The organism is Streptomyces sp. NPDC044002 (genome assembly GCF_056434525.1).
Map to the genome: position 1 here is coordinate 1 of NZ_JBWKEZ010000006.1, position 56543 is coordinate 56543.

General features: G+C 70.3%; 53 protein-coding genes, 2 tRNA genes and 1 pseudogene. 21 read left to right on the forward strand and 35 right to left on the reverse strand.

Annotated features, from left to right (window positions below; genetic code table 11):
* Positions 1-139 precede the first annotated feature (139 nt).
* The 6 genes and pseudogenes from AC07A6_RS06125 to AC07A6_RS06150 all read right to left on the reverse strand — a co-directional run bounded on the left by AC07A6_RS06125 (position 140) and on the right by AC07A6_RS06150 (position 4103).
* Positions 140-871 carry a class E sortase gene (locus AC07A6_RS06125; RefSeq protein ID WP_478776280.1) on the reverse strand — a complete coding sequence of 244 codons (732 nt, stop codon included), beginning with the start codon at positions 869-871 and terminating at the stop codon, positions 140-142.
* 13 nt (positions 872-884) lie between these two features.
* A pseudogene (locus AC07A6_RS06130) lies at positions 885-1751 on the reverse strand (class E sortase); the annotation flags it as partial.
* A complete protein-coding gene (locus AC07A6_RS06135; RefSeq protein WP_125595746.1) occupies positions 1715-2353 on the reverse strand; it encodes an aminodeoxychorismate/anthranilate synthase component II in 639 nt (212 codons plus the stop codon). The pseudogene AC07A6_RS06130 and the gene AC07A6_RS06135, both read right to left, overlap by 37 nt.
* Complete coding sequence (locus AC07A6_RS06140; RefSeq protein WP_030011120.1) at positions 2350-2526, reverse strand: hypothetical protein; 177 nt, start codon at positions 2524-2526, stop codon at positions 2350-2352. The genes AC07A6_RS06135 and AC07A6_RS06140 overlap by 4 nt, the downstream gene beginning before the upstream one ends.
* Before the next feature lie 103 nt (positions 2527-2629).
* The gene (locus tag AC07A6_RS06145; RefSeq protein WP_478776281.1) at positions 2630-3358 is read right to left on the reverse strand and encodes a class E sortase; all 729 of its coding nucleotides are present in this window, start codon (positions 3356-3358) and stop codon (positions 2630-2632) included.
* Complete coding sequence (locus AC07A6_RS06150) at positions 3327-4103, reverse strand: DUF881 domain-containing protein (RefSeq protein WP_362456759.1); 777 nt, start codon at positions 4101-4103, stop codon at positions 3327-3329. The genes AC07A6_RS06145 and AC07A6_RS06150 overlap by 32 nt, the downstream gene beginning before the upstream one ends.
* 91 nt (positions 4104-4194) lie before the next feature.
* On the opposite strand from AC07A6_RS06150, the gene crgA reads away from it, so the two are divergent.
* Entirely contained in the window at positions 4195-4449 is a 255-nt protein-coding gene (gene crgA, locus AC07A6_RS06155) for a cell division protein CrgA (protein ID WP_125597957.1), read from the forward strand.
* 129 nt (positions 4450-4578) lie between these two features.
* Here the strand turns inward: crgA and AC07A6_RS06160 are convergent, their stop codons facing one another.
* Both AC07A6_RS06160 and AC07A6_RS06165 read right to left on the reverse strand, forming a co-directional pair.
* Positions 4579-5451 carry a rhomboid family intramembrane serine protease gene (locus AC07A6_RS06160; RefSeq protein WP_478776282.1) on the reverse strand — a complete coding sequence of 291 codons (873 nt, stop codon included), beginning with the start codon at positions 5449-5451 and terminating at the stop codon, positions 4579-4581.
* Positions 5452-5557: 106 nt separating this feature from the next.
* Positions 5558-6085, reverse strand: a complete 528-nt coding sequence (locus AC07A6_RS06165; RefSeq protein WP_362456879.1) for a peptidylprolyl isomerase — start codon at positions 6083-6085, stop codon at positions 5558-5560.
* A gap of 175 nt (positions 6086-6260) precedes the next feature.
* On the opposite strand from AC07A6_RS06165, the gene AC07A6_RS06170 reads away from it, so the two are divergent.
* Complete coding sequence (locus tag AC07A6_RS06170) at positions 6261-6944, forward strand: DUF5324 family protein (protein WP_478776283.1); 684 nt, start codon at positions 6261-6263, stop codon at positions 6942-6944.
* A 64-nt stretch (positions 6945-7008) separates the two neighbouring features.
* Here AC07A6_RS06170 and AC07A6_RS06175 read toward each other — a convergent pair whose 3' ends face one another.
* Together AC07A6_RS06175 and AC07A6_RS06180 are read right to left on the reverse strand one after the other, a co-directional pair.
* A complete protein-coding gene (locus AC07A6_RS06175; protein WP_362456750.1) occupies positions 7009-7488 on the reverse strand; it encodes a LysM peptidoglycan-binding domain-containing protein in 480 nt (159 codons plus the stop codon).
* 110 nt (positions 7489-7598) lie between these two features.
* Positions 7599-8081: a MarR family winged helix-turn-helix transcriptional regulator gene (locus AC07A6_RS06180; protein ID WP_478776284.1), complete on the reverse strand. Its 483-nt coding sequence runs from the start codon at positions 8079-8081 to the stop codon at positions 7599-7601.
* Positions 8082-8197: 116 nt separating this feature from the next.
* Here AC07A6_RS06180 and AC07A6_RS06185 point away from each other — a divergent pair, with 116 nt between their 5' ends.
* Positions 8198-9643 (forward strand): MFS transporter, encoded by a 1446-nt coding sequence (locus tag AC07A6_RS06185; protein ID WP_478776285.1) that lies wholly within the window; start codon positions 8198-8200, stop codon positions 9641-9643.
* 71 nt (positions 9644-9714) lie between these two features.
* On the opposite strand, the gene AC07A6_RS06190 is transcribed toward AC07A6_RS06185, so the two are convergent.
* Positions 9715-9787, reverse strand: a tRNA-Ala gene (locus AC07A6_RS06190).
* Between the two features lie 161 nt (positions 9788-9948).
* Here AC07A6_RS06190 and AC07A6_RS06195 point away from each other — a divergent pair.
* The gene (locus AC07A6_RS06195; protein ID WP_007265216.1) at positions 9949-10497 is read left to right on the forward strand and encodes a helix-turn-helix domain-containing protein; all 549 of its coding nucleotides are present in this window, start codon (positions 9949-9951) and stop codon (positions 10495-10497) included.
* A gap of 31 nt (positions 10498-10528) precedes the next feature.
* Positions 10529-11692 carry a serine/threonine-protein kinase gene (locus AC07A6_RS06200; RefSeq protein ID WP_362456738.1) on the forward strand — a complete coding sequence of 388 codons (1164 nt, stop codon included), beginning with the start codon at positions 10529-10531 and terminating at the stop codon, positions 11690-11692.
* On the opposite strand, the gene AC07A6_RS06205 is transcribed toward AC07A6_RS06200, so the two are convergent.
* The 11 genes from AC07A6_RS06205 to dnaA form a co-directional block, all read right to left on the reverse strand.
* A complete protein-coding gene (locus tag AC07A6_RS06205; RefSeq protein WP_478776286.1) occupies positions 11689-13053 on the reverse strand; it encodes a hypothetical protein in 1365 nt (454 codons plus the stop codon). The two genes, AC07A6_RS06200 and AC07A6_RS06205, sit on opposite strands and share 4 nt — an antisense overlap.
* A 133-nt stretch (positions 13054-13186) precedes the next feature.
* The gene (locus tag AC07A6_RS06210; protein ID WP_208809277.1) at positions 13187-13321 is read right to left on the reverse strand and encodes a DLW-39 family protein; all 135 of its coding nucleotides are present in this window, start codon (positions 13319-13321) and stop codon (positions 13187-13189) included.
* Between the two features lie 144 nt (positions 13322-13465).
* Positions 13466-13539 (reverse strand) — tRNA-Ile (locus AC07A6_RS06215).
* A gap of 95 nt (positions 13540-13634) precedes the next feature.
* On the reverse strand, positions 13635-14387 hold the full coding sequence (locus AC07A6_RS06220; protein WP_478776287.1) for a DUF3566 domain-containing protein: 753 nt from the start codon (positions 14385-14387) through the stop codon (positions 13635-13637).
* A 3-nt stretch (positions 14388-14390) separates the two neighbouring features.
* Entirely contained in the window at positions 14391-17003 is a 2613-nt protein-coding gene (gene gyrA / locus AC07A6_RS06225; protein ID WP_362456729.1) for a DNA gyrase subunit A, read from the reverse strand.
* 45 nt (positions 17004-17048) lie between these two features.
* On the reverse strand, positions 17049-19070 hold the full coding sequence (gene gyrB, locus AC07A6_RS06230) for a DNA topoisomerase (ATP-hydrolyzing) subunit B (RefSeq protein WP_362456877.1): 2022 nt from the start codon (positions 19068-19070) through the stop codon (positions 17049-17051).
* A 459-nt stretch (positions 19071-19529) separates the two neighbouring features.
* A complete protein-coding gene (locus AC07A6_RS06235) occupies positions 19530-20057 on the reverse strand; it encodes a DciA family protein (RefSeq protein WP_478776288.1) in 528 nt (175 codons plus the stop codon).
* Complete coding sequence (gene recF, locus AC07A6_RS06240) at positions 20054-21190, reverse strand: DNA replication/repair protein RecF (RefSeq protein WP_362456723.1); 1137 nt, start codon at positions 21188-21190, stop codon at positions 20054-20056. Before recF ends, AC07A6_RS06235 begins: the two co-directional genes overlap by 4 nt.
* A gap of 68 nt (positions 21191-21258) precedes the next feature.
* Positions 21259-22134, reverse strand: coding sequence for a phosphogluconate dehydrogenase (NAD(+)-dependent, decarboxylating) (gnd, locus tag AC07A6_RS06245; protein WP_007265225.1), 876 nt, complete (start codon positions 22132-22134; stop codon positions 21259-21261).
* 195 nt (positions 22135-22329) lie between these two features.
* A complete protein-coding gene (dnaN, locus tag AC07A6_RS06250) occupies positions 22330-23460 on the reverse strand; it encodes a DNA polymerase III subunit beta (RefSeq protein ID WP_007265226.1) in 1131 nt (376 codons plus the stop codon).
* An 864-nt stretch (positions 23461-24324) separates the two neighbouring features.
* Positions 24325-26160 (reverse strand): chromosomal replication initiator protein DnaA, encoded by a 1836-nt coding sequence (dnaA, locus tag AC07A6_RS06255; RefSeq protein WP_478776289.1) that lies wholly within the window; start codon positions 26158-26160, stop codon positions 24325-24327.
* A gap of 359 nt (positions 26161-26519) precedes the next feature.
* Between dnaA and rpmH the strand changes: the two genes are divergently transcribed.
* The 9 genes from rpmH to AC07A6_RS06300 all read left to right on the forward strand — a co-directional run bounded on the left by rpmH (position 26520) and on the right by AC07A6_RS06300 (position 32977).
* The gene (gene rpmH, locus AC07A6_RS06260; RefSeq protein ID WP_018547628.1) at positions 26520-26657 is read left to right on the forward strand and encodes a 50S ribosomal protein L34; all 138 of its coding nucleotides are present in this window, start codon (positions 26520-26522) and stop codon (positions 26655-26657) included.
* 21 nt (positions 26658-26678) lie between these two features.
* Complete coding sequence (gene rnpA, locus AC07A6_RS06265; protein ID WP_125595682.1) at positions 26679-27053, forward strand: ribonuclease P protein component; 375 nt, start codon at positions 26679-26681, stop codon at positions 27051-27053.
* Positions 27050-27331 (forward strand): membrane protein insertion efficiency factor YidD, encoded by a 282-nt coding sequence (yidD, locus tag AC07A6_RS06270; protein ID WP_007265231.1) that lies wholly within the window; start codon positions 27050-27052, stop codon positions 27329-27331. The genes rnpA and yidD overlap by 4 nt, the downstream gene beginning before the upstream one ends.
* A gap of 3 nt (positions 27332-27334) precedes the next feature.
* Positions 27335-28441 (forward strand): membrane protein insertase YidC, encoded by a 1107-nt coding sequence (yidC, locus tag AC07A6_RS06275; RefSeq protein ID WP_386270698.1) that lies wholly within the window; start codon positions 27335-27337, stop codon positions 28439-28441.
* 14 nt (positions 28442-28455) lie between these two features.
* Complete coding sequence (locus AC07A6_RS06280) at positions 28456-28968, forward strand: Jag family protein (RefSeq protein ID WP_362456712.1); 513 nt, start codon at positions 28456-28458, stop codon at positions 28966-28968.
* Positions 28969-29096: 128 nt separating this feature from the next.
* Positions 29097-29834 (forward strand): 16S rRNA (guanine(527)-N(7))-methyltransferase RsmG, encoded by a 738-nt coding sequence (gene rsmG, locus AC07A6_RS06285; RefSeq protein ID WP_362456709.1) that lies wholly within the window; start codon positions 29097-29099, stop codon positions 29832-29834.
* Positions 29835-30089: 255 nt separating this feature from the next.
* The gene (locus AC07A6_RS06290; RefSeq protein WP_362456706.1) at positions 30090-31190 is read left to right on the forward strand and encodes a ParA family protein; all 1101 of its coding nucleotides are present in this window, start codon (positions 30090-30092) and stop codon (positions 31188-31190) included.
* The gene (locus tag AC07A6_RS06295; protein ID WP_478776290.1) at positions 31187-32266 is read left to right on the forward strand and encodes a ParB/RepB/Spo0J family partition protein; all 1080 of its coding nucleotides are present in this window, start codon (positions 31187-31189) and stop codon (positions 32264-32266) included. Before AC07A6_RS06290 ends, AC07A6_RS06295 begins: the two co-directional genes overlap by 4 nt.
* Before the next feature lie 87 nt (positions 32267-32353).
* Positions 32354-32977 carry a GNAT family N-acetyltransferase gene (locus AC07A6_RS06300; protein ID WP_362456700.1) on the forward strand — a complete coding sequence of 208 codons (624 nt, stop codon included), beginning with the start codon at positions 32354-32356 and terminating at the stop codon, positions 32975-32977.
* Between the two features lie 93 nt (positions 32978-33070).
* Here AC07A6_RS06300 and trxA read toward each other — a convergent pair whose 3' ends face one another.
* The 7 genes from trxA to AC07A6_RS06335 form a co-directional block, all read right to left on the reverse strand.
* A complete protein-coding gene (gene trxA / locus AC07A6_RS06305) occupies positions 33071-33409 on the reverse strand; it encodes a thioredoxin (protein ID WP_125595665.1) in 339 nt (112 codons plus the stop codon).
* A gap of 65 nt (positions 33410-33474) precedes the next feature.
* Entirely contained in the window at positions 33475-34434 is a 960-nt protein-coding gene (gene trxB / locus AC07A6_RS06310) for a thioredoxin-disulfide reductase (RefSeq protein ID WP_007265239.1), read from the reverse strand.
* A 147-nt stretch (positions 34435-34581) separates the two neighbouring features.
* Positions 34582-35553: an anti-sigma factor family protein gene (locus tag AC07A6_RS06315; RefSeq protein ID WP_478776291.1), complete on the reverse strand. Its 972-nt coding sequence runs from the start codon at positions 35551-35553 to the stop codon at positions 34582-34584.
* Positions 35550-36251, reverse strand: coding sequence for an RNA polymerase sigma factor SigM (gene sigM, locus AC07A6_RS06320; RefSeq protein ID WP_362456692.1), 702 nt, complete (start codon positions 36249-36251; stop codon positions 35550-35552). Before sigM ends, AC07A6_RS06315 begins: the two co-directional genes overlap by 4 nt.
* Before the next feature lie 25 nt (positions 36252-36276).
* Positions 36277-37974, reverse strand: coding sequence for a protein kinase family protein (locus AC07A6_RS06325; protein WP_478776292.1), 1698 nt, complete (start codon positions 37972-37974; stop codon positions 36277-36279).
* A 117-nt stretch (positions 37975-38091) separates the two neighbouring features.
* A complete protein-coding gene (murJ, locus tag AC07A6_RS06330; protein WP_478776293.1) occupies positions 38092-40275 on the reverse strand; it encodes a murein biosynthesis integral membrane protein MurJ in 2184 nt (727 codons plus the stop codon).
* Positions 40276-40321: 46 nt separating this feature from the next.
* Positions 40322-42589 (reverse strand): DUF6049 family protein, encoded by a 2268-nt coding sequence (locus AC07A6_RS06335; RefSeq protein ID WP_362456684.1) that lies wholly within the window; start codon positions 42587-42589, stop codon positions 40322-40324.
* Positions 42590-42775: 186 nt separating this feature from the next.
* Here AC07A6_RS06335 and AC07A6_RS06340 point away from each other — a divergent pair, with 186 nt between their 5' ends.
* On the forward strand, positions 42776-44227 hold the full coding sequence (locus tag AC07A6_RS06340; protein WP_478776294.1) for a CCA tRNA nucleotidyltransferase: 1452 nt from the start codon (positions 42776-42778) through the stop codon (positions 44225-44227).
* 53 nt (positions 44228-44280) lie between these two features.
* On the opposite strand, the gene AC07A6_RS06345 is transcribed toward AC07A6_RS06340, so the two are convergent.
* The 3 genes from AC07A6_RS06345 to AC07A6_RS06355 form a co-directional block, all read right to left on the reverse strand.
* Positions 44281-45543, reverse strand: coding sequence for an MFS transporter (locus AC07A6_RS06345; protein ID WP_362456678.1), 1263 nt, complete (start codon positions 45541-45543; stop codon positions 44281-44283).
* A gap of 103 nt (positions 45544-45646) precedes the next feature.
* Entirely contained in the window at positions 45647-46729 is a 1083-nt protein-coding gene (locus tag AC07A6_RS06350; protein WP_125595634.1) for an inositol-3-phosphate synthase, read from the reverse strand.
* A 51-nt stretch (positions 46730-46780) separates the two neighbouring features.
* The gene (locus AC07A6_RS06355) at positions 46781-47383 is read right to left on the reverse strand and encodes a PadR family transcriptional regulator (protein ID WP_007265248.1); all 603 of its coding nucleotides are present in this window, start codon (positions 47381-47383) and stop codon (positions 46781-46783) included.
* 272 nt (positions 47384-47655) lie between these two features.
* Between AC07A6_RS06355 and AC07A6_RS06360 the strand changes: the two genes are divergently transcribed.
* Positions 47656-50247, forward strand: coding sequence for a transglycosylase domain-containing protein (locus tag AC07A6_RS06360; RefSeq protein WP_478776295.1), 2592 nt, complete (start codon positions 47656-47658; stop codon positions 50245-50247).
* 89 nt (positions 50248-50336) lie between these two features.
* Positions 50337-51821, forward strand: a complete 1485-nt coding sequence (locus tag AC07A6_RS06365) for a glycosyltransferase family 87 protein (RefSeq protein WP_478776296.1) — start codon at positions 50337-50339, stop codon at positions 51819-51821.
* Positions 51822-51853: 32 nt separating this feature from the next.
* Here the strand turns inward: AC07A6_RS06365 and AC07A6_RS06370 are convergent, their stop codons facing one another.
* From AC07A6_RS06370 to AC07A6_RS06380, 3 genes are all read right to left on the reverse strand, one after another.
* A complete protein-coding gene (locus AC07A6_RS06370; RefSeq protein WP_362456666.1) occupies positions 51854-52885 on the reverse strand; it encodes an alanine racemase in 1032 nt (343 codons plus the stop codon).
* Positions 52886-52919: 34 nt separating this feature from the next.
* On the reverse strand, positions 52920-54038 hold the full coding sequence (locus AC07A6_RS06375) for a lipid II:glycine glycyltransferase FemX (RefSeq protein WP_007265252.1): 1119 nt from the start codon (positions 54036-54038) through the stop codon (positions 52920-52922).
* A 131-nt stretch (positions 54039-54169) separates the two neighbouring features.
* Entirely contained in the window at positions 54170-54493 is a 324-nt protein-coding gene (locus AC07A6_RS06380) for a hypothetical protein (RefSeq protein ID WP_362456662.1), read from the reverse strand.
* A 249-nt stretch (positions 54494-54742) separates the two neighbouring features.
* On the opposite strand from AC07A6_RS06380, the gene rpsF reads away from it, so the two are divergent.
* The 4 genes from rpsF to rplI all read left to right on the forward strand — a co-directional run bounded on the left by rpsF (position 54743) and on the right by rplI (position 56443).
* Positions 54743-55033, forward strand: coding sequence for a 30S ribosomal protein S6 (gene rpsF / locus AC07A6_RS06385; protein ID WP_007265254.1), 291 nt, complete (start codon positions 54743-54745; stop codon positions 55031-55033).
* Positions 55034-55105: 72 nt separating this feature from the next.
* Positions 55106-55699 carry a single-stranded DNA-binding protein gene (locus tag AC07A6_RS06390; protein WP_478776297.1) on the forward strand — a complete coding sequence of 198 codons (594 nt, stop codon included), beginning with the start codon at positions 55106-55108 and terminating at the stop codon, positions 55697-55699.
* A 42-nt stretch (positions 55700-55741) separates the two neighbouring features.
* Positions 55742-55978, forward strand: coding sequence for a 30S ribosomal protein S18 (rpsR, locus tag AC07A6_RS06395; protein ID WP_005315025.1), 237 nt, complete (start codon positions 55742-55744; stop codon positions 55976-55978).
* Between the two features lie 18 nt (positions 55979-55996).
* Positions 55997-56443, forward strand: a complete 447-nt coding sequence (gene rplI, locus AC07A6_RS06400) for a 50S ribosomal protein L9 (RefSeq protein ID WP_007265256.1) — start codon at positions 55997-55999, stop codon at positions 56441-56443.
* Positions 56444-56543 lie beyond the last annotated feature (100 nt).

Genomic DNA, 56543 nt, shown 5'->3' on the forward strand with positions numbered 1-56543 from the left:
GAGGGGGGGGGGGTTTGTGGGATGATAGGGAGGGGGAGAGACGAGGGGAAAAAAAAAGGAGAGGGAACGGTGTCCCTCCCCCCGGCGGGGGGGCGTCCCGGGCCCGTTTCACGTGAAACATGGCGTGAGGAGTCAGGCGTCAGCGCAGCTCCGCCGGCTTGGTCCGCTTGTCATCCACCTTCTCCGTCCGCACCAGCTCGCCCCAGACGATGTAGCGGTACTTCGAGGTGTAGACCGGGGTGCAGGTCGTCAGGGTGATGTAGCGGCCGGGGGCGGTCTTGCCCGACTGCTTCGGGACCGGGTTGATCACGTCCGTGTTGTACTTCGAGGTCTGGGCCAGCTCGGCGAAGACCTTGTAGACGTACCAGGTGTCCTTGGTCTCGAAGACGATCGCGTCGCCGTTCTTCACCTTGTCGATGTTGTGGAACTTCGCCCCGTGCCCGTCGCGGTGCGCGGCGAGCGCGAAGTTGCCCTTGTCGTCCCAGGGCAGCGCCGACTTCACCGGGTCCAGGTAGTACCCGGCCACGCCGTCGTTCAGGACGTCCGGCGAGGTGCCCTCCTTGACCAGCACCTCACCGTTCTTCATCGCAGGCACGTGCAGGAAGCCGACCCCGTCCTTGGTGTCCAGGGCGCCCGGCCGCACCGGACCGCTCGCCGAGGGCGAGGGGCTGCCCCAGCGCTGGCGGATCTCGTCGCCGCGCGCCGAGGCCTGCCGGTCGGCGAGGACGTTGGTCCACCAGAGCGAGTACGCCACGAACAGGCCCAGGACCAGGCCCACCGTGATCAGGAGCTCGCCCAGCAGGCTCAGGGCCCCCGCGATCACACTGCGGTCGGCGGGCGGCGGTGCGGAACGGCGGCGGGCACGAGACACTGCGGGTTCGTCCTTACGGGCTGGTCAGCGCGGGCGGGGCGCCCTGGTTTCGGGGGCGTTCATCGGTCATCCTGCCCCATACGATCATCCGGTAGGTGCTGGTGAACTCCGGCGTGCAGGTCGTCAGCGTGATGTAGCGGCCCGGCCCGGTGAATCCCGAGCCCTCCGGCACCGGCTTGATCACCGCCACGTTCGCCGGCGAGGTCTGCGGCAGCGACGAGGTCATCTGGTACGTGTAGTACGCGTCCCGGGTCTCGACGACGATCGCGTCGCCCGGCACCAGCCGGTTGATGTAGCGGAACGGTTCCCCGTGGGTGTTGCGGTGTCCGGCGACCGCGAAGTTCCCCTGCTTGTCGGAGGGCATCGCCGTCTTCAGCGCCCCCTCGCCGTAGTGGCCGGCCATCCCCTTGTCGAGGACCTTCGCCTTGCTGATGCCCTCGGCCACCGGCACCTTCAGGTCCAGCTTCGGGATGTGCAGGATCGCGAAGCCCTGCCCGGGCTCGAAGGCGGCCACGGGCGGCGGCGCGCCCGCCCCCGGCGGGTGCTCCCAGGTCTGCTGGAGCGATCCCGCGGCCCCGTCGGCCGCCCGCTCCGCCAGGACGTTCGTGTACCAGAGCTGGTAGGTGACGAAGAGCAGCATCACCACGCCCGTGGTGATGAACAGCTCGCCGACGGCCCGGCTGAGCACCACCACCGGCCCGCCGCCCCGCGGACGGGCGCGCCGCCGTCCCCGGCCGCTGCCGCCGCGCCGGCGGGAGCGCGCGTGCGAGCGCTTCGCGGCCTCCTGCGCAGCCCTGCGCCGCGCGGCCCGGCCCTCGCTGGGCGCGGACGGCGCGACCGCCGTCACGCGACGGCCTTGCCCACCACCGGGGCCAGCCCCACCGACCGCTCGACGGCCCCGGCGTCACCGCAGCGCACGAGCCAGTTCGCGAGCATCCGGTGGCCCCACTCGGTCAGCACCGACTCGGGGTGGAACTGGACGCCCTCCACGTCGTGCTCCCGGTGCCGCAGGCCCATGATGATCCCGTCCTCGGTGCGCGCGGTCACCTCCAGCACGTCGGGCAGGGTCGCCGGCTCGGCCGCGAGCGAGTGGTAGCGGGTCGCGGTGAACGGCGACGGCAGTCCGGCGAAGACGCCGAGCCCCTCGTGGACCACGGGCGAGGTCTTGCCGTGCAGCAGCTCGGGGGCGCGGTCGACGACGCCGCCGTAGGCGACCGCCATGGACTGCATGCCGAGGCAGACGCCGAAGACCGGTACGCCGGTGTCGGCGCAGTGCCGGACCATGTCGACGCAGACGCCCGCCTCTTCCGGGGTGCCGGGGCCGGGCGAGAGCAGGACGCCGTCGAAGCCGTCCTGTGCGTGCGCGAGCTCCACCTCGTCGTTGCGCAGCACCTCGCATTCGGCGCCGAGCTGGTAGAGGTACTGGACCAGATTGAAGACAAAGCTGTCGTAGTTGTCGACAACCAGAATGCGCGCGCTCACGGAGTGGCTCCCGATCCCTCGTCCACCGTCACATCGTTGAACGGAAGGAGCGGCTCGGCCCACGGGAACACGTACTGGAACAGCACGAACACCACCGCCAGGACCAGTACGAGGGAGATCAGCGCGCGCACCCACGCGTTGCCCGGCAGATGCCGCCAGATCCAGCCGTACATTGCGTCCGTTTCCTTCGTCGTCCACGTTCGTTGCTCGTACCGCGGGGGCGGTACCGCAACAGCCTAAGGGCCCGGGGCCCCGCGGCGGGGGTCAGCGGGGCAATCATCCGCTCCCGGCGGGCCGGGTTCCGGTGAGCTCCGCCCAGACCGCCAGACGGTGGCTGTGCCCCCACTCGGGATCGCAGGTGGTGAGGGTGAGGTACTTGCCGGGGGTGGCGAACGGGGACCGGCGGGGCACCGGCGCGACCACCCCGGTCTCGGTGGGCAGGACGCGCAGCGGCGCGGCCCGGACGGTGTACGTGTACCAGCCGGTGGCGTCCCGGACGGTCACGGTGTCCCCGGGCCGCAGCTCGGGAATGTCCTTGAAGGGGTCTCCGTAGGTGCGCCGGTGCCCGGCCACCGCGAAGTTGCCGTCACCGCCGGGGCGGGCCGAGCCGGTGTAGTGGCCCAGGCCCTTCTTCAGCGGTTCGGGGTCCGTGCCCTCCAGGACGGGCCTGCTCCAGTCCTTGCCGAAGCGGGGGACGTACAGCTCGGCGAAGGCCCGCCCGGGCTCGTAGGGCGCCGGCGCGGGATCCTGCCGTGCGGGCTCCTGCGCGGTGCCGGGGGAGGGGACGGGGCCGGGGGCGGCCGCCGGGGCGGACGCCGCCCAGCGGTCGCGCAGCCGGTCGCGCTCGGCCGCCGCGGCCCGGTCGGCCTTGACCCCGGTCCACAGCAGTACGTACGCCGTGAACAGGACGATCAGCGTCCCGGCGGTCAGGCACACCTCGCTGAACGTCCGTACCACCAGGCGCAGTACGACGTCAGGACGCGGCGGACTCCAGCGGCTTCGCATAGTGGAGGTCCACTGTGCCGGAGTAGCCGGGCAGTGTCAGCCGCTTCTCCTCCTCCACTTTCCACCCGAGCCCGTACGCGTTGACGTACAGCAGGTAGTTCTGGATGGCGGGGGAGGCGTTGAGCGCCTTGCGGAGCGCGGCCGGGTCGCCGACGGCGGAGACCTTGTAGGGGGGCGAGTACACGCGGCCCTGGAGGATCAGCGTGTTGCCGACGCAGCGCACCGCGCTGGTGGCGATCAGCCGCTGGCCCATGACCTCGATGCCCTCGGCGCCGCCCAGCCACAGCGCGTTCACCACGGCCTGGAGGTCCTGCTGGTGGATCACCAGGTCGTTGGGCTGCGGTTCGGGGACGCCGGGGACGCGGGCGGTGGCGTTGGGCGGCGCGTCGTTGAGGGTGACCGTCAGGCCCCGGCCGGTGAGCTCCTCGGTGCCGGAGGCGGTGCGCAGGGCGGCGAGCTTGGCCTCCTCGGCCTTGGTGCTGCCGTTGTCGCGCTCGGCGAGGGCGTCCACCTGGTCGCGCGCGGCGGCGGCGGTCTTCTCCAGCTCGGCGTTCTTGGCGCTGCGCTCGTGGATGAGGTCGGACAGCTTCAGCAGCGAGGCGTCCGTCCGGATGTTCGTACCCTTGGAGGTGTTGAAGCTGGTGACGAAGATGAGACCGGCGAGGGCGAAGACGGCGGCCGTCAGCAGCCGGACGGGCCTGGCCCGTCGGCGGCCACCCGTGGAGGAGTCGTCGGAATTGCTCAACGTACCCTTCTCCTTCAACGCCAGAGGTCCACTACGCTAACGGACGCCCGGGGCAGGCAAGGTCCCCAGCGCATCGACAGGAGAGCCCCTCGTGCCGAAGTCACGTATCCGCAAGAAGGACGACTACACGCCGCCGCCGGCGAAGCAGGCGCAGGCGATCAGGCTGACGAACCGCAGCTGGGTCGCCCCGGTCATGCTGGCCTTCTTCCTCATCGGCCTCGCGTGGATCGTGGTCTTCTACGTGACCGACACCCGGCTGCCGGTGGAGGCGCTGGGCAACTGGAACATCGTGGTGGGCTTCGGCTTCATCGCGGCCGGCTTCGGCGTGTCCACCCAGTGGAAGTAGTGGCCGGCACCCTACTCGGATAGCCGAGCGGCGCAAGCTCTCCCCATGAGTTATCCACAGCGTCATCCACACCTGAGGAAAAGACAGAAGATCTGTGGATAACTCTGTGGAGAGTTGACGCCGGTGTGATCAGGTGAGTTCGGCCGTCCGGACGACGACCACCGCGACGGCCAGCAGGAACACCGCCGCGCAGGCCGCCGTCTGGACGAACGCCCGCTTGCGGCCCGCGGCGGGCACGAGCAGGCCGAGGGCCACCAGCGCGCCGGTCACCAGGCCGCCGATGTGCGCCTGCCAGGACACCGACAGCCCGCCGAAGGGCACGAAGGTCACCAGCAGCATCAGCCCGAGCGTGACCAGTACCGGCCGCATCTCGTAGCGGAGCCGGCGGGCCAGGACCACCGTGGCGCCGAGCAGGCCGCAGACGGCGCCGGAGGCGCCGAGGGTCGGGGTGTTCGGCGCGGTCAGCAGGTAGACGAGGGCGCTGCCGCCCAGCCCCGACAGCAGGTACAGCGCGAGGTAGCGGACACGGCCGAGGGCCGCCTCCAGCGGACCGCCGATCACCCACAGGGCGAGCATGTTGCCGAAGATGTGCCACCACTCGACGTGCAGGAACACCGAGGTCAGCAGCCGGTGGTACTGCCCGGTGGCGACCCCCTCCAAGGGCGCCCCGTAGTACTCCACGTACCGGCCGAGCAGCTCCAGGCTCACGGCCAGGCCGGGCATCGCCAGGACGGCGAGGAACACCGCGGCGTTGATCCCGATGAGGATCTTGGTGACGAGCTGGGGGTCGCCGGTCACCAGCCCGCCCGCGACCGTGCGCGGGGCGTTGGCCGCGGCGGAGTGCCCGGTACCGGAGCCGCCCCGGACGCACTCGGGGCACTGGAAGCCCACCGAGGCACTGATCATGCACTCGGGGCAGATGGGCCGCTCGCAGCGGGTGCAGCTGATTCCCGTGTCGCGGTCCGGGTGGCGGTAGCAGCCCGGCAGACGGTCGGTGTCCATCGGTCCCCTCGATCGGCGGCGTGACGGGGCCCGCGCCCCGCCGTTCCGGTACACATCGAGTACGGACGGGCGGGCCCCGAAGGTTCCCGCCCCGCCGTCCCTGAGGTCAGCGCCGCTCGACGGAGACCGACTGGATGATCACGTCGTCCAGCGGCCGCTCGGTGCGCGGGTTGGTGGGGCCGGAGGCGATGGCGTCGACGACCTTGCGGCTGGCCGCGTCGGTGACCTCGCCGAAGATGCTGTGCTTGCGGGTCAGCCAGGCCGTGGGGGCGACCGTGATGAAGAACTGCGAGCCGTTCGTGCCCGGGCCGGCGTTGGCCATGGCGAGCAGGTAGGGCTTGGTGAAGGCCAGGTCGGGGTGGAACTCGTCGGCGAACTGGTAGCCGGGGCCGCCGGTGCCGTTCCCGAGCGGGTCGCCGCCCTGGATCATGAAGCCGCTGATGACGCGGTGGAAGACGGTGCCGTCGTAGAGCGGTGCCGTGGTCTTCTGGCCGTCGGTGGGACGGGTCCACTCACGCTTGCCCGTGGCGAGCTCCACGAAGTTGCGGACGGTCTTCGGAGCGAAGTTCTCCAGCAGCTCGATCTCGATGTCGCCGTGGTTGGTCTTCAGGGTGGCGTAGAGCTTCTCGGCCACGGATCTGCCTTCCATAGTCATCACTGTCGGCCCCGATCCTCGCACGGAGGGCGGAAGGCCGCGGAAATCCTCCACCCGTATGCCCTGTCGCGCATGCGCGCGCGGCGCTGTGAGGGGCATGATCCGACAAAGGGTGGAAAGGTGAACTGTGTCCGCCACCGAGGAGGAGGATCCCGTGACCCGCAAGGACAGCGTGCGCCTGGCCGCCGAGAACGCCAGGGACGCCGTGAAGCACGCAGCGGAAGTGGTGGCGCCGTACGCAGGGACCGCCATGGACGCGGCCGCGCACTACGCGCACGAGGCGAACAAGCAACTGGCGCCCAAGGTCTCCCACGCGGCCTGCCAGGCCCAGCTGCACGCGCGCGCGGCGTACGACAACCACCTTCATCCGGCGATGCAGGCGGCGCGCACGCACGTGCCCCCGAACGTGGACCGGGCCGCGGTGAAGGCCGTCCACCAGACCCGCCTCGCCGCGCGCCAGGCGGCCGACTACACGGCGCCCCGGTTCGAGAGCGCCCTCGCGGCGAGCCGGCCGGTGGCCGAGGAGGCCGCGTCCCGTTCGACGGCGGCCCTCGCGGCGCTGCGCGGCCAGGTGTCGGCGAAGGAGGTGCACCGCCTGGTGCGGCGGCACGAGCGCAGGGCGCGGTGCGGCCGCTGGGTGAAGGGGGCCGCGCTGGTCGGGCTCCTGGCGGGCGGCGCCTTCGCGGCGTGGAAGTGGTGGGACCAGCAGTCGAACCCGGACTGGCTGGTGGAGCCCCCGGCGGCCACCGAGCTGTCCGCGCAGGACGCCGCTCCGGCCTCCTTCGACGACGAGCTGGCGGAGAAGGAGCGCGAGTCGAACGGCGGCAAGAACGCCTGACGCGCACCGCGTGCACGAGGGCCCGGATCCACCCGCGGATCCGGGCCCTCGTGCGTGCGGTGCGCTAGTTCGGCAGGGTCAGCACCATCCCCGGCCGGATGAGGTCCGGGTTGGAGCCGACCACGCCCCGGTTCATGGCGTACAGCTCGCGCCAGCGGGCCTCGTTGCCGAGCTCGCGGCGGGCGATCGCGGAGAGCGAGTCGCCGGGCTTGACGGTGTACGTGCGCTTCTTGGCGGCCGGCGCCGGCTTCGGCGCCTGCTTCGGCGACACCGGGACGGCCTTGTGGGCCGCCGAGGTGGGGCTCGGCGAGGCGGGCGCCATGGGCTTGGCCACCGGCGGGGCCGCCGCCTTGGGCGGAGCGGCGGCGGCCATCCGCTCGGCGGCCGCCTTGGTGGCGGAGGCGGCGTCCGCGTAGGAGTCCGCGTACTTGGAGCCCATGTCGGAGCCCGTCTTCGGACCCTGCCGCTCCATCTCCCGCTTCGCCTTCTCCGCTGCCTCGTGTTCCTTCTTCTTGTCCGACTTCAGGAAATCGAAGAGTCCCATCGCGTGCGCCTCCGGCGTGCTGTTGCCCCCTGGCCTCATTGCCTCCCCCCACTGTCGTCCACCGTCAGCCGTACGGCCGGGTGACTGGGCCGTACGGGGGACCCCGGCGGCTACTGCTGCCGGGCGCGCCGGGCCGGGCGGGAGGTCTCGGCGGGCACGGCCAGCGGCCCCTCCGCGAGCCGTCCGAGGACCCGCAGCAGACACGCGCGGTCCTCCTCGGCGAGGCCGGCGAGGGCTTCGGCGTGGACCCCGTCGACGATCCGCCGGCTCTCCACGGAGACGGCGGCCCCCTTCTCGGTGACCGCGATGATGCGGGCCCGCCGGTCCTTGGTGGAGGGCCGGCGCTCGGCCAGTCCGGCCTTCTCCAGGGCGTCGACGGTGACGACCATCGTCGTCTTGTCCATGTCGCCGATCTCGGCGAGCTGCGCCTGCGTGCGCTCTTCCTCCTGCGCGTGGACGAGGACGCAGTGCATGCGGGCGGTCAGCCCGATCTCGCCGAGGGCCGCGGCCATCCGGGTGCGCAGGACGTGGCTGGTGCGGTCCAGGAGGAAGGACAGGTCGGGCTCGGTCCGGGGGGATCCCATCGCAGTCATGGGTCCAGCCTAACAATTCGATCCGAAGAAAATAGTCTGCAACGAAACCATCTGCTACGGTCGTATCAGTTGCCCGCCGAGGCCCACCGATGGCCCGCCGACGCCCGGAGAGACCCATGACCACCGCAGTTGAGGAATCCCCCGCCGGGGCGGCCGCTCCGGCCCGCGGCCCGCGCTCGCGCCGGACCGCCCTCGCCGTGCTCTCGACGGGCATGCTGATGACCGTCCTCGACGGCAGCATCGTCACCGTGGCCATGCCGGCCATCCAGGACGACCTCGGCTTCAGCCCCGCCGGCCTCAGCTGGGTCGTCAACGCCTACCTGATCGCCTTCGGCAGCCTGCTGCTCCTCGCCGGCCGGCTCGGCGACCTGATCGGCCGCAGGCGCATGTTCCTCGCGGGCACCGCCGTCTTCACGGCCGCCTCCCTGCTCGCCGGGTTCGCCGGGTCCCCCGCCCTGCTCATAGCCGCCCGCTTCCTCCAGGGCGTGGGCAGCGCCATGGCCTCCGCCGTCAGCCTCGGGATCCTCGTCACCCTCTTCCCCGGGACCCGCGAACGCGCCAGGGCCATCGCCGTGTTCTCCTTCACCGGAGCGGCCGGGGCCTCCCTCGGGCAGGTGCTCGGCGGGATCCTCACCGACGCCCTCGACTGGCACTGGATCTTCTTCATCAACCTGCCCATCGGCATCGCCGCCCTGCTGGCCGCCCTGCCCGCGCTCCCCGCCGACCGGGGGCTCGGACTGCGCGCCGGCGCCGACGTACCGGGCGCCGTGCTCGTCACCGCCGGGCTGATGACCGGGATCTACGCCGTCGTACGCGTCGAGGAGCACGGCTGGACCTCCGCGCACACCCTCGGCCTCGGGGCGCTCTCCCTGGCCCTGCTCGCCGGCTTCGCCCTGCGCCAGGCCAGGGCCCGCACCCCGCTGATGCCCCTTCGGGTCCTCCGCTCGCGCACCGTGGCCGGCGCCAACCTGGTCCAGGTGCTGATGGTGGCCGCGCTGTTCTCCTTCCAGGTCCTGGTGGCCCTCTACCTCCAGCAGGTCCAGGGCTACGGAGCCGCGGAGACCGGCCTCGCGATGCTGCCGGCCGCCCTGGCCATCGGCGGGATCTCCCTCGGCGGCGCGGCGAAGCTGATCGCCCGCTTCGGCGAGCGCCGCGTCCTGCTCACCGGCCTCGCCCTGCTGGTCGCCGGCCTCGCCCTGCTCACCCGCCTCCCGGTGCGGGCCGACTACGTCACCGACCTGCTGCCCGTGATGCTGCTGGCCTCCGGCTTCGGCCTGGCCCTGCCCGCGCTCACCACCCTGGGGATGTCGGGCGCCGACGAGCGGGACGCCGGCCTGGCCTCGGGCCTCTTCAACACCACGCAGCAGATCGGCATGGCCCTCGGCGTCGCCGTCCTGTCCACCCTCGCCGCCTCGCGCACCGAGACCCTGACGGCCGCCGGAACCGCCCGGCCCGAGGCCCTCACCTCCGGCTACCACCTGGCCTTCGCCACCGGCGCCGGCCTCCTCCTGGCGGCCACCGCCGTCGCGGCCGCCCTCCTGCGCACCCCGCGCACCCGCTGAAAGCGGCCCCGCGCAGCACGAAAAAAGACCCCCTGCCCAGCGTTTCCGCTGGTCAGGGGGTCTTTCCGAAGTGGAGCCTAGGAGATTCGAACTCCTGACATCTGCCTTGCAAAGGCAGCGCTCTACCAACTGAGCTAAGGCCCCGAGCAACTGGACGCGGACGTCCCCCGGGAGGGAGTGTCCGTTCCGCAGGACAGAGTACCCGGTGCACCCCCGCATCCCGCAAAATGATAGGGACTCCCGCCCCGCGACCACTCTCCGTAAGATGCTCGCGAGGTTCGCACCAGCGAAGGGGAGTAGGAAGAGTGGACGCAGTACAGCAGGAGGCCACGGCCAGAGCCCGGGAACTCCAGCGCAGTTGGTACGGGGAGCCGCTCGGCGCGCTGTTCCGGCGGCTCATAGATGACCTCGGTCTCAACCAGGCCCGCCTCGCTGCCGTGCTCGGGCTTTCGGCGCCGATGCTGTCCCAGCTGATGAGCGGGCAGCGCGCCAAGATCGGCAACCCGGCCGTGGTCCAGCGGGTCCAGGCCCTCCAGGACCTCGCCGGCCAGGTGGCCGACGGCAGCGTCAGCGCCGCCGAGGCCACCGACCGGATGGACGAGATCAAGAACACCCAGGGCGGCTCCGTCCTCAGCAACAGCGGCCAGACCAGCACCGGTTCCGGCGCCCCCACCGTCAAGCGCGTCGTCCGCGAGATCCAGTCGCTGCTGCGCTCGGTCGCCGCCGCTGGCGACATCATCGAGGCGGCGGACACCCTCGCCCCCACCCATCCCGAACTGGCAGAGTTCCTCCGGGTCTACGGGGCGGGCCGCACCTCAGAGGCGGTGTCCCACTACGAGGCCCACCAGAACTGACACACGCGGGTGACGGGGGACGGGCACAGTCATGGGTGAGGTCTTCGCCGGCCGCTACGAGCTGGTCGATCCGATCGGGCGGGGCGGCGCGGGCGCCGTCTGGCGGGCCTGGGACCGGCGCCGCCGCAAGTACGTCGCCGCGAAGGTCCTCCTCCAGGGCGACGCCCACATGCTCCTGCGGTTCGTGCGCGAGCAGGCCCTGCGCATCGACCACCCGCACGTCCTGGCCCCCGCCAGCTGGGCGGCGGACGACGACAAGGTCCTGTTCACCATGGACCTCGTCGCCGGCGGCTCCCTGGCCCACGTGATCGCGGACTACGGGCCGCTGCCGCCCCGTTTCGTGTGCGCGCTGCTCGACCAGCTCCTGTCGGGGCTGGCGGCCGTGCACGCGGAGGGCGTCGTCCACCGCGACATCAAACCGGCCAACATCCTGATGGAGGCCACCGGAACCGGGCGGCCGCACCTGCGGCTGTCCGACTTCGGGATCTCCATGCGCAAGGGCGAGCCCCGGCTCACGGAGACCGACTTCGTCGTCGGCACCCCGGGCTACTTCGCCCCGGAACAACTGGCGGGCGCCGAGCCCGACTTCCCCGCGGACCTCTTCGCCGTCGGCCTGGTCGCCCTGTACCTCCTGCTGGGCCGCAAGCCCGACGCGCAGGCGCTGGTGGAGCAGTTCGGGGCGCACGGCACCCCCGACACCCCTGAAGGCGTCCCCGCGCCCCTGTGGGGCGTGATCTCGAACCTCCTGCACCCGGACCCCGACAGCCGGTTCCGGACCGCCACAGGGGCGCGCAAGGCCCTTGCAGAGGCCGCCCAGTTGCTGCCCGCGGCCGCCTCCGGCGAGGAGCCGGTGGTGGTGTTCGACCAACTCGGTCCGCTTCCGGCCGGTTTCGGCCCCCAGGGGCCTGAAATCGCCGCCACCGCACCGCCGATGGGTTTCGGGCCGCCGCCGGCCGCGTACGGTCCCGCGGAGCCCTCCGCGGCCCCGGAGACGAACGGCTTCCACCTGGCCCCGCCGGCCACCACCGCCGGGTCCGCCCCGGCCGGCTCCGCCACCGTGCCGGCCGCACCCCCGGCACCCCGGGCGGCCCGGTCCGGCGGGATCGCCCCGCCCCCGGCGAAGGTCACCGCCGGCATCCTCACCGCGGCCCTGCTGTGCTTCGCGGTCGGCGTCTGGGCCCTGACACAGCTCTAGGTACGGGCTCCCCCGCGCCGGGCCAGCAGGATCCAGCCCCCGAGCACGAGCAGCAGCACCGTGCCCGTCCCGAAGCCGGCCCCGGCCACGACCCGCATCGCCGAGGCGTCGTCCCGCGCGGCCGCCGCCTCCGGGGCGGTGAGCCCCTCCTTCGCGGCGGCGCGGTCGGCCTGGCCGACGCCGAACCCGGCGGCGGTCAGGCTCTCCTTGTACGCCGGGGCCTTGGCCGGGCCGCCGGTCACGTCCAGCCGCAGCGTGAGCGGCACCGGCGTCGCGTCCTCGGTGAACTCCCCCACCTTCCCGCCCAGGGTGACGGCGACGTAGTACCAGCCCGCGAGCCGTACCGGCCGTACCTCGGTCGCGTCGGAGAAACGGTTCTCGTAGGCGACCGGCGCGGTCTTCGGCAGCGTCACCGCCGCCTGCTTCCCGTCGTACGAGGTGTCCTTGGACTCCACGAGCGCCCGGTACGGGCTGTACAGCGTCACGGTGAGCCCGTTGGAGGCGGAGCCGTAGTCCTTCGTCATCCGGGCCTTGGCGATCTCGGCGCCGATCCCCAGTTGCTGCCCCCAGTCCAGCGGCACCCGGTAGAACCGGGTCTGCCCGGGGCGCAGGTCGTCGCGCCACACCCCGGAGCCCAGGGCACGGGCGTCGTTGAAACCGGTGCCTCCGGTACGGGCCACCGGGTCCGTCCCCGGCAGCGTCGGGGAGGCCGAGGGCCAGACGCTGGGCGCGGCGGTGGGGGCGGTGCCGGCGGCCGGGGCCGGCTCGCGCATGACGAGGAGTTCCACCGGCCAGGCCGCCCGGTCGGAGTCCTTGCCCGCGGTCCGGGTGACCTTCGCGTAGTACGTGCCGGCGGCCTGGCACTCGCCGTCCTCCTCCAGCCGCCGGTGGCCCGCCGTGCCGAGCGGGACGGCGTCGTAGCCGAAGGAAGCCCGGCCGGGGTTGTACGGGCAGGACCGGCCGCCGCTGGTCATGACCTCGACCTCCAGGTCGTCGCCGTAGCCGACCTTGGCACCGGCGGGCGGCCGCAGCACGGCGGAGACGTACACGCTGGACGCGTCGTCGAGGCCGAGCCGGTAGACCCGCTCGCCCGGGGCGAGGGTGTCCTCGTAGGGCGTGCCGACCTCCAGCAGCGGGGCGTCCGCCGTCGAGGCCGTGCCCCGCACCGGCTTGGCGCCGTCCGCCGGCCGGTACGCCGGCAGGGCCCCACCCGGCCCGGAACTCCCTGCCGACGTACCCGCCGACGGCCCCGCCGCCGGCACCGCGTGGGCGGCCCCGGGGAGCCATGCCAGCCAGGCCAGCAGCCCCAGGGCCGTCGCCCCGGCCAGCGGCGCCCGGCGCCTCCGGCGCACCCGATCCATCACACCCACCCCGAATTCGCTACAGCAAGCCAAATCTTTGCGTAACCGAACTTCTCGGCGACGACAGCCCCCGGAACAGCACGAAGCCCCGGCAGCAGCGGCAGCCGGGGCTTCATGGAATCAATCGTGGGGCTCACACACCGGAACCAGAGGGCACGGAGTCGGTTGCCTCCGTCCACAGGTCCTGCTCGGCACGGTCCGCCTGGATCTGGCGGTACACGAGGAGCCCGCCGATGGCGGCCAGTGCGACCAGGAGCAGCTTCTTCACGGCGCGACCTCGTCTTTCGTAGACGTTGGGGACTTCTGGCCGCCAACAATACACACCGACCGATACCGATCGGTTACCTGGGACTCCCCCGGACGGCCCAACGAAGAAGACCCCCAGGCCTTGGCCTGGGGGTCTTCGACTCTGTGGGGCTAACAGGATTTGAACCTGTGGCCTCATCCTTATCAGGGATGCGCTCTAACCAACTGAGCTATAGCCCCTCCGCGCCTGCGCGCTGACTCCTGAAGATTAGCGCACAGACGCAGTGGAACCCAAATCCGCTCCTGCGGGGCTTTCCCGCAGGTCAGTCAGCGGGTCATTCGTCCTCGGCGAGCGTGAGCTCCACGCCGCCCACGAAGCCCGCCGACAGGTTGTAGATGAACGAACCCAGCGTCGCCAGCGCCGTCATCAGCACCACGTCGATCACCGCGATCACCGAGGTGAAGATCAGCACGCGCGGCAGCGACAGGAACGACTGGAGGTCGAACCCGTTGCCCTCGTTCGAGCCGGTCGCCTCGCTGATGGTGCCGCCGACGGTCGAGAAGATGCCCATGGCGTCCATGACCATCCACAGCACCGCCGCCGCGACGACGGTGCACAGGCCCAGCGCGATCGACAGCAGGAAGCTGACCTTCATCACGGACCACGGGTCGGCCTTCGCCACCCGCAGCCGCGCCTTGCGCGTCCTGGGGACCGTACGGACCCCCGGGACGGCCCCGCGCTGCGCACCCGGGCCCGTGGGCGCCGCGTAGGCCTGCGGGGGCTTCTGGGGCTGCCCGGCCCGGTCCTTGGCAGGCGCCTTGGCCGGCACCTTGGCCGGCGCCTTGGGCTGGTCCTTGGCGGCCTGCTCCTTGGCGGTCCGGTCCTTGGCGCCGGTCTGGTCCTTGGCGGCCTGGGTGGCCTGGTCCTCGGCCGTCTCCTTCGCCTTCGGCTGCGCCTTGGTCAGCGCCGCCGGCTTCGGTTCCGGTTCTCGGGTGTCCGTCACGGTTCCCCCCTGGGAGTCCGCGGCGGGGCCACGGGCACCGTTCGCTCCAGTCTTGGCCGGTCCGGCGCCCGTGGCTCCACTCACGACTTACTCCTCGTGCTCCCCGACCGAGGGCTCCGTGCCCTCGGCCGCCCCGGCGGCCGGTGCGTCGGCCGCCGCGGCCTCGATCTCTGACTCGATCTCGTCGGCCTCGTCAGCTTCCTGACCGGCCTCGGCGTTACGAGCGATGCCGACCACGGCATCGCGCTTGCCCAGGTTGATCAGCTGGACGCCCATGGTGTCACGGCCGGTCTCCCTGACTTCGTTGACGCGCGTGCGGATCACACCACCGCCGAGCGTGATGGCGAGGATCTCATCCGACTCGTCGACCACCAACGCGCCGACCAGCGAACCGCGGTCCTCGACGATCTTCGCCGCCTTGATGCCCAGACCGCCACGGCCCTGGACGCGGTACTCGTCCACGGCCGTCCGCTTCGCGTAGCCGCCGTCGGTCGCCGTGAAGACGAACGTACCCGGCCGGACAACGCTCATCGACAGCAGTTCGTCACCCTCGCGGAAGCTCATGCCCTTCACACCGGAAGTGGCACGGCCCATCGGACGCAGCGCCTCGTCGGTCGCCGTGAAGCGGATCGACTGCGCCTTCTTGCTGATGAGCAGCAGGTCGTCCTCGGCGGAGACCAGCTCGGCGCCGATCAGCTCGTCGTCGCCGCCGTCCTCGGTCTCCCGGAGGTTGATCGCGATGACGCCGCCCGAGCGCGGGGAGTCGTAGTCCTTGAGCGCCGTCTTCTTCACCAGGCCGCCCTTGGTGGCCAGGATCAGGTAGGGCGCCGCCTCGTAGTCGCGGATCGCGAGCACCTGGGCGATCTTCTCGTCCGGCTGGAAGGCCAGCAGGTTCGCCACGTGCTGGCCGCGCGCGTCGCGGCCGGCGTCCGGGAGCTCGTACGCCTTGGACCGGTAGACGCGGCCCTTGTTCGTGAAGAACAGCAGCCAGTGGTGCGTGGTGGAGACGAAGAAGTGGTCGACCAGGTCGTCCTGCTTCAGCTTCGTACCGCGCACGCCCTTGCCGCCGCGCTTCTGCGACCGGTAGTCCTCGGTCTTGGTGCGCTTGACGTAGCCGCCGTGCGTGATGGTGACGACGATGTCCTCTTCGGCGATCAGGTCCTCGATGGACATGTCACCGTCGAAGGGCACCAGCTTGGAGCGCCGGTCGTCGCCGTACTTCTCGACGAGCGCGGCCAGTTCCTCGCTGACGATCGAGCGCTGCTTCTCCGGCGAGGCCAGGATCGCGTTGTACTCGTCGATCTTCGCCTGGAGCTCGTCGTGCTCGGCGACGATCTTCTGGCGCTCCAGGGCCGCCAGGCGGCGCAGCTGCATCTCCAGGATCGCGTTCGCCTGGATCTCGTCGATCTCCAGGAGGCCCATCAGGCCCTCGCGCGCGATCTCGACCGTGTTGCTGCGCCGGATGAGGGCGATGACCTCGTCGATGGCGTCCAGCGCCTTGAGCAGGCCGCGCAGGATGTGGGCCCGCTCCTCCGCCTTGCGCAGGCGGAAGCGCGTACGGCGGACGATGACCTCGATCTGGTGCTGCACCCAGTGGCGGATGAACGCGTCGATCGACAGGGTGCGCGGCACCCCGTCCACCAGCGCCAGCATGTTCGCGCCGAAGTTCGTCTGCAGGTCGGTGTGCTTGTAGAGGTTGTTCAGCACGACCTTGGCGACGGCGTCGCGCTTGAGCACGATCACCAGGCGCTGACCGGTCCGGGACGAGGTCTCGTCGCGGACGTCGGCGATGCCGCCGATCTTGCCGTCCTTGACCAGGTCGGCAATCTTCTGCGCCAGGTTGTCCGGGTTGGTCTGGTACGGGAGCTCCGTGACCACCAGGCACTGGCGGTTCTGGATCTCCTCGACCTCGACCACCGCGCGCATCGTGATGGAGCCGCGACCGGTCCGGTACGCCTCCTCGATGCCCTTGCGGCCCACGACGAGGGCGCCGGTCGGGAAGTCCGGGCCCTTGATGCGCTCGATGAGGGCGTCCTGGAGCTCCTCGTGCGAGGCCTCCGGGTGCTCCAGCGCCCACTGGGCGCCGGCCGCGACCTCGCGCAGGTTGTGCGGCGGGATGTTGGTGGCCATACCGACGGCGATACCGGCGGAACCGTTCACCAGCAGGTTCGGGAACCGGGCCGGCAGGACGGTGGGCTCCTGGTTGCGGCCGTCGTAGTTGTCCTGGAAGTCGACGGTCTCCTCGTCGATGTCCCGGAGCATCTCCATGGCCAGCGGCATGAGCTTGCACTCGGTGTAGCGCATGGCGGCCGCCGGGTCGTTGCCCGGGGAGCCGAAGTTGCCGTTGGAGTCCACCAGCGGCATGCGCATCGACCACGGCTGGGCCAGGCGGACCAGGGCGTCGTAGATGGAGCTGTCACCGTGCGGGTGGTACGTGCCCATGACGTCGCCGACGACGCGGGCGCACTTGTAGAAGCCCTTCTCGGGCCGGTAGCCGCCGTCGTACATCGCGTACAGCACACGACGGTGGACGGGCTTGAGGCCGTCGCGTACGTCGGGCAGCGCGCGGGAGACGATGACGGACATCGCGTAGTCGAGGTAGGAGCGCTGCATCTCCGTCTCGAGCCCGACGGGCTCGATGCGCAGCACGGGCTGCTCCTCCGCGGCGTTGTCTGCGGTGGGGGTGGTTTCGTCGGCCATTGCTGGTCAGGAATCCTTTCAGGCGGCGGTCAGCGTCGGGCCGACTCAGATGTCGAGGAAGCGGACGTCCTTGGCGTTGCGCTGGATGAAGGAGCGCCGCGCCTCGACGTCCTCACCCATCAGCACCGAGAACAGGTCGTCGGCCTGCGCCGCGTCGTCCAGCGTGACCTGGCCGAGCACGCGGTGGTCCACGTCCATGGTGGTGACGCGCAGCTCCTCGGCGTTCATCTCGCCCAGACCCTTGAAGCGCTGGATCGAGTCTTCCTTGATGCGCTTGCCGTTCTGCTTGCCGAGCTCGACCAGGGCGTCGCGCTCGCGGTCCGAGTACGCGTACTCGAAGTCGTCGCGGCCCCACTTGATCTTGTAGAGCGGCGGACGGGACAGGTACACGTGACCGGCCTCGACCAGCGGGCGCATGAAGCGGAACAGGAAGGTCAGCAGCAGGGTGTTGATGTGCTGGCCGTCGACGTCGGCGTCCGCCATCAGGATGATCTTGTGATAGCGGAGCTTCTCGATGTCGAAGTCCTCGTGCACACCGGTGCCGAACGCGCTGATCAGCGCCTGGACCTCGGTGTTCTGGAGGATCTTGTCGATACGGGCCTTCTCGACGTTCAGGATCTTGCCGCGGATGGGCAGGATGGCCTGGTACATCGGGTTGCGGCCGGACTTCGCGGAGCCGCCGGCGGAGTCACCCTCGACGATGAAGATCTCGCACTTGGTCGGGTCGTTCGACTGGCAGTCGGACAGCTTGCCCGGCAGCGAGGCGCTCTCCAGCAGGCCCTTGCGGCGGGTCAGGTCACGGGCCTTGCGGGCCGCGACACGGGCCGTGGCCGCCTGGATGGCCTTGCGGACGATGTCCGCGGCCTCGACCGGGTTGCGGTCGAACCAGTCGTTCAGGTGCTCGTGGACGACCTTCTGCACGAAGGTCTTGGCCTCCGTGTTGCCCAGCTTGGTCTTCGTCTGGCCCTCGAACTGGGGCTCGCCCAGCTTGACCGAGATGATCGCCGTCAGACCCTCGCGGATGTCCTCGCCGGCGAGGTTGTCGTCCTTCTCGCGGAGCAGCTTCTTGTCGCGCGCGTAGCGGTTGACCAGGCCGGTCAGCGCCGCGCGGAAGCCCTCTTCGTGGGTGCCGCCCTCGTGCGTGTGGATCGTGTTCGCGAAGGAGTACACGCCCTCGCTGTACTGCGAGTTCCACTGCATCGCGATCTCGACCGAGAGCAGCCGCTCCTTGTCCTCGGACTCGACGTCGATGACGGTCGGGTGGATCAGCTCGCCCTTGCGCGAGTTCAGGTACTTCACGAAGTCGACGATGCCGCCCTCGTAGTGGTACTTGACCGTGCGGGCCTTGGGCTCCTGCGCGTCCGCGTCGGGGTTGTCGGCGTCCGCCGTGGCCTTCGCCGACTCGCGCTCGTCGGTCAGCGTCAGGGTCAGGCCCTTGTTGAGGAAGGCCATCTCCTGGAAGCGCCGCGACAGCGTCTCGAAGGAGTACTCGGTGGTCTCGAAGATGTCGCCGTCGGCCCAGAACGTCACCGACGTGCCGTGCTCGTCGGTCTCCTCGTTCCTGGCCAGGGGCGCCGTCGGCACGCCGAGCTTGTAGTCCTGGGTCCAGCGGTAGCCGTCCGTCTTGACCTCGACCGCGACCTTGGTCGACAGGGCGTTCACGACGGACACGCCGACGCCGTGCAGACCGCCGGAGACGGCGTAGCCGCCGCCGCCGAACTTGCCGCCCGCGTGCAGGACGGTCAGGACGACCTCGACGGCCGGCTTGCCCTCGGACGGGACGATGCCGACCGGGATGCCTCGGCCGTTGTCGACCACGCGCACGCCGCCGTCGGCGAGGATCGTCACGTGGATCGTGTCCGCGTGCCCGGCCATGGCCTCGTCGACCGAGTTGTCGACGACCTCCTGGACCAGGTGGTGCAGGCCGCGCTCGCCGGTGGAGCCGATGTACATACCCGGCCGCTTGCGCACGGCGTCCAGGCCCTCGAGGACCTGGATCGCACTGGCGTCGTAATTCTTCTCGTTGGAGTCGCCGGAATCGGCCACGAAGCGCCCTTTCTGGCACAGCGCAGCCCGTACTCCGGACCAGCAAGTGCGCCGGCGGGAGCGGCCGCGTCGATCTGCGTTGTCTGCGTTGTCGTGCTGTCTCCCGCGGATCGGGCGGGATTGCTTCCAGTCTACCGGTACCACTGACACGAATGGGGGTTTGCCGGTGCCTGAGTCCGCATGTGCCGCCCTGAACCTCCTCTCTGAGACTCCCCATATTCGGGGAGGGGCTCAAAGAGGCTCACGCGGGCGTCCAGCGCTTCGGCCTGTCAACCTTCCACTACCGTGAGGGACGCCACCCGCGCCGGCCCCGCCGGGGCGCTCCGGCCGGGCCGGTGAAGGGGGCTCCGCGGGGCCCTCGGAGCCGCCTGCGGAGGCCGCTGCGCGGCCCGTGCGCGGCCCGTGCTCGGCCCGGGCGCGGGCCATCGCCGCTGGCCGGAACCCGTACGGTCGCGGAACCGGCCGGGGGCCGGAACCCGGTCAGCCGTAGGTGTCGCCGGGTCCGGTGCTGCCCGGGGCCCGCAACGGCCCGTACCGCTTGGGGGGCCCGCCGGGTCCCTGCACCTTGATCAGCCGGACCGTGCCCTGTCCCAGCTCCGCGTTCAGCCGCGCCACCAGCTGCGGGGCCAGGAGCTTCAGCTGCGCGGCCCAGGCCGAGGAATCGCACCGCACGAGGAGTTCACGCTCCTCGTAGCGCTCCGGTTCACAGTGCGCCGCGATCTCCGGGCCGACGATCTCCGCCCAGCGCTCCATCACCCCGGCGACCGCGATCGGCATCTCCCAGCCGCGCTCGGTGCGCAGCCGGTCCAGGGCGGCCATCAGCGGCATCGGGTCCCGGCCGTCGGCGCGGGCCCCCGAGCGCAGCCCGGGCTGCTGCCGGCGCTGCTTGCCGCCCACGGCGTTGCCCCGCGCGCGGGCCTGCTCGCGCGCGGCCGCGAGGGCCTGGCGGGCCAGGTCCACCCCGGAGGGCTCCGGAGTCTTGCGCTCGTGCCGCTCGCCGTCGTTCACAGCCGGGTCACCTCACCGCCGGACACCCCGAAGCGGGTGCCCGTCAGCACGCCCGGGACGTCGTCGTCGACCGCCGCCGTCACCAGTACCTGTTCGCCGCCGGCCACCAGTTCCGCGAGCCGCTCGCGCCGGCGGGCGTCCAGCTCCGCGAAGACGTCGTCGAGGATCAGCACCGGCTCCGCCCCCTCCGAGCGCAGCAGCTCGTACGAGGCCAGGCGCAGGGCCAGCGCGTACGACCAGGACTCGCCGTGGCTGGCGTACCCCTTGGCCGGGAGTTCGCCGAGGCGCAGCAGGAGGTCGTCGCGGTGCGGGCCGGCCAGGGTCACCCCGCGCTCGATCTCCTGCTTGCGGACCTGGGACAGGGCGCCGAGCAGGACCTCGTAGAGCTCCTCGCGGGTGCGGGCGGCGCCGCTGTCGACCGGGTCGCCGGCGGAGGACTTGTACGCGAGCCCGAGCGGGCCGCCGCCGGGCGCGAGCTGCTCGTACGCCTTGTCGGCGAGCGGCAGCAGGGTGGCGATCAGGTCGAGGCGCTGGGCGAGGAGCTCGGCGCCGGCGCGCGCGAGGTGCTGGTCCCACACGTCGAGGGTGGACAGGTCCATGGAGCGGCCGCCGTGGCGGCGGGCCATGGCGGCGGACTTCAGGAGGGTGTTGCGCTGCTTGAGGACGCGCTCGTAGTCGGACCGGACCGCCGCCATCCGCGGGGAGCGGGCCGTCACGAGCTCGTCGAGGAAGCGGCGCCGCTCGCCGGGGTCGCCCTTGACCAGGGCGAGGTCCTCCGGGGCGAACAGCACCGTGCGTACGATCCCCAGCACGTCGCGGGGTCTGACCTGCGAGGACCGGTTGATGCGGGCGCGGTTGGCGCGGCCCGGGTTCAGTTCGAGCTCGACCAGCTGCTGTCGTTCGCCCTGGGTGACGGCGGCGCGGATGACCGCCCGGTCGGCGCCCATGCGGACGAGCGGGGCGTCCGAGGAGACGCGGTGGCTGCCCAGGGTGGCCAGGTAGCCGATGGCCTCGACGAGGTTCGTCTTGCCCTGGCCGTTGGGGCCCACGAAAGCCGTGACGCCCGGGGCGAGGGGGACCTCGGCCCGGGCGTACGAGCGGAAGTCGGCCAACGAGAGATGCGATACGTGCATACGGCGCCGACCTCCCCCGGCTTCCTGCTGTGCTCTGTGGTGCGGTGTTGCTGTGTTGCTGTGGTGCCTTACTTCTTCTCGACCGCGTGGCCGCCGAACTGGTTGCGCAGCGCGGCGATCATCTTCATCTGCGGCGAGTCGTCCTGGCGGGACGCGAACCGGGCGAACAGCGAGGCCGTGATCGCCGGCAGCGGGACGGCGTTGTCGATGGCCGCCTCGACGGTCCAGCGGCCCTCGCCCGAGTCCTGGGCGAAGCCCTTGAGCTGGTCCAGGTGCTCGTCCTCGTCCAGCGCGTTGACGGCGAGGTCCAGCAGCCAGGAACGGATGACCGTGCCCTCCTGCCAGGACCGGAAGACCTCGCGGACGTCGGTGACCGAGTCGACCTTCTCCAGGAGCTCCCAGCCCTCGGCGTAGGCCTGCATCATGGCGTACTCGATGCCGTTGTGGACCATCTTCGCGAAGTGGCCCGCGCCGACCTTGCCGGCGTGCACGGAGCCGAAGTCGCCCTCGGGCTTGAGGGCGTCGAAGATCGGCTGGACCACGGCGACGTCCTTCTCGTCGCCGCCGTACATCAGCGCGTAGCCGTTCTCCAGGCCCCAGACGCCGCCGGAGACGCCGCAGTCGACGAAGCCGATGCCCTTGGCCTTCAGCTCCTCGGCGTGCTTCTCGTCGTCGGTCCAGCGCGAGTTGCCGCCGTCGACGACGATGTCGCCGGGGGAGAGCAGCTCGGCCAGCTCGTCGACGGTGGACTGCGTCGCGGCCCCGGCCGGGACCATCACCCACACGACGCGGGGGGACTGCAGGCTGTCCACAAGCTCCTGCAGGCTGTGGACATCGGCGAGGTCCGGGTTGCGGTCGTATCCGATGACGGTGTGGCCTGCGCGGCGGATGCGCTCGCGCATGTTGCCGCCCATCTTGCCGAGACCGACGAGACCGAGCTCCATCAGGTGGGTTCCTTAAGCGTTGGGGCCGTCTGTACGGGGCTTCCCCGGTACCGGTGGGTTCCGGTCGTTTTTCCTGGGTCGCCCGCCGGGTCCGAGCCTACGCCGGGCCATGGCCGCGGGCCGCTCCGGACGGCACCGGGCCCGGCACTCGCGGCTGCGAGACCGGGCCCGGTGCCGGTGTACGGCGGGAGCGGGTCAGCCGGAGAGGCGGACCGGCATGATCAGGTACTTGTAGGCCTCGTCGGCCTCCGCGTCCACCGCGGGCCGGCCGCTGAGCAGCGCGGGCTTGGTGGACGTGGTGAAGCTGAGCTGGGCGGCGGGCGAGTCGATGGCGCTCAGGCCGTCCAGCAGGAAGGTGGGGTTGAAGGCGATCGAGATGTCGTCGCCCTCCAGGTTCGCGTCGACGCGCTCCACAGCCTGTGCATCGTCGCTGGAACCCGCTTCCAGGATCAGCACGCCCTGCTCGAAGCTGAGGCGGACCGGCGTGTTGCGCTCGGCGACCAGGGCCACGCGCTTGACGGCCTCGACGAACGGGGCGGTCTCGATCACGGCGACGGAGTTGAACTCCGTCGGGAAGAGGGTCCGGTACTTCGGCAGGTCGCCTTCGAGCAGGCGGGTGGTGGTGCGGCGGCCCGCGCCCTCGAAGCCGATGAGGCCCTCGCCCTGGCCGGAGCCGGAGAGCGCCAGGGTGACGGTGTCGCCGCTGGTCAGGGACTTGGCGGTGTCCAGGAGGGTCTTGGCGGGCACCAGGGCCACGGCCGAGGCCTCCGGGTTTTCCGGCTTCCACAGGAACTCGCGGACCGCGAAGCGGTAGCGGTCGGTGGAGGCCAGGGTGACGCGGTCGCCCTCGATCTCGATGCGGACACCGGTCAGCACGGGCAGCGTGTCGTCACGGCCGGCGGCGATGGCTACCTGTGCGGCGGCGGAGGCGAAGACCTCGCCCGGCACGGTGCCGGTCGCGGTCGGCATCTGCGGGAGCGCCGGGTACTCCTCCACAGGCAGGGTGTGGAGTGTGAACCGCGAGGAGCCGCAGACCACGGTCGCCCGTACACCGTCTGTGGAAATCTCCACCGGGCGGTTGGGGAGGGCGCGGCAGATGTCGGCGAGGAGCCGGCCGGAGACGAGGACGGTGCCGTCCTCCTCCACGTCCGCCTCGACGGAGACGCGGGCCGAGACCTCGTAGTCGAAGCCGGAGAGGGACAGGGTGCCCTCCTCGGCCTTCAGCAGCAGGCCCGCGAGCACGGGCACCGGCGGCCGGGCCGGGAGGCTGCGTGCAGCCCAGGCCACCGCCTCCGCGAGTACGTCGCGCTCCACCCGGATCTTCACCGGAACCGCCTCCTGCTGTTGCTCGCTCGTCCGTCGGCCTTCGTCGTCGGCCCGTCGATGCCTCGACCGATGCCGGGGACCAGTCTGACGTACGGCGCCGACAGTCGTCGCGGCTGGCGGTCAAGTCGGGAGCGAGGAGGCGGGACGGCCGTCCGGCGAGTTGTGCACAGGACCCGCTTGAAAACCGAAACCGGCCTAACTCTCCATGGGGGTAGTAGTAGGGCCTGTGGAAACGGTGGATAAGCCCGTTCTCGCAGGTCAGCCCTCGTTTTTTATCCCCACACCCTGTGGGTGGGACCGGTGGACAACCGGGGGTGTCTGTGGAGAACGGAAAGTTCTGCACAGGCCGTCCCCAGGTGACCCTCACTACTCCACAGGTGTGTCCCCAGCTTTTCCCCAGAAGTCCACAGACCAAACGTCGACATCCGTGTGACCGCTTTCACTCGGGGCGGTGACCGGGGGTGTGTGGTTGCCGAACAGTGGACAACGGTGTGGAGAACCGTCGGGAACCTGTGCACAGGATGCGGGAACCTGTGGGTCTGCGGTGGACAGAGGAGTGGATGAGCCTGTGGATGATTTTTCTGTCCACAGCCTGTGGATGACGCTTGCGCACAATTCCACAGGGGGCTGACCTGCCCTGATGGTTCCTCAACAGCCACCCCTGTGGACAGATTGTGGGCGATGGGGACTGTCCTCAGGCTGTGGACGGAAGAAAACCGGGGAATCTGTGGATGACGGGTCCTTCCGGGGGCGCATTCGAACAGAGCAGGGGCGCACGGACGAAGAAGGGCGCCCCCGGTTCGATCCGGAAGCGCCCTGTCGTGAGGTTTGAGGGACCGCCAGCCGGCCCCCGTGGGGCCCGAGTCAGCCGTTCTTGATGCGGTTGGTGAGCTCCGTGACCTGGTTGTAGATCGAGCGCCGTTCCGCCATCAGGGCGCGGATCTTGCGGTCCGCGTGCATGACGGTGGTGTGGTCCCGCCCGCCGAACTGGGCGCCGATCTTCGGCAGCGACAGGTCGGTGAGCTCCCGGCACAGGTACATGGCGATCTGCCGGGCGGTGACGAGGACCCGGCTGCGCGAGGAGCCGCACAGGTCGTCCACGGTCAGCCCGAAGTAGTCGGCGGTGGCCGCCATGATGTCGGAGGCGGTGATCTCGGGCGCGCTGTCCTCGCCGCCCGGAATCAGGTTCTTGAGGACGTCCTCGGTGAGCCCGAGGTCCACCGGCTGCCGGTTCAGGCTCGCGAAGGCGGTGACGCGGATCAGCGCCCCCTCCAGCTCGCGGATGTTGCGCGAGATGCGGGAGGCGATGAACTCCAGTACCTCCGGCGGGGCGTTGAGCTGCTCCTGGACGGCCTTCTTGCGCAGGATCGCGATCCGCGTCTCCAGCTCGGGCGGCTGGACGTCGGTGATCAGGCCCCACTCGAAGCGGTTGCGGAGCCGGTCCTCCAGGGTGACGAGCTGCTTGGGCGGCCGGTCGGAGGAGAGCACGATCTGCTTGTTGGCGTTGTGGAGCGTGTTGAAGGTGTGGAAGAACTCCTCCTGCGTCGACTCCTTGCTCGCGAGGAACTGGATGTCGTCGACGAGCAGGATGTCCATCTCCCGGTACCGCTTGCGGAAGGCGTCGCCCTTGCCGTCGCGGATGGAGTTGATGAACTCGTTGGTGAACTCCTCCGAGCTCACGTACCGCACGCGGGTGCCGGGGTAGAGGCTCCGCGCGTAGTGCCCGATGGCGTGCAGCAGGTGCGTCTTGCCGAGGCCCGACTCCCCGTAGACGAAGAGGGGGTTGTACGCCTTCGCCGGCGCCTCGGCGACGGCCACCGCGGCGGCGTGCGCGAAGCGGTTGGAGGCGCCGATGACGAAGGTGTCGAAGAGGTACTTGGGGTTCAGCCGGGCGGTCGGCTCCAGCGGGCCCGAGGTGGAGCCGCCGGAGGGTGCCGACGGGGGCGGTGCGGGCGTAGGCCGGCCGGGCGCGGGGCGCGGGGACGGCTGTTCGTACTGCTGCGGCTCGTAGCCCTGGGGCTCGTACGGCTGGGATTCGTACGACGGGGAGTCGTACTTCTGGGGCTCGTACTTCTGGGGTTCGTAAGAAGAGGAGGACTCGTAGCCGGGCTGCTCGTACTTCTGCTGCTCGTAGCCGCCCTGGTCGTACCCGCCGGGCTCGGGCTGCTGGAGGTAGCCGGGCTGCGGGGTGGCGTAGGGGTCGCGCTCGGGGAAGCCGCCGAGGCGCTGCTGCTGCCAGCCGTACTCGTCCTGGCCGCCGCGGGGCCAGGAGCCGGGCTCCTGGCGGGGCTGCTGGTACTCCGGGTAGGCGGGGCGCGCGGTGGGGAGCTGGTCCTCGCCGGGACCGGCGCCGGGGCGCTGGCCGCCGTACGGCTCGTAGCCCTCGCGCGGGGAGGGGGCGGGCGGGGCCGACGGCGCGGGCTCGCCCGCGGAGTCGTCCACGGTGATGGCGATCCGGATCGGCCGGCCGCACTCGCGGCTCAGGGCGTCGCTGATGAGCGGGGCGAGACGGCCCTCCAGGACCCGCTTGCCCCATTCATTGGGCACGGCGAGCAGGGCGGTGTCGGCCACGAGGGCCAGCGGCTGGCATCGTTCCACCCACTGCTTGTCCTTGGGCTCGATCCCCTGCTGGCCCTCCCCGAGCAGCTTCTCGAGCACGCGTGGCCACACTGCGGCAAGATCGGCAGGTACGTCAGCCACAGAGCACGCTCTCTCACAGGTCCCGGTCCCACGAATGTGTGGTTCTTTGGGACGGTCGGGACAAAAAATCCGGGATCAGGCAACGGTAGTCAGGCCGGTGGGTAGGGTTCAAGTCGTTGTCCACAGCCTGTGCACAGTGTGGGGCAGGGGACGCTCGGTTTGACCGGATGGCGTAGCCGCGCGTACCGTAACGAGGTCGAGTTGTCGATGGCTGCTGCCGCCTGCCTACCGATGGGCGAAGATCACTGATTGTGATCATTTAGCGGTGTCCACTCGGGCGAACACGCGAGTTCCTCGTGGGCGCACGGTGACAGCCAGGCGATGTACCGCCACAACGATTCATTCTCTGGAGCCCCCGAGTGAGCAAGCGCACCTTCCAGCCGAACAACCGCCGTCGCGCCAAGACCCACGGCTTCCGTCTGCGGATGCGTACCCGTGCCGGTCGCGCGATCCTCGCGAACCGTCGCAGCAAGGGCCGCGCCGCCCTTTCCGCGTAACAACGCGCAGGTCGTGACGTCGTGCTGTCTCCCGAAAATCGGCTGAGGCGGCGCGAGGACTTCGCGAGCGCGGTGCGCCGAGGACGCCGGGCCGGTCGCCCGCTCCTCGTCGTCCACCTACGTACAAGCGGTGCAACGGACCCGCACGAGCCGGGGGATGTCGATCCCTCGCCGCGTGCGGGTTTCGTCGTCAGCAAGGCTGTCGGCATCGCGGTCGTCCGCAACCGGGTCAAGCGCCGGCTCCGGCATCTCGTGCGTGATCGGCTGGCCCAGCTGCCCGCCGGTAGCCTGGTGGTGGTGCGGGCCCTGCCCGGAGCCGCTGACGCCGGCGTCGACGAGCTGGCCCGTGACCTGGACGCCGCCTTGGCGCGGCTGCTGGGAGGCGTGGCTCGATGAAGTACCCGCTGCTCGCTTTGATCAAGCTGTACCAGTGGACGATCAGTCCGCTGCTCGGGCCGGTGTGCCGCTACTACCCGTCGTGTTCGCACTACGGGTTCACGGCCATCGACCGGCATGGTGCGGTGAAGGGGACGGCTCTGACCGCCTGGCGGATCCTGCGGTGCAATCCGTGGTCCCCGGGTGGTGTGGATCATGTCCCACCCCGGAAACGCCCGCGTTGGCACGAGCAGCTGCGCAGTGCGTTGCGTAGATCTCGCAATGCTCAAGGAGCCTGATTAGTGGACACGATTGCCAGTCTGTTCAGCTTTATCACCACACCCGTGTCGTGGATCATCGTCCAGTTCCACAGTGTCTACGGCGCGATCTTCGGTGCGGACAGTGGATGGGCCTGGGGCCTGTCCATCGTGTCCCTGGTGGTCCTGATCCGCATCTGTCTGATCCCGCTCTTCGTGAAGCAGATCAAGGCGACGCGAGGCATGCAGGCGCTCCAGCCGAAGATGAAGGCGATCCAGGAGCGCTACAAGAACGACAAGCAGCGTCAGTCCGAAGAGATGATGAAGCTGTACAAGGAGACGGGTACCAACCCGCTCTCCTCGTGCCTTCCCATCCTGGCGCAGTCGCCGTTCTTCTTCGCGCTGTACCACGTGCTCGCGAGCATCGCCAACGGCAAGACCATCGGCGTGATCAACCAGCCGCTGCTGGAGAGCGCCCGCCAGGCGCACATCTTCGGTGCCCCGCTGGCCGCCAAGTTCATGGACAGCGCTGAGAAGGTCGCGGCCCTGGACGCCTCGATCACCAACGTGCGCATCGTGACCGCGGTCATGATCGTCCTGATGTCGCTGTCGCAGTTCTACACGCAGCGCCAGCTGATGCAGAAGAACGTCGACCTCTCGGTCAAGACGCCGTTCATGCAGCAGCAGAAGATGCTGATGTACATCTTCCCGGTGATCTTCGCGGTCATGGGCATCAACTTCCCCGTCGGCGTCCTCGTCTACTGGCTGACCACCAACGTGTGGACCATGGGCCAGCAGATGTACGTGATCAACCAGAACCCGACGCCGGGCAGCAAGGCCCAGGACCAGTACCTGACCCGTCTGCTGAAGCACGTCACCACCCACGGAGACGTCAAGGGCCGGGGCAAGAAGAAGATCGTCGCGGCGATCGTGGCCAAGGGCCCGGACCGCAACGACAACGAGCGGAAGTTCATCACCGCGCTGACGAAGCAGGGCATGGCCGCGCAGGCGGACGGCTCCGTGATCAAGAGTTCTGAGGCCACGGCCGACTCGGACGCGGCGAGCGGCGGTGTCGCCACGAAGCGGCAGCAGCCGAAGCGGCAGCCGAAGTCCAAGCGTCAGACGCCCCCCAGCAAGCCCTCCAAGAAGTAGAAGGAGTCCCTCCCGTGACGGAAGGCACCACCACCGCCGCCGCTGAGAGTGGCGACACCCTGACCCGCCTCGAGCAGGAGGGTGAGATCGCGGCCGACTACCTTGAGGGTCTGCTGGACATCGCCGACCTGGACGGCGACATCGACATGGACGTCGAGGCCGACCGTGCCGCGGTGTCGATCGTCAGCGACTCGGGCGGCCGCGATCTGCAGAAGCTCGTGGGCCGCGACGGTGAGGTCCTGGAGGCCCTCCAGGAACTGACCCGCCTCGCCGTGCACCGGGAGACCGGCGACCGCAGCCGGCTGATGCTGGACATCGCGGGCTTCCGGGCGAAGAAGCGCGAGGAGCTGGCCGCGCTGGGCGCCAAGGCCGCCGCGGACGTGAAGGCCTCGGGCGAGCCGCTGAAGCTGGCCCCGATGACCCCCTTCGAGCGCAAGGTCGTCCACGACGCCGTGGCGGCGGCCGGTCTGAAGAGCGAGTCCGAGGGCGAGGAGCCGCAGCGCTTCGTCGTCGTGCTCCCGGCCTGACCGGAACGTTGTGTGTCGGCCCCGCCTGTGTCGCAGGCGGGGCCGAAGTTTGTAAGCCTGGCAGTTGAACGACACGGTTGAACGACACGGTTTTGGCGTGAGCGGTTCTGTACGGAAGGACGGTCCCCGTGACGGAGGCAGCGGAGCTTCCCGCGGCGCCTGAGGAGGCGCCCCCGGCGCCCGAAGAGGCGCGCGCGGTGTTCGGTGAGTTTTTCCCGGAAGCGGTGCGGTACGCGGAGCTGCTGGCGGACGCGGGGGTCAAGCGGGGCCTGATCGGGCCGCGTGAGGTTCCCCGGCTGTGGGAGCGGCACCTGCTGAACTGTGCGGTGCTCTCCGAGGTGGTGCCGGAGGGCGTCACCGTCTGCGACGTGGGCTCGGGCGCCGGCCTGCCCGGCATCCCGCTCGCCCTGGTGCGCCGGGACCTGAAGATCACCCTGCTGGAGCCCCTGCTGCGCAGGACGAACTTCCTGCAGGAAGCCGTGGAGCTGCTCGGGCTGGACCACGTCACCGTGGTGCGCGGCCGGGCAGAAGAGGTGCTCGGCAAGCTCCAGCCGGTGCACGTGGTGACGGCCCGCGCCGTGGCACCCCTGGACCGGCTCGCGGGCTGGGGCGTACCGCTGCTGCGTCCTTACGGCGAGATGCTGGCCCTGAAGGGCGACACCGCGGAGGAAGAACTGGTCTCGGCGAAGGTCGCGCTGACCAAGCTGGGTGTGGTGAAGACCTCGGTGCTCCACGTGGGCGAGGGCATCGTCGACCCGATGTCGACGGTGGTCCGGGTGGAGGTCGGAGAAAGCCCCGGTGGGGTGAGGTTCGCGGCCAAGCGGGCTAAGGCGGCACGGGTGGGGCGCGCGCGCAGGCGCCGCTGAAGCCGCCGCCGGCGGTGCGTTTTGGGGCGGGTTGGGCCCTATAGGTATGGATTTCGGAGTGTCGTAGCGGGCTGAAGACTCCGTCCGGGCATCGTGTTTCACGTGAAACGTCGCTCTCTGCTGCACGGAATCATCAGCCGCGGCCGTGCTGCTGCGGCCCCCCGCCCCCGCAAGGACGCGGGGGTGACGGAGTTGTCCACAACGGTGGATTCATCCACAGGAGTACGGGCCCCGCTGGTTCGCGACCCGGGTGGCATGGCAGGCTCTGTTCATCGCGAGCCCGCTGCCGAGGAGAGTGACACCGTGCGGTCCGACGCCAACCTCGCGGGGCCGATGGCCGATCCGGTCCCCGGTCCCCGCTCTGAATCGCCGGGTGAGGATGTTTCACGTGAAACATCGTCCCCGCCCCTCGTGGACAACGACGACATCGAGGACACCCCGCTCGCCCGCACCGCCCAGCAGGCGATCGAGTCCCTGGGGCACACCGGCGCCGCCCTGCCGCGGCCCGCACAGACCCGGATCATGGTCGTGGCCAACCAGAAGGGCGGCGTCGGCAAGACCACGACGACCGTGAACCTGGCGGCCTCTCTGGCCCTGCACGGTGCGCGCGTCCTGGTCATCGACCTCGACCCGCAGGGCAACGCCTCCACCGCGCTGGGCATCGACCACCACGCGGACGTGCCGTCCATCTACGACGTGCTCGTGGACAGCCGGCCCCTGCTGGAGGTCGTCCAGCCGGTGGTGGACGTGGAGGGGCTCTTCTGCGCCCCGGCCACGATCGACCTCGCCGGCGCGGAGATCGAGCTGGTGTCGCTGGTGGCCCGTGAGAGCCGTCTCCAGCGGGCGATCCAGGCGTACGAGCAGCCGCTCGACTACATCCTCATCGACTGCCCGCCCTCGCTGGGCCTGCTGACGGTGAACGCCATGGTGGCCGGCGCGGAGGTGCTGATCCCCATCCAGTGCGAGTACTACGCGCTGGAAGGTCTGGGGCAGCTGTTGCGCAACGTCGACCTGGTGCGGGCCCACCTGAACCCGGCCCTGCACGTCTCGACGATCCTGCTGACGATGTATGACGGCAGGACGCGGCTGGCCTCACAGGTGGCGGACGAGGTGCGCACCCACTTCGGCAAGGAGGTGCTGCGTACGAGCATCCCGCGGTCGGTGCGCATCTCCGAGGCTCCGAGCTACGGGCAGACGGTTCTCACGTACGACCCGGGTTCCAGCGGCGCCCTTTCCTACCTGGAAGCAGCGAGGGAGATCGCGCTGCGGGGGGCCGGAATCCATTACGACGCCCAGCACGCCCATCTGGGCGCGGGCATGAACAGCACGCAGAGTGTGGCGGAGGGGATCCAGTGAGCGAGCGACGTAGGGGTCTGGGGCGGGGGCTCGGCGCGCTGATTCCGTCCGCTCCCCAGGAGAAGACGCCGGTGGTGGGTACCGGGTCGACGAACCCGTCGGCGGTGCCGGTGCTCCAGTCCGAGCGGGGGATCGCCGCGGCGAAGCTCGCCGCGTTGGTCCAGGCGGATGTTTCACGTGAAACGGTGCCGGTGGAGACGGCGGCGGTCCAGCCGGCGAGCAACGAGGTGGCGGGAGCGACGTTCGCGGAGCTTCCGCTGGACGCGATCTCGCCGAACCCGAAGCAGCCGCGCAACATGCAGCACCTCGACGAGGACGCGCTGGCCGAGCTGGTGACCTCGATCCAGACGGTGGGCCTGCTCCAGCCGGTGGTGGTCCGGGAGACGGATCCCGGCCGCTATGAGCTGATCATGGGCGAGCGCCGTTTCCGCGCCTGCGGGCAGGCGGGGCTGGAGTCCATCCCCGCGATCATCCGGGCGACGGACGACGACAAGCTCCTGCTGGACGCCCTCCTGGAGAACCTGCACCGCGTGCAGCTGAACCCGCTGGAGGAGGCTGCCGCGTACGACCAGCTCCTCAAGGAGTTCAACTGCACGCACGACCAGCTGGCGGACCGGATCGGGCGCTCGCGTCCGCAGGTCACCAATACTCTGCGGCTGCTGAGGCTCTCGCCCGACGTGCAGCTCAAGGTGGCCTCCGGCGTGCTGCTGGCGGGTCATGCACGGGCGCTCGTGTCCGTGGAGGACTTCGGGGAGCAGCTCCGTCTCGCCGAGCGGATCGTGGCCGAGGGGCTGTCGGTGCGCTCGGTCGAGGAGATCATCCAGCTGATGGGCTCGGAGCCGTCGAGCACCGTGAAGCCCAAGGGCCCGCGTGCCGGGGCCCGCGTCTCCCCGGCGCTCAGCGAACTGGCGACCCGTCTGTCCGACCGTTTCGAGACCCGGGTGAAGGTGGATCTGGGCCAGAAGAAGGGCAAGATCACCGTCGAGTTCGCCTCGATGGAGGACCTGGAGCGCATCCTGGGAACGCTGGCCCCGGGTGAGGGCCGCGTCCTCGAACAGGGCCTCTCCGGGGAGTAGTACCCCGGGCTCGTGCGCCTCGCTGCCCCCTGCTTCTTCGAGATGTCCACACTCGAAGAAGCAGGGGGCAGTGCTTACGATGTGGGCATGGGTCGTCGGCTGGTACCGCTTACGCTGGACAACCTCCAGGACCTGCCCAGGCGTTGCCGGAGCTGTGTGTTCTGGGAGCTGGATCCCGTCACCGGCGAGGCCGCCGTGAAGGCGGGTACTCCGGAGCTGGAGAAAGAGGCCTGGATCTCGTCCGTCCTCCTCGACTGGGGCTCCTGCGGCCGTGTGGTCTACGTGGACGAGGTCCCGGTCGGGTTCGTGATGTACGCCCCGCCCGCCTATGTGCCGAGGGCCGCTTCCTTCCCGACGAGCCCGGTCTCCCCGGACGCGGTGCAGCTGATCACCGGATGGATCATGCCGGGGTATCAGGGGCAGGGCCTGGGGCGGGTGATGGTCCAGACGGTCGCGAAGGACCTGCTGCGACGGGGGTTCAAGGCGATCGAGGCGTTCGGTGAAGCGCGTTGGGAGCGGCCCGCCTGTCTGCTGCCGGCCGAGCACCTGCTGTCGGTGGGCTTCAAGACCGTACGTCCCCACCCGTCCCACCCGCGGCTGAGGCTGGAGCTGCGCACGACGCTGTCGTGGAAGGAAGACGTGGAGCTGGCCCTGGACCGCCTGTTGGGCGGAGCCCGGGCCCGCAAGGAACCGGCCCTTCGCCCGCTGTGAGCGCGTCCGGGCCCGCCGGACATGCGAACGGGGCCGCCCCTTCAGGGGCGGCCCCGTTTCACGTGGTCACTGCCGACCGCGCGGAGCGGCTGATCAGGCCTGGACCTCGACGAAGTCCGACAGGTCGCGCAGGATGGCGGCCTTGGGCTTGGCACCGACGATGGTCTTCACGACCTCGCCGCCCTGGTAGACGTTCAGGGTCGGGATGGACATGACGCCGTACTTGGCCGCGGTGCCCGGGTTCTGGTCGATGTTGAGCTTCACGATCTCGATCTGGTCGCCGTGCTCGGCGGCGATCGCCTCCAGCGAAGGCGCGATCTGGCGGCACGGGCCGCACCACTCGGCCCAGAAGTCCACCAGGACGGGCTTGTCGCTGCGCAGGACGACGTCGTCGAAGTCCGCGTCGGTCACGTTCTTGAGGGTGCCGGCCACTGCGGCCTCCTTCTTTTCTACGGGGTGTGGGGTGTGGGGATGGAGCCGGGTCGGACGGAGCCGGGTCAGACGGTCGCGGCCGCCGGCTCGGCGTCCGAGAGCGCCGCGAGGAAGCGCTCCGCGTCGAGGGCGGCGGAGCAGCCGGTGCCGGCCGCGGTGATCGCCTGACGGTAGGTGTGGTCCACGACGTCGCCGGCGCCGAACACACCGGTGACGTTGGTGCGCGTCGAGGGGGCGTCGACCTTGAGGTAGCCCTCGTCGTCCAGGTCGAGCTGGCCGGTGAACAGCTCGGTGCGCGGGTCGTGTCCGACGGCGATGAAGAGGCCGGTCACGGGCAGCTCGGAGGTCTCACCGGTCTTGGTGTTGCGCAGGGTGAGGCCGGAGAGCTTCTGCTCGCCGTGGATCTCGGCGACCTCGCTGTCCCAGGCGAACTTGATCTTCGGGTCGGCGAAGGCGCGGTCCTGCATGGTCTTGGAGGCGCGCAGGCTGTCACGGCGGTGGACGATCGTGACGGACTTGGCGAACCGGGAGAGGAAGGTGGCCTCCTCCATCGCGGTGTCGCCGCCGCCGACGACGGCGATGTCCTGGTCCTTGAAGAAGAACCCGTCACAGGTGGCGCACCAGGAGACACCGCGTCCGGAGAGGGCGTCCTCGTTGGGCAGACCGAGCTTGCGGTGCTGGGAGCCGGTCGTGACGATGACGGCCTTGGCGCGGTGCACCGTGCCGGCGGTGTCCGTGACGGTCTTGATCTCACCGGTGAGGTCCACGGCGACGACGTCGTCCGGTACGAGCTCGGCGCCGAAGCGCTCGGCCTGGTCGCGCATGTTGTCCATGAGGTCCGGGCCCATGATGCCGTCCCGGAAGCCGGGGAAGTTCTCGACCTCGGTGGTGTTCATGAGCGCGCCGCCGGCGGTGACGGCACCTTCGAAGACCAGGGGGTTGAGCGAAGCGCGTGCGGTGTACAGGGCGGCCGTGTAACCGGCCGGCCCGGAGCCGATGATGATCACGTTTCGTACGTCGCTCACGGGTTCTTTCCTCGTCTCTGCGGACTTCGTGCTGCCTACCGGGGGCCGGTGCGGACTCTCACCCCACCCAACGGATCCTACGGCGCGCACATTCCCCGCTTGGCCCCTCCAGTCCCGCAACGCGCGGCGGGCCACCCCGTGATCCCGTCAGTTGCGGGGATATGTGCTGGTCAGTAGGGGCTTGTCCGGTGTCTGTGCCGGATTGTCCGCACAGCCGGCGGGCACGAGATACGCGTCCACCCGGGCGGGGTCCCCCGGATGGGGCAGCACGAGGAGGTAGACGGGAGTGCCCTGGTAGCTGCCGCGCTCGGAGGCGACCGGAGGTTCGGTGCGGCCGGTGCCCTGCTGGACGCAGGGTGGGACCGGGGCCGGCTCCGGAGAGGCGAGCCGGTCGGCGGGAGCCAGCCCGGGGGAGGTCTCCTGCAGCCCCATGCTCCTGTCGGTCTCAGCCGGTGCGGTCTTCGGGGTGTTCGCCGCGGCTTCGCCGGCGAGCAGCTGCCGGACGCTCTGGCGGAGCCCCTGGGCGGTGTACTCGCCGGGGGTCGCGGAGTCGGCGGAGGACCTCGCCGTGTCATTGCGCGTCGCGGTGTCGTGCGAGCCGGTGCCGCCCAGTCCGTTGAAGAGGATGACGGCGAGCGCGCAGGCGGCCGCCCCGGCCAGCCCGGTGAGGACGGCGATCCGGCGCCGGGCGCGACGACGACCGGGACCGGTTGGGCCAGACGGGTGACCGGTGGGCCGGTGGGCCTCGCTCCGCCCCGAGCCGCCCGTGGTCGTCGGCGATGTTTCACGTGAAACATCGCTTGCGGGACGTGGTGCGGAGACGGCGGCCTCGGCCCGGGGAGTCGTCGAGTCGAGGAGCGCCTCGGCGGCAAGGGCCGCGTCGATCCGGCCGGCGATGGACGAGGGCATGCGCGGCGGCCCCGGGAGGGTGCCGAGGAGGGAGCGGATCTCCTCCAGGGAGGCGAGCACGTCGGCGCACAGCGCGCAGTTCCCGAGGTGGCTGCGCACCTCGGCGGTACGGGAGGGGGAGAGCAGCCCTTCGGTGAGGTCGGAGATCTCCGAGACCTCGGGGTGCCAGGTCGTGCCGGCAGTGCCGGTCATGCCGGTCGAGGGGCTCACGGTCGTCCACCTCCGCCCTTCACAGCGTCTGGATCCGGTTCTGGATTCCTGGGGTCTGCCGCAGGTGGGACGGCTGTCCCCGGCGTCCGGTTCCTTCCCCGCTCCGAGGTGGTGTTATCCCCGGCATTCGTGCGCAGATGAGTGAGCATCGGGAGGAGTTTGGCCCGGCCCCGCGCACACCGGCTCTTCACCGTGCCGGTGGGGACGTCGAGGATGCGGGCAGCGTCGGCGACGGGGTACCCCTGCATGTCGACGAGGACGAGGGCGGCCCGCTGCTCGGCCGGGAGGGTGCTGAGGGCGGCCAGGAGCTGGCGGTGGAGGTCCTGGCGCTCCGCGGGTGCCTCGGCGGACTCATGGGGCTCCAGCAGCCGCTCCAGGCGGTCCGTGTCGTCTAGGGGAGAGGTCCGGCGGGAGGCTGCCTTGCGGGCGCGGTCGAGACAGGCGTTGACGGTGATCCGGTGCAGCCAGGTGGTGACCGCGGAATCGCCCCGGAAGGTGTGGGCGGCCCGGTAGGCGGAGACTAGGGCGTCCTGGACGGCGTCGGCGGCCTCCTCGCGGTCGCCGAGGGTGCGCAGCGCGACGGCCCAGAGCCGGTCGCGGTGGCGCCGTACGAGCTCCCCGAAGGCGTCGGGATCGCCGGCGACGTGCAGGGAAAGGAGATCCTGGTCGCTGTGCTCGCCGGTCGCGGCGTCGTCCAACGGTGAGCTCCCTCCCCTGCCTGCGTCAGCCCTTGAACTGCACGTCCGTGATGCCCTGCTTGTAGCCCTCGCGGCTGTAGCCGTCCTGGGGCGAGTACGGCATGGCCGTGATCCACAGGAGCACGTAGCGGGTCTTGACCGGCTTCTCCACGGTCAGCTTGACGCTGCTGTCCTTGGTGGTCGTGCCCGTGATCTTCTTCTTCGAGTCGGCCGACTCCGCCGCGTAGAGCGTCAGGGTGGTGTGGTCGCCCGGGTACCTCAGCGCTATCGAGACCTCGCTGACCTCCTGCTCCGAGCCGAGGTCGTAGACGATCCCGACACCGGGCTTGATCACGATCTTGGGGCCGTCGGAGAAGCTCTTGGTCCGCCAGTAGCTGGACGGGTCCCCGTCGTACGTCTTGCCGACGTCGCCCGCGGTCTGCGGGACGCCGTCCGGCGCGTACTCCTTCGCGCCCTTGATGGAGAGCGGCGCGAGCTCCTTCTTCGGAGCGGCGTCGTTGGGGCCCTGCTGCTGGGTCTGGGTGTTGTCACCGCCCGACTTGCCGTGCTCCAGGAGGGAGTCGGCCAGCTGCCAGCTGCCGAGGCCCAGGGCGACGATCAGCAGGGCGGCGACGCCCCACTTCAGGGCGCGCCCGGTGCGGCTCTGCAGCGGCGGCGGGGGGACGGGCTGGACCGCCTGGGCGGTCGGCAGGCCGACCGGCGCGGGACGGCCGTAGGTGCCCTGCTGGTAGGTGGTGTGCTGGTACTCCGGAGGCGCGGTGAAGGCGGGCTCCGGCGGCCGGATGCGGGGCATCTCGGCGACGGCCTTGGCCAGCTCCTCGGGGCTGGTGCAGGCGGGCTCCTGGCGGGACGCGGTCGCGCCGTCGTTGGCGAGGGCGCGCATGGCGAGTTCGCCGAGGCCCCGGTGGACGCCCGCGCGGACCTGGTCGGGGGCGAGCAGGCCGACGCCCTTGGGCAGGCCGCGCAGGCCGTACGCGTCGTTCTCGTAGGGCCAGCGCTGGGTGAGGGAGGCGTACAGCAGCGCGCCGATGGCCTCGGTGTCCGCCCGCTGCGGGGTGTCGCTGGTGATGCCGCGCAGGGCGGCGTTCACGGCGAGGCCGCGGATGCGGTACTGGCCCGTGGAGGTGCGCAGTATTGCGCTGGGCGTCAGGCGCAGGTGGGCCAGGCCCTCGCGGTGGGCGGCGGCCATGGCCTGGGAGACCTGGCTGACCAGCTGGTAGGCCTCGTGGGGCTCGAGGGTGCCGGCGGCGAGGACCGAGGTCAGCTCGGTCGCGTCGGGCAGCCACTCGTGGACCACGTAGACGAGGTCGTTCTCCTCCACGGCGTCGAGGACCTGTACGAACCGGGGGTCGCCGAGCAGGGCGGAGGAGCGGGCGGCGGCCAGGACGCTGCGGGCCCTGGGGTGGTCCGCGGGCAGCAGGTGGACGCCCACCGCGCGGCGCAGCTTCTCGTCCATGGCGCGCCAGCTGCTGAACCCGTCCAGACGGGTGACGCACTCCTCCAGGCGATAGCGCCGCGCGAGCTTGTGCCCGCTGTGCAGTTCCGGCGCGGCCGCGGGTGCCGCGGTCGCGCGCTCGCCGTCCTTCTCGGGAACGGGTCCGTCCGAGGCTTTTCCGTTCTTGGCGTCCACCCCGTCGGCCGTGGCCTTGGCCGCATCTGCGGCCAGCGGCTGCTCGCCGCTGTTGTGGGCCACGTCGACGGCAGCCGTGCTACGTTCCGCCACCGTCGTCCCTGCCTCCCCATCCGTTGCGCGCTGTCGGCCAGTCTGCGAAGCCATGCCAATTGTGCCCACAGTCCGCCGCTATGCACGACACACGAAGGGGGGTGACGGTTGTGCGCATCAGCGCCCCAGACGTCCGCGGACCATTCCGACCATGGAGTTGAGCTCTTCGATCCGCATCCGCTTGGCGGCGAGGAGGAACACGGCTACCAGGGCGATGCCGCCCGCGACCAGCGCGGCGAGGGAACCGAGGGCTCCGCTGCCCAGGACCTGCATGACCCCGTAGGCGGCGGCGCCGGCCACCACGGCGGCCGGGACGCACGCGCCGATCAGGCGGGTGTAGGTGCGCATGACGTGGGCGCCGTCGAGGTCCCCGCCGAGACGGGCCTTGAGGCGGCGCCAGGCCACGCCGACGCCGACCACGTAGCCGAGGCCGTAGGCGGCGGCCATGCCGACGACGGCCCAGCGCGCCGGGAGCACGAAATAGGCGAGGGCGGAGACACCGGCGTTGACCGCCGCGACGATGACCGTGTTGTAGAAGGGGGTCCGGGTGTCCTCGTAGGCGTAGAAGCCGCGCAGGACCACGTACTGGACCGAGTAGGGGATCAGGCCGAGGCCGAAGGCCATCAGGATGTAGCCGATGTTCAGGGCGTCCTTGCCCGCACTGGCGTAGAGCAGGGTGGCCATCGGGACGCCCAGCGCGAGGAAGGCGAAGGCGCAGGGCACGATGGCGACGGCCGAGGTGCGCAGGCCGTAGGAGATGTCGTCGCGGACCGCGGCGGCGTCGCCGTCGTGCGCGGAACGGGAGATGCGCGGCAGGACGGCCGTCATGACGGAGACGGTGATGATGGCCTGCGGCATCTGCCACAGCAGCAGCGCGTAGTTGTAGGCGGTGATACCGGTACCGCCGTGGCCCATCTTCTCGGCGGCGGTGCCGGCCGCGGTGGCGAGCTGGGTGACGACGACGAGGCCGATCTGGTTGGCGAGGACGAAGAAGAACGTCCACTTGGCCAGGCCGGCCGCCTTGCCGAGGCCGTGGCCCTTCCAGTCGAAGCGCAGGCGCGGCTTGAAGCCGGCGTCGCGCAGGTAGGGCAGCATCGCGAGGGACTGGACGGCGAGTCCGAGCAGGGTGCCGATGCCCAGGAGGCGGACGCCCTCGGCGGTGATGGTCGCCTCCGAGACACCGGAGGTGGTGAAGCCGCCGAAGGCCCAGATGAAGGCGCCGAAGGTGGCGATGACGACGATGTTGTTGAGGACCGGGGTCCACATCATCGCGCCGAACCGGCCCCGGGCGTTGAGGATCTGACCGAGCACCACGTGGACGCCCATGAAGAACATCGTGGGCAGGCAGTAGTGGGCGAAGGCCACCGCCACGTCGAGGCGCTTGGGGTCGCCGGCGATCGTCGGGGACATCATGCGGATGAACAGCGGGGCCGCGAGCACGCAGACGGTGGTGACCGCGCCGAGCAGCGTGATGACGAGCGTGAGCAGGCGGTTGGCGTAGGCCTCGCCACCGTCGTCGTCGTTCTTCATCGCGCGCACGAGCTGCGGGATGAAGACGGCGTTGAGGGCGCCGCCGCCGACGAGGACGTAGATCATCGTCGGCAGGGTGTTGGCGACCTGGTAGGAGTCGTTGAGGGTGGCGACGCCGATGGCACCCGCGATCACCAGGGTGCGGCCGAAGCCGGTGATGCGGGAGACGATCGTGCCGGCCGCCATCAGGGCGCTGGACTTGAGCAGGCCGGCCGCCTTGCCGGCGGGCTTGGCCGGTGCCGGGGCCGCGACCGGTGCGTCCTCGGCGGACGGGCCGGCGGCGCCGGGGGCGGCCTGCTGGTCGCGGTAGAGGTGCGTGAAGGCGTCGGGCTCGGGCTCTTCCTCGGACGCCCGGGTCACGAGCGAGTCCACTCCCACGAACTGCGTCGTCGCCGCGTGGTCGCCGTAGGGCAGGTGGCGGGAAGGGCCGTCCGGCTCCGGCGGCGGGGTCTGGGCCCAGATGTGCGGGTCGGGGGCGCCCGAGGGGGCCTGGGGAGCCCCGTAGAGCGGACCGGCCTCCTGGTAGGTGCCCGGCGGCGGCGGGGGGTGCGAGGCCCGGTCGTAGAGGGCCTCGGTCACCGGGTCCTGCGCCGACAGGTCCTGCGACCGGTAGGGGTCGTAGTCGTAGGCGTCCTGGACGTACGGGTCGTGGTCCTGTGCGGGCGCGGGCGCCGGAACCTGCCCGGGCACCGGAGCGCCCGGGGCAGTGCCCTGGGAGGGCGTAGGCCCGCCAGTGCCCTGCGCGCGGTCACCGTTGTACGGCGCGTTCATCGCAACCCCACCTCATCGTCCCCAGGCCGAACGGCCACGGCATCGCTCAACGGTCCACTGTCTCACCCGTGCCGGACCCCTCGGTGCTTTGCGGTCCGGTGTCCGTGGACTCGTCACTCGGCTGCGTGCCCTCCTCCGCGGCCGCTCGCGCGGCCACGCGCTTGCGGCTGGCGTACATCTTGATGCCCGCCAGAACGAGGAGGAGCACACCGCCGGCGATGACGAGCATGACGGTGGGAGTGATCTCGGTGGCCTCGACCGTGAACTTGCGTTCCTTGCCGTACGGCACGCCGTCCTTGGTGTACAGGCGTGCGCTGACCTCGACCGGACCACTCGCGGTGGCGTTGGCGGTGAACTTTACCGTCTGGCTGTGACCGCCCTGAACGGTGACTTCCTGTTCCGCTTCGCCGCTGTCGCCGAACATCAGACGGGTCGGGTTGGCGGACTTCACCCGCAGCACGAGGTTGTGGACGTCCTGGACGAGGCTGTTCTGGACGCTGACGGGAATGGTCGCGCTGTGGCCGGACAGGGTGGCGTCGGACTTGGGGACGACCTTCACCTTGTCGGTCAGCCCGATCAGGTAGGCCTGCACCTGGTCGCGGTAGGCGGCAGCCTCCTCGGGGCGGCCCCGCCAGGAGGTCGACATCTCCCGGTTCGTGGTGTTGCCGAAGGGGATCTCGACGCGGTCCGGCGCCGAGAGGATGACCTTGAAGTGGTCGAGCGTGCTCTGCGTGGTGCGGATCTTCTCGAAGGCGGACACCGGAAGCTCCTGCTTGGCCAGTGCTTCCGGGTACTGGCCGGCGCCCGGCACCTGGGTCGCGGCGCCGGGGTCGGGCTTCGCCGCGGCCGCCGCCTCCAGGTCGGAGGGCTGGGTCCAGCGGGCCGCTTGGAGCCCGCGCAGGGCGACGGCCATCGAATCCGCCTGGCTGGCGGTCGGCCGGCGCTGCGGGGTCACCACGTAGCTGCGCGGCTCGTCGCTGTTCTGCAGGTTCAGGGCGAGGCTGTGGGCCAGGAACCGCTGCACGGCGAGCGTGGAGCTGCCGGCGGTGGCCATGTCGCCCTCGAAGGCGGTGGAGAGGTCCGCGTCGGCCACCACGGCGGTGGTTCCCGCACCGATGGGACGGGCGGCCGTCGGGGTGTAGCCGAGCGCACCGGTCTCCTGCAGGCTGTCGCTGCGGGCCAGGACGTTGTGCGCGCCGGCCGAGGTGGCGACGTTGACGATCGCGGGGTCGATGGCGCCGTCCACCGGCCAGGAGAAGTCGGTGGAGGCGGGGACGTGCAGCACCGTCTCCACGGCCTGCTTCGCCTTGTCGGTGGCGGGCCGCAGCTGGCCCAGGGTGCCCGAGACGTCCTTGCCGTGGTGGGCGAGGGAGGCGATGTCGGGGTCGGCGAAGGGCAGCGCGACGACCTTCTTGCCCTGTACGGCGGTCTCCAGGGCGCTCAGCCACTGCTCGGCGACGGCCCTGTTCCTGCCCTGCACGGGCTTGCCGTCCGGGTTGGAGCTGCGGACCCGGTAGCCCTTGGTCATGGCGTCGACCGCGGTGAGCAGGTCGGGGTCGATGACCCAGGTGACGGGCAGGTCCTTGCCGAGCGCGACCATGCGCTCCAGGCGGCCGCCCGGCCGCAGCTCGTCCGCGAGGGAGTCGTCGAGGAAGACCGGGGTCTGGAGCTCGTCCGAGCCGGTCTCCGCCGTGACGTGCGTGGTGGAGATCAGCGGCCACACGTAGGTCAGCGAGGACCGCTTGGCCGCCGGGTCCGGCTGCCAGGGCAGGAAGGTCCGCTGGATGCCCAGGACCTGCTCGTGCGGGCGGCTGTCGGTCGACCCGGAAAGGGAGACGCCGAGCTGGTAGACCCCGTCCGCGCCCAGGTCCAGCTTGTTCACCGGCACCTTGATCGTGAACTGCTGGCCGACCTTGGAGGTCAGCGAGTCGAACTTCACGGCGAAGGCCGAGTCGATCTCCCCCGGGTCCACTCCGGGACGGAACCCCTTGCGGTCCGACACCTCGCCGATCGCCGACCGGTCCCCAAGCCTGGGCCCGACCCGCAGCCCCACATGGGCGTTCTTGATCGTCTCCGAGCCGTTGTTGACCACGGTGCCGGAGATCGTGAGGGTGTCGCTCTTGACCGGAGCGCTCGGTGACACCTCGGTCAGCTGGACGTCGACCGGGGAATCGGCCGCGTGCGCGGCCGGGGCGGGGGCGTAGATCAGGGCGGCCAGCACCGGTGTCCCGCTGAGCAGGACCACTGCCCGCCGCAGCCAGCGGCGCCGGGCAGGGGCGGAGGCCGCCCCCTGGATGTCTGCCGCATCGGCCACGCGTTCGCCCGTCCCTCGAAGTGTCAGTGGTCGTCGGTTCTGCGTCCACGCATGGTAACGAGGCGCGCTGTGCGCGAGTGCCGCGCCTTGCTCCACACGATCGGTTCCGCTTCCCGGGCCGCCGACGGCGGGGTGGCGGTGAAACGGGGGAGCCCGCGCCGGGCGGGCCACGTACCCTTTTCTGTTGTGCCGAACGCCAACGAAGACAACCCCAGTGCCCTGAGTCAGGTGCAGCGCCGCGCGGTCAGTGAACTGCTGCGGGTCGCTCCTGTCGCCGACGAGCTCGGACGCCGGTTCCAGGAGGCTGGCTTCCGCCTCGCCCTGGTCGGCGGGTCCGTCCGCGACGCGCTGCTCGGGCGTCTCGGCAACGACCTCGACTTCACCACCGACGCGCGCCCCGAGGCCGTACTGAAGATCATGCGGCCATGGGCGGACTCGCTCTGGGACGTCGGCATCGCCTTCGGCACCGTCGGGGCGCAGCGCGACGGGTTCCAGATCGAGGTCACGACGTACCGCTCCGAGGCGTACGACCGGACCTCGCGCAAGCCCGAGGTCTCCTACGGCGACTCCATCGAGGAGGACCTGGTCCGCCGGGACTTCACCGTCAACGCCATGGCCCTGGCCCTCCCGGAGCAGGAGTTCGTGGACCCGCACGGAGGCCTGGAGGACCTGGCCGCCGGTGTGCTGCGGACGCCCGGGACCCCGGAGGACTCCTTCTCCGACGACCCGCTGCGCATGCTGCGCGCGGCACGGTTCGCCGCGCAGCTGGACTTCGAGGTTGCGCCGGAGGTCGTGTCGGCCATGAAGGCGATGTCCGACCGGATCGAGATCGTCTCGGCCGAGCGCGTGCAGGGCGAGCTGAACAAGCTGCTGCTGTCCGCCCACCCCCGCAAGGGCCTGGGCCTGCTGGTGGACACCGGTCTCGCCGACCGGGTCCTGCCGGAGCTGCCTGCCCTGCGGCTGGAGCGTGACGAGCACCACCGGCACAAGGACGTCTACGACCACTCGCTGATCGTCCTGGAGCAGGCGATCGACCTGGAGGAGGACGGCCCGGACCTGGTGCTGCGGCTGGCCGCCCTGCTGCACGACATCGGCAAGCCCCGGACCCGCCGCTTCGAGAGCGACGGCCGCGTCTCCTTCCACCACCACGAGGTGGTCGGCGCGAAGATGACCAAGAAGCGCATGACGGCGCTGAAGTACTCCAACGAGATGGTCAAGGACGTGTCCCGGCTGGTGGAGCTGCACCTGCGCTTCCACGGGTACGGGGACGGCGAGTGGACGGACTCGGCGGTCCGGCGCTACGTCCGCGACGCGGGCCCGCTGCTCGACCGGCTGCACAAGCTGACCCGGTCGGACTGCACCACGCGCAACAAGCGCAAGGCCAACGCGCTGTCCCGCACCTATGACGGCCTGGAGGAGCGCATCGCGCAGCTCCAGGAGCAGGAGGAGCTGGACGCGATCCGCCCCGACCTGAACGGGAACGAGATCCAGCAGATCCTGGAGATCGGCCCCGGCCCGGCGGTGGGCAAGGCCTACGCGTTCCTGCTGGAGCTGCGGCTGGAGAACGGCCCGATGGACCGCGAGGCTGCGGTCGCGGCCCTCAAGGAGTGGTGGGCGGCCCAGGCTCCCCAGGCCTGATGCATGGTCCACGGTGGCGATGTTTCACGTGAAACATCGCCACCGTTCGTGTTTCACGTGAAACGTCGCCGCCGCAGGAAGCCGGCCGTGGCCGCGTAGAGCAGGGCCACGCTGACGAGCAGGGCGACGGACCGGCCGTTGGCGGGGAGCATGAGGGAGGCCACGGCGGCCGCCCCGACGAAGGCGATGTTGAAGAGCACGTCGTAGACGGAGAAGACCCGGCCCCGGAACTCGTCGTCGACCCGGGACTGCAGGACCGTGTCGGTGGAGATCTTGGCGCCCTGGGTGGCGAGGCCGAGGACGAAGGCGGCGACGAGCATCGGTCCGGGCGCGAAGAAGAGCCCGAGCGCGGGCACCAGCACGGCCGAGGCCGCCGCGCAGACGACGATCCAGCCCAGCGGCCCGAGACGGTGCACCAGCCAGGGGGTGACGAGGGCGGCCGCGAAGAATCCGGCCCCGGACACCCCGACGGCGATACCCAGCAGGGCCAGCCCGTCGGACTCGTTGTCCGACCAGGAGTAGCGGCAGAGCATCAGCAGCATCACGGTCAGGGCGCCGTAGCAGAACCGCATCAGGGTCATCGCGGTCAGCGCCCGCGCGGCCTCCCGGCGGCCGGCCAGGTGCCTGAGGCCGTCGGCCATGCCCCGGACCGTGAGGGCGATTCCTTCGAGGAGCGAGGGATGCTCGGGCCCGCCCCGGTGGTCGGGCCCCAGGAGCCCGATGGCCAGGCGGAGGGAGACCAGGGCCGCGCACAGGTAGAGGGTGGCGCCGAGCAGGACAACGAGGGCGTTGGATCCCGAGGCCAGCAGCCGGACGAGGAAGGCCAGCCCGCCTCCGGCGACCGCCGCGAGCGTGCCGGCGGTGGGTGAGAGGGCGTTCGCGGTGACCAGCTGGTCGGCGCTGACGACGTGGGGCAGGGACGCGGCGAGCCCGGCGAGGACGAAGCGGTTGACCGCCGTCACGGACAGGGCCGAGGCGTAGAAGAGCCAGTCGGGGACGTGGACGACGATCAGCACGGTGGTCACACAGGCGAGCAGGGCCCGCAGCAGGTTTCCGTAGAGGAAGACCTGGCGCCGGCGCCACCGGTCCAGCAGCACCCCTGCGAAGGGTCCGATGGCCGAGTAGGGCAGCAGCAGCACCGCCATGGCCGAGGCGATGGCCGCCGGCGAGGTCTGCTTCTCGGGGGAGAAGACCACGTATGTGGCGAGCGCGACCTGGTAGACGCCGTCGGCCGCCTGCGAGAACAGCCGCACGGCGAGCAGGTTGCGGAAGTCCCTCAGGCGCAGGAGTACGCGCAGATCACCTACGACGGGCATGAGGGCAAGGGTCACACACACCGAGGGTCCCCGGACACATCGTCCGGGGACCCTCGGTGGAAGAGCGGTCGAAGACCAGGTGTCCGGAGGACCCTTGGGGCGACTAGCGCTCGACCTCGCCCTTGATGAACTTCTCGACGTTCGCGTAGGCCTCGTCGTCGAAGTACTGGACCGGCGGGGACTTCATGAAGTAGCTGGAGGCCGACAGGATCGGGCCGCCGATGCCGCGGTCCTTGGCGATCTTCGCAGCGCGCAGGGCGTCGATGATGACACCGGCGGAGTTCGGGGAGTCCCACACCTCGAGCTTGTACTCGAGGTTCAGCGGGACGTCGCCGAACGCGCGGCCCTCGAGGCGGACGTAGGCCCACTTGCGGTCGTCGAGCCACGCGACGTAGTCGGACGGGCCGATGTGGACGTTCTTCTCGCCGAGATCACGGTCGGGGATCTGCGAGGTGACGGCCTGCGTCTTGGAGATCTTCTTCGACTCCAGGCGCTCGCGCTCGAGCATGTTCTTGAAGTCCATGTTGCCGCCGACGTTGAGCTGCATGGTGCGCTCGAGACGGACACCGCGGTCTTCGAACAGCTTCGCCATCACGCGGTGCGTGATGGTGGCGCCGACCTGGGACTTGATGTCGTCGCCGACGATCGGGACGCCGGCCTCGGTGAACTTGTCAGCCCACTCCTTGGTGCCGGCGATGAAGACCGGGAGGGCGTTGACGAAGGCGACCTTGGCGTCGATGGCGCACTGGGCGTAGAACTTCGCGGCCTCTTCGGAACCGACCGGGAGGTAGCAGACGAGGACGTCGACCTGACGGTCCTTGAGGATCTGGACCACGTCGACCGGGGCCTCGGCGGACTCCTCGATGGTCTGGCGGTAGTACTTGCCCAGGCCGTCGAAGGTGTGGCCGCGCTGGACGGTCACGCCCGAGTTCGGGACGTCGCAGATCTTGATGGTGTTGTTCTCGCTGGCGCCGATGGCGTCCGAGAGGTCGAGGCCGACCTTCTTCGCGTCGACGTCGAAAGCGGCGACGAACTCGACGTCACCCACGTGGTAGTCGCCGAACTGGACGTGCATCAGACCGGGGACCTTGGACGCCGGGTCGGCGTCCTTGTAGTACTCGACGCCCTGCACCAGCGAGGCGGCGCAGTTGCCCACGCCGACGATGGCTACGCGAACCGAACCCATTCCGGTTGCTCCCTGTTTGTTCTCGGAAACGAGGCCTGCGAGATACAGGCCTCACTTTGCAGTTTCGTCGGGCGGTCCGGGTCGTCTCCGATCCCGTCCCGCCCGCTCGCTCTCGATGAGCTCGTTGAGCCAGCGCACTTCACGCTCGACGGATTCCATACCGTGCCGCTGTAGTTCGAGCGTGTAGTCGTCCAGGCGCTCCCGTGTACGGGCGAGCGAGGCGCGCATCTTCTCCAGGCGCTCCTCCAGCCGGCTGCGACGGCCCTCCAGTACCCGCATCCGCACGTCCCGCTCGGTCTGACCGAAGAAGGCGAAGCGGGCGGCGAAGGACTCGTCCTCCCATGTGTCGGGGCCGGTGTGGGAGAGGAGCTCTTCGAAGTGCTCCTTACCTGCTGCCGTCAACCGGTAGACGATCTTGGCGCGGCGCCCTGCGAGTGAAGCGGCGAGAGCGTCTTCCGGGGCGTTCCCCGGTTCTTCGATCAACCAGCCGTTCGCGACCAGAGTCTTGAGGCAGGGGTAGAGAGTCCCGTAGCTGAACGCCCTGAACACCCCCAGCGAGGTGTTGAGCCGCTTGCGGAGCTCGTAACCGTGCATGGGGGATTCACGAAGCAGGCCGAGGACGGCGAACTCGAGGATGCCGGAGCGCCTGCTCATCCGCCTCCCCCTCTCTGCTTCGGAGTTTATGTCGAGCTGATGTATCGGCTCGATACATCCAGACGATAGAACGGGCTGCTCGAAGCGACAAGCGGTGGCGTGGTGACCGGCGTCACATCACTGATTCGTACGACGCAAGTTGCCTGATTTGGGGTGAACTTCGGCACTGGTTGGGTTTTGGCCGTGCGTAGGCTGTGCGGCAGGACCACCGGGGGGAACCGGAATCACCTGCCGCTTCCAGGCCACTCGCCTGCCCGAGGAGTAGTCGTTCGATGAGCGAGCACCGCCGTAAACCGCCGCAGCCCCAGGGCGGCGGCCGCGCCGCGCCCCGCAGGGCTGCCCCGCAGCACCCCGGCCGTGGTGCCGGACCCGGCCGTGACGTCCCCGCGGCGCCGCCCGGCGGACCCTATGCGGAAGCCGGGCCGCACGCGAGCCGAGCCGATGCCCGCCGGGCTGCCCAGCGGGGCCCCGCCGGCCGCGGCCGCGCAGGCGGGAAGGGGGGCAGGGGCGGAAAGAGCGGCAGCCGGTTCATCGACTACCCGCGCGCCGGCAAGGTCGGCTGGAAGCGTTTCGTGCCGTCCTGGAAGCTGGTCGGCGGTACCTTCCTGGGGTTCTTCGCCGTGATCTTCGCGGGTGCCGGCATCGGCATCGCCAGCGTGGGCACCCCGGACGTGAACAAGGCCGCCAAGGCGCAGAACAACGTCTTCCAGTGGGCCGACGGCACCCAGATGGTGGCCACCGGCGGCACCACGAACCGGCAGATCGTCCCGATCGACCAGATCCCCCTGTCGATGCGGAACGCGGTGATCGCGGCCGAGAACGAGTCGTTCGATACGGACAAGGGCGTCGACCCGATGGGCATCGCGCGCGCCGTGGTGAACATGGCCACGGGCGGTTCCACCCAGGGCGGCTCGACCATCACCCAGCAGTACGTCAAGAACACCTACCTCGACTCCGAACAGACCCTCAAGCGCAAGGTCACGGAGCTCTTCATCGCGATCAAGCTGGGGGTCAGCGAGGAGAAGGACGTCGTCCTCGCCGGCTACCTGAACACCGCCTACTACGGCCGGGACGCCTACGGCATCCAGGCCGCCTCCCGGGCCTACTTCGGCAAGGACGCCAAGGACCTCAACCCGTCCGAGAGCGCCTTCCTCGCCTCCATGCTCAAGGGCCCGAACCTCTACAACCCGGACGGCGGCATCGGTCCCGCCGCCACCCCCGAGGCCAACGAGAAGCGCGCCCGGCTCCGCTGGGCCTGGGTGCTCGACCGCGAGGTCGCGGTCGGCCGCATGGCGCAGTCCGAGCGGGACAAGTACAAGGAGTTCCCCGCCAGGGTGGACTCCGAGCAGGCCCGCGGGATGTCCGGCCAGACCGGCTACCTCGTCGAGGTGGCCAAGCAGTACGTCATGAAGACCACCGGCATCACCGCCGAGAAGATGGCGCTCGGCGGCTACACGATCACCACCACCTTCGAGAAGCCCAGGGTGGACGCCCTGGTCAAGGCGGTGGAGGACACCCGCAACGACTTCCTCGACGAGAAGAAGCGGCCCCAGTACGACACCTTCGTGCAGTTCGGCGCCGCCTCCGTGGACGTGAAGACCGGGGCTATCGTGGCCCTGTACGGCGGGCCCGGCTGGGACCACAAGTACTTCGCCAACAACGCCAACACCTCCGGTGTCCCCGTCGGCTCGACCTGGAAGCCCTACGTCCTCGCCGCCGCCATGCAGTACGGCACGCAGAACTCCAAGGGTTCGGGCATCTCGGTCGACAGCAAGTACAACGCGGACGACCTCACGGTGATCAACGACCGGACGGGCAAGCCACTGCTCGGCTCCGACGGCCAGCCGTTCCGGCAGAAGAACGAGAGCGAGTACCCGTACGGCTACGTGACGCTCAACGAGGCGATGGAGAAGTCCATCAACGTGCCCTTCGCCCAGCTCGTCTTCGACGTCGGCCACAGCAAGGTCCGCGAGGTCGCGAAGGCGACCGGGATCCTGCAGGAGTCGATGGACAAGAACAACAACGCCTCCTTCGCCCTCGGCACCTCGACGCCCAGCGCCATCCGCATGGCCGACTCCTACGCCACCTTCGCCGCCTCCGGCACCCACCGGGAGCCCTTCTCCGTGAAGAAGGTCGTCCAGGGCGGCAAGGAGGTACCCGGCTTCGAGCCGCCCAAGGAGTCCCGCGCCATGGACGACTCGATCGCGGACAACGTCACCAAGGTCCTGCGTAACGTCGTCGAGAACGGCACCGGCACCAAGGCGAAGAAGCTGGGCCGGCCCGCGGCCGGCAAGACCGGCACCACCGACCAGAACAAGTCGGCCTGGTTCGTCGGCTACACCCCGGAGCTGTCCACCTCGGTCACCCTCTTCCGCAACGACCCGACCTCCAAGAACAAGGAGCTCCTGTCGATGAACCACGTGGGCGGGGTCGACTCCATCCACGGTGGTGACATCCCGGCGGCCATCTGGACCGAGTACATGCGCGAGGCTCTCAAGGGGACCCCGGTCAAGCAGTTCCCCGAAGCCGAGGACATCGGCGTCATCGCGGACGCGGCCGGCGCCCCGCAGCCCACGCCCTCGGCCGTGCCGTCGCCCTCCGTCTCCGTGTCGCCCTCGCCCAGCACCTCGCCCTCGGTGTCCCCGTCGCCGTCCGGCAACGGCAAGCCGAGCTGCAAGCCCAGGCCCTGGAACCTGAACTGCGACCCGACGGTCACCGGCGGCACGAACTCGGGAACCGACGCCGGAACCGGCCCCGGAGGCTCTCCGGACGGCGGCACCAGCACCATGCCGTCCCCGTCCACGCGTCCCGGCCGCCCGGGCGGATCGAGCAACTGGGGCAGCATCATGGGCGCCTCCGGCTGACCCGGTCCCCGTACCGCACCCGAGAGGGCCGTCGCACACCGTGCGGCGGCCCTCCCCCGTGTACGCCGCGGTACGGCAGGATGGGCGCCATGACCAAGGTGCACGAGGACCGTCCCGTACCGCCCACCCAGCACGACGAGGTCGCCGCCGCCGGCAGCGAGTTCATCGGGGGACCGGTCGGACGCCGCGCCCGGCTGGGCGGCCACTGGCTGAGCCCGGTCCGCGTCGTGGTCCTGGTGGTCCTCGGCATGTTCGCGCTGGGCATGGCCCAGAAGCTGCCGTGCTACGACTGGGCATGGTTCCGGGGAGCGGGCTCGCAGTACACCCACGCCTGCTACTCCGACATCCCGCACCTGTACTCCGCCCGCGGCTTCGCCGAAGGCCTCGTGCCCTACCGCGACCAGTTCCCCGACATCGTGACCGACCCGAAGTACGGGGGCATGAAGTACCTGGAGTACCCGGTGCTCACCGGGGCCTTCATGCAGGTCGCCGCCTGGATGACGCCCACCGCCGGATCCGTCCAGCACCGCGAGCAGATGTACTGGATGGTCAACGCGGGCATGCTGATGGCCTGCGCCGCCGTCATCGCCGTCTGCGTCGCCCGCACCCACCGCCGCAGGCCCTGGGACGCCCTGCTCCTCGCCCTGGCACCGGCCTTCGCGCTCAACGCCACCATCAACTGGGACCTGCCGGCCGTGGCCCTCACCGCCGTCGCGATGCTGATGTGGTCGCGAGGCCGGCCCCTGCTCGCCGGCGTCTTCATCGGCCTGGCGACCGCGGCCAAGCTCTACCCCGTCCTGCTGCTCGGCGTGCTCTTCGTGCTCTGCTGGCGGGCCGGGAAGTGGCGGGCGTTCGGCGCCGCGGCCCTCGGCGCGGCCGCGTCCTGGCTCCTCGTGAACGCCCCGGTCATGTACTTCGCCTGGAACGGCTGGAAGCGGTTCTACGAGTTCAGTCAGGAGCGGCCCATCGACTTCGGCTCCGTCTGGCTGCTGATCTCCCAGCGCACCGGCAACCCCCTCGAAGGGGCCAACACCTACGCGACCGGGCTCACCCTCCTGCTCTGCCTCGCCATCGGGCTGCTCACCCTGACGGCCCCCAGGCGCCCGCGCTTCGCCCAGCTGGCCTTCCTGGTCGTCGCCGCGTTCATCCTGGCCAACAAGGTGTACTCGCCGCAGTACGTGCTGTGGCTGGTCCCGCTCGCCGCGCTGGCCCGCCCCCGCTGGCGGGACTTCCTGATCTGGCAGGCGGGCGAGATCGCCTACTTCCTCGGGATCTGGTTCTACCTCGCCTACACGACCAGCGGGGACAAGCACCAGGGGCTGCCCCTGGAGGGCTACCAGCTGGCCATCACCGCCCACCTGCTGGCCACGCTGTACCTGTGCGCCGTCGTCGTACGCGACATCCTGCTGCCCGAGCGCGACGTCGTGCGGCGCGACGGCTCGGACGACCCCTCCGGCGGCGTCCTGGACGGGGCCGAGGACGTCTTCACCCTCTCGGAAAAGGCGAAGGCGCCGCGGTACGCGGCGCCTTCGGAGGGACAGCGGGTCGCCTGGGGCGTGGACCCCAGGGACTGACCGGGCCGGCCGGCCCGGTCACGGGGGCCGGCTCAGGAGTCGAGCACCCGGTCGAACTGCGTCGTGGTGTGGCGCAGGTGGGCCACCAGCTCGTCGCCCACCTTCGGCTCGGTCGCATCCGAGGGCACGAACAGGATCGACACCTGCATGTGCGGCGGCTCGGCGAACCAGCGCTGCTTGCCCGCCCAGACGAAGGGCGACAGGTTCCGGTTGACCGTGGCCAGACCGGCCCGGGCGACGCCCTTGGCGCGCGGCATCATCCCGTGGAGGGCCTTGGGGGCCTCCAGGCCCACACCGTGGGAGGTGCCGCCCGCGACCACGACCAGCCAGCCGTCGGAGGCGGCCTTCTGCTGGCGGTAGCCGAAGCGGTCGCCCTTGGCGACCCGGGTGACGTCCAGGACCGAGCCCCGGTACTGGGTCGCCTCGTGGTCGCCCAGCCACAGGCGGGTGCCGATGCGGGCCCGGAAGCGGGTCTGCGGGAACTGCTGCTGGAGCCGCGCCAGCTCCTCGGCCCGCAGGTGGCTGACGAACATGGTGTGCAGCGGCAGCCGGGCCGCGCGCAGCCGGTCCATCCAGCCGATGACCTCCTCGACGGCGTCCGAGCCGTCGGGGCGGTCCAGCGGCAGGTGCAGGGCGAAGCCCTCCAGCCGGACGTCCTCGATCGCCGACTGGAGCAGGCCGAGGTCCTGCTCGGAGATGCCGTGGCGGCGCATCGAGCTCATGCACTCGATGACCACGCGGGCCCCGACCAGGCCGCGGACCCCGTCCACCGAGGCCACCGAGCGGATCACCCGGTCGGGCAGCGGCACCGGGTCCTCACCCCGCCGGAACGGGGTGAGGACGAGCAGGTCGCCGCCGAAGTGGTCCTTGATGCTCGCGGCTTCGTACGTGGTGCCGACGGCCAGGATGTCGGCGCCCATCCGGGTCGCCTCCTCGCACAGCCGCTCGTGGCCGAAGCCGTAGCCGTTGCCCTTGCAGACCGGGATCAGACCGGGGAACTGGTCCGTGATCTGCTTCTGGTGCGCACGCCAGCGCGCGGTGTCGACGTAGAGCGTGAGCGCCATGCCCGTCCGGAACCTCTCTCGAAAAACAGCTGGGTCAGCGGCGCGACATGTAGATGTCGAGCGCCTTGTGCAGCACCTTGTTGAGCGGGAAGTCCCACTCGCCGACGTACTCGACGGCCTCGCCGCCCGTACCGACCTTGAACTGGATCAGGCCGAACAGGTGGTCGTTCTCGTCCAGCGTGTCAGAGATGCCGCGCAGGTCGTAGACGCTGGCACCCAGCGCGTACGAATCGCGCAGCATGCGCCACTGCATCGCGTTCGAGGGGCGGACCTCGCGCTTGTGGTTCGCGGAGGCGCCGTACGAGTACCAGACGTGCTGCCCGACAGTGATCATCGTGGCGGCGGCCAGCGGTTCACCCTCGTGCTTGGCGATGTACAGGCGCATGCGGTTGGGGTCCTCGGAGTTGAGGGCCGTCCACTGGCGCTGGAAGTAACTGAGCGGGCGCGGGCGGAACTTGTCGCGCTCGGCGGTGATCTCGTAGAGGTACTGCCAGGTCGGCAGGTCCTCGTAGCCCCCCTGGACGACCTCGACGCCGGCCTTCTCGGCCTTCTTGATGTTGCGGCGCCACAGCTGGTTGAAGCCCTTCAGGACGTCGTCCAGGGAGCGGTTGGCCAGCGGGACCTGGAAGACGTAGCGGGGCTGGACGTCGCCGAAGCCGGCGCCGCCGTCCTCGCCCTGCTGCCAGCCCATGCGGCGCAGCTTGTCGGACACCTCGAAGGCGCGCGGCTCGATGTGCGAGGCCTCGACGTCGCGCAGGCGCTTGACCTCGGGGTCCTGGATGCCGGCCTTGATGGCGGCCGAGTTCCAGCGGCGGATGACGACGGGCGGACCCATCTTCACGGTGAAGGCGCCCTGCTGCTTGAGGTGGGCCAGCATCGGCTGGAGCCACTCGTCCAGGTTCGGGGCGTACCAGTTGATGACCGGGCCCTCGGGGAGGTACGCGAGGTACCGCTTCACCTTGGGCAGCTGGCGGTACAACACGAGCGCGACACCGACGAGTTCGCCGTTCTTGTCGAACCAGCCGAGGTTCTCCGAACGCCACTCGTTCTTGACGTCGGCCCATGCCGGGACCTGGCAGTGGCTAGCCGAAGGCAGGCTCTGGAGGTACGCCAGATGCTGCTCTCGGCTGATGGTGCTCAGGGACAGGCTCATGCGGGGTGTCTCCTCCGGCGGCTTCGCTGCTATGGCGCGAAGCCTACTGCGACGGTGGCGCCACCCATCTGGGGGACAGGCCGGTGCCTGGGCCGAAGGGAGGCCGGCGCCCCGCCGCGGAGGTCCCCCGGTCAGCCCAGCCAGCCGCCGAAGAGGCCGCCGTGCGCCATTCCGAGCATGAAGCCGATGGCAGACGCGCCAAGGCCGATGATCAGCGCGAAGCGTTCGCGGGTGGTGGCGGAGATGAACTGTCCGTACAGCCCGGTCCCGATCCCGATCAGCCCGGCCCAGGAGCTGAGCAGGTGCAGATTGTGGAAGAACGCAGTGACGAACGCCACGGCGCCGAGGACCAGGGTGGCCACCATCAGGGTGTCCTGGACCGGGTGGGGCTTGCCGTCGGTGGAAAGGAGCGAGATCGGCGGGCGCGAAGACTGGCCGTGCATTGCCTGTGCCATCGGAAGGCACCTCCTGGCTGACGCAGAGCGGTGCGCGGCACCGCTTCCGGCCTGGGGCGGGGGCACGGCACCGGACACACCCGATGGATACAGATTGTGGCCCTCCCCTGCCGGATTTCAACCGGAAGGACGCGAGCAGGTAGTCTGTACAGCTGCGCGGTGTCTGCTCTCGGACGCCGTGCACACGCATCACGACCCTCCTGCCACGGAACGACCGTGGCCGCTGAGTCCAAAGGAGGTGGGTTCCACATGCGTCACTACGAAGTGATGGTCATCCTCGACCCCGATCTCGAGGAGCGCGCTGTCGCCCCCCTGATCGAGAACTTCCTCTCCGTCGTCCGTGAGGGCAACGGAAAGGTCGAGAAGGTCGACACCTGGGGCCGTCGTCGTCTCGCTTACGAGATCAAGAAGAAGCCCGAGGGCATCTACTCGGTCCTCGACCTGCAGGCCGAGCCTGCGGTCGTCAAGGAGCTCGACCGCCAGATGAACCTGAACGAGTCGGTTCTCCGGACCAAGGTCCTCCGCCCCGAGACCCACTGAACTCCGGTTCAGCGGTAATCGGGACCGAGTAGCACAGCAGCCCAGCAGCAATCCCCGCCGAGAGGTTCATCCATGGCAGGCGAGACCGTCATCACGGTCGTCGGCAATCTCGTCGACGACCCCGAGCTGCGCTTCACCCCCTCGGGTGCGGCGGTCGCGAAGTTCCGTGTCGCGTCCACCCCCCGCACCTTCGACCGTCAGACGAACGAGTGGAAGGACGGCGAGAGCCTGTTCCTGACCTGCTCGGTGTGGCGGCAGGCGGCGGAGAACGTCGCCGAGTCCCTTCAGCGGGGCATGCGCGTCATCGTGCAGGGCCGGCTGCGGCAGCGGTCCTACGAGGACCGTGAGGGTGTCAAGCGCACGGTCTACGAGCTGGACGTCGAGGAAGTCGGCCCCAGCCTGAAGAACGCCACGGCCAAGGTCGCCAAGACCACCGGTCGCGGTGGCCAGGGTGGATACGGCGGCGGTCAGCAGCAGCAGCAGGGCGGCGGCGGTGGCGGCTGGGGCGGAGCCCCCAGCAACGGGCCCCAGGGCGGCGGAGCTCCCTCCGACGACCCGTGGGCGTCCAGCGCGCCGGCCGGCGGCCAGCAGGGCGGCGGCGGTGGCGGCTGGGGCGGAAGCTCCGGCGGCTCCGGCGGCGGCTACTCGGACGAGCCGCCCTTCTAGGGCAGCTCCATCCAAACTTCTTGATCACACAGGAGAGACACAATGGCGAAGCCGCCTGTGCGCAAGCCTAAGAAGAAGGTCTGCGCGTTCTGCAAGGACAAGACCGCGTACGTGGACTACAAGGACACGAACATGCTGCGGAAGTTCATTTCCGACCGCGGCAAGATCCGTGCCCGCCGCGTTACCGGCAACTGCACGCAGCACCAGCGTGACGTCGCCACGGCCGTGAAGAACAGCCGTGAGATGGCGCTGCTGCCCTACACGTCCACCGCGCGATAAGGAAAGGGTGACCGACTAATGAAGATCATCCTGACCCACGAGGTCTCCGGCCTCGGCACCGCCGGCGATGTCGTCGACGTCAAGGACGGTTACGCTCGCAACTACCTGGTCCCGCGTGGTTTCGCGATCCGCTGGACCAAGGGTGGCGAGAAGGACGTGGCGCAGATCCGCCGCGCCCGCAAGATCCACGAGATCGCGACCATCGAGCAGGCCAACGAGGTCAAGGCCCAGCTCGAGGGCGTGAAGGTCCGTCTGGCCACCCGCGCGGGTGACGCCGGTCGCCTCTTCGGTTCCGTCACCCCGGCCGACATCGCTTCTGCGGTCGAGGCTTCCGGTGGCCCGAAGGTCGACAAGCGTCGCGTGGAGCTGGGCTCCCCGATCAAGACCCTCGGTTCGTACCAGGTCTCCGTGCGTCTGCACGCCGAGGTCGTCGCGAACGTGGGCATCGAGGTCGTCGCCGCCTAAGGGCAGCGCATGAAGGGCCGCACCCTCCGGGGTGCGGCCCTTCGTCGTTCCCGGGATGCTCCGGGGGATGTTTCACGTGAAACATCCCTCCCGTGACTGG

What these genes read in the sequence shown, in the direction of transcription:
- rpsF (WP_007265254.1), top strand. Translation starts at nt 54,743, where the DNA reads ATGCGTCACTACGAAGTGATGGTCATCCTCGACCCCGATCTCGAGGAG.
- AC07A6_RS06300 (WP_362456700.1), top strand. Translation starts at nt 32,354, where the DNA reads ATGGGTCGTCGGCTGGTACCGCTTACGCTGGACAACCTCCAGGACCTG.
- AC07A6_RS06355 (WP_007265248.1), bottom strand. Translation starts at nt 47,383, where the DNA reads ATGAGCAGGCGCTCCGGCATCCTCGAGTTCGCCGTCCTCGGCCTGCTT.
- AC07A6_RS06290 (WP_362456706.1), top strand. Translation starts at nt 30,090, where the DNA reads ATGGCAGGCTCTGTTCATCGCGAGCCCGCTGCCGAGGAGAGTGACACC.
- AC07A6_RS06350 (WP_125595634.1), bottom strand. Translation starts at nt 46,729, where the DNA reads ATGGGTTCGGTTCGCGTAGCCATCGTCGGCGTGGGCAACTGCGCCGCC.
- AC07A6_RS06175 (WP_362456750.1), bottom strand. Translation starts at nt 7,488, where the DNA reads ATGGGACTCTTCGATTTCCTGAAGTCGGACAAGAAGAAGGAACACGAG.
- yidD (WP_007265231.1), top strand. Translation starts at nt 27,050, where the DNA reads ATGAAGTACCCGCTGCTCGCTTTGATCAAGCTGTACCAGTGGACGATC.
- AC07A6_RS06160 (WP_478776282.1), bottom strand. Translation starts at nt 5,451, where the DNA reads ATGGACACCGACCGTCTGCCGGGCTGCTACCGCCACCCGGACCGCGAC.
- AC07A6_RS06370 (WP_362456666.1), bottom strand. Translation starts at nt 52,885, where the DNA reads ATGGCGCTCACGCTCTACGTCGACACCGCGCGCTGGCGTGCGCACCAG.
- murJ (WP_478776293.1), bottom strand. Translation starts at nt 40,275, where the DNA reads ATGAACGCGCCGTACAACGGTGACCGCGCGCAGGGCACTGGCGGGCCT.
- AC07A6_RS06180 (WP_478776284.1), bottom strand. Translation starts at nt 8,081, where the DNA reads ATGACTGCGATGGGATCCCCCCGGACCGAGCCCGACCTGTCCTTCCTC.
- recF (WP_362456723.1), bottom strand. Translation starts at nt 21,190, where the DNA reads ATGCACGTATCGCATCTCTCGTTGGCCGACTTCCGCTCGTACGCCCGG.
- gyrA (WP_362456729.1), bottom strand. Translation starts at nt 17,003, where the DNA reads ATGGCCGACGAAACCACCCCCACCGCAGACAACGCCGCGGAGGAGCAG.
- AC07A6_RS06140 (WP_030011120.1), bottom strand. Translation starts at nt 2,526, where the DNA reads ATGTACGGCTGGATCTGGCGGCATCTGCCGGGCAACGCGTGGGTGCGC.
- AC07A6_RS06375 (WP_007265252.1), bottom strand. Translation starts at nt 54,038, where the DNA reads ATGAGCCTGTCCCTGAGCACCATCAGCCGAGAGCAGCATCTGGCGTAC.
- AC07A6_RS06205 (WP_478776286.1), bottom strand. Translation starts at nt 13,053, where the DNA reads ATGGATCGGGTGCGCCGGAGGCGCCGGGCGCCGCTGGCCGGGGCGACG.
- AC07A6_RS06380 (WP_362456662.1), bottom strand. Translation starts at nt 54,493, where the DNA reads ATGGCACAGGCAATGCACGGCCAGTCTTCGCGCCCGCCGATCTCGCTC.
- gnd (WP_007265225.1), bottom strand. Translation starts at nt 22,134, where the DNA reads ATGGAGCTCGGTCTCGTCGGTCTCGGCAAGATGGGCGGCAACATGCGC.
- AC07A6_RS06390 (WP_478776297.1), top strand. Translation starts at nt 55,106, where the DNA reads ATGGCAGGCGAGACCGTCATCACGGTCGTCGGCAATCTCGTCGACGAC.
- AC07A6_RS06185 (WP_478776285.1), top strand. Translation starts at nt 8,198, where the DNA reads ATGACCACCGCAGTTGAGGAATCCCCCGCCGGGGCGGCCGCTCCGGCC.
- AC07A6_RS06145 (WP_478776281.1), bottom strand. Translation starts at nt 3,358, where the DNA reads ATGCGAAGCCGCTGGAGTCCGCCGCGTCCTGACGTCGTACTGCGCCTG.
- AC07A6_RS06200 (WP_362456738.1), top strand. Translation starts at nt 10,529, where the DNA reads ATGGGTGAGGTCTTCGCCGGCCGCTACGAGCTGGTCGATCCGATCGGG.
- AC07A6_RS06365 (WP_478776296.1), top strand. Translation starts at nt 50,337, where the DNA reads ATGACCAAGGTGCACGAGGACCGTCCCGTACCGCCCACCCAGCACGAC.
- rpsR (WP_005315025.1), top strand. Translation starts at nt 55,742, where the DNA reads ATGGCGAAGCCGCCTGTGCGCAAGCCTAAGAAGAAGGTCTGCGCGTTC.
- rplI (WP_007265256.1), top strand. Translation starts at nt 55,997, where the DNA reads ATGAAGATCATCCTGACCCACGAGGTCTCCGGCCTCGGCACCGCCGGC.
- AC07A6_RS06360 (WP_478776295.1), top strand. Translation starts at nt 47,656, where the DNA reads ATGAGCGAGCACCGCCGTAAACCGCCGCAGCCCCAGGGCGGCGGCCGC.
- AC07A6_RS06345 (WP_362456678.1), bottom strand. Translation starts at nt 45,543, where the DNA reads ATGCCCGTCGTAGGTGATCTGCGCGTACTCCTGCGCCTGAGGGACTTC.